At 51.2% G+C, this 57,671-nt stretch carries 53 protein-coding genes and 1 pseudogene (2 of these 54 running past the window's edge); 41 read left to right on the top strand and 13 right to left on the bottom strand.

Translation table 11 applies throughout. The annotated features are described in order from the left end of the window. From PQG83_RS17620 to PQG83_RS17705, 18 genes are all read left to right on the top strand, one after another. On the top strand, positions 1-662 hold the end of the coding sequence (locus PQG83_RS17620) for a UDP-N-acetylmuramoyl-L-alanyl-D-glutamate--2,6-diaminopimelate ligase (RefSeq protein WP_312743906.1). 853 nt of this gene lie to the left of the window's left edge; only the last 662 of its 1,515 coding nucleotides appear in the window; the start codon falls outside the window, past its left edge; its stop codon occupies positions 660-662. A gap of 15 nt (positions 663-677) precedes the next feature. Then, the gene (locus PQG83_RS17625) at positions 678-2,093 is read left to right on the top strand and encodes a UDP-N-acetylmuramoyl-tripeptide--D-alanyl-D-alanine ligase (protein WP_312743909.1); all 1,416 of its coding nucleotides are present in this window, start codon (positions 678-680) and stop codon (positions 2,091-2,093) included. A gap of 130 nt (positions 2,094-2,223) precedes the next feature. Further along, on the top strand, positions 2,224-3,300 hold the full coding sequence (gene mraY, locus PQG83_RS17630) for a phospho-N-acetylmuramoyl-pentapeptide-transferase (RefSeq protein ID WP_312646141.1): 1,077 nt from the start codon (positions 2,224-2,226) through the stop codon (positions 3,298-3,300). A gap of 13 nt (positions 3,301-3,313) precedes the next feature. After that, positions 3,314-4,735 (top strand): UDP-N-acetylmuramoyl-L-alanine--D-glutamate ligase, encoded by a 1,422-nt coding sequence (gene murD / locus PQG83_RS17635; RefSeq protein WP_312743910.1) that lies wholly within the window; start codon positions 3,314-3,316, stop codon positions 4,733-4,735. Next, positions 4,736-5,914, top strand: a complete 1,179-nt coding sequence (ftsW, locus tag PQG83_RS17640; RefSeq protein ID WP_312743911.1) for a putative lipid II flippase FtsW — start codon at positions 4,736-4,738, stop codon at positions 5,912-5,914. 17 nt (positions 5,915-5,931) lie between these two features. Further along, positions 5,932-7,020 (top strand): undecaprenyldiphospho-muramoylpentapeptide beta-N-acetylglucosaminyltransferase, encoded by a 1,089-nt coding sequence (murG, locus tag PQG83_RS17645; RefSeq protein ID WP_312743912.1) that lies wholly within the window; start codon positions 5,932-5,934, stop codon positions 7,018-7,020. Positions 7,021-7,332: 312 nt separating this feature from the next. Further along, on the top strand, positions 7,333-8,712 hold the full coding sequence (murC, locus tag PQG83_RS17650; RefSeq protein ID WP_312743913.1) for a UDP-N-acetylmuramate--L-alanine ligase: 1,380 nt from the start codon (positions 7,333-7,335) through the stop codon (positions 8,710-8,712). 38 nt (positions 8,713-8,750) lie between these two features. Further along, the gene (gene murB / locus PQG83_RS17655) at positions 8,751-9,674 is read left to right on the top strand and encodes a UDP-N-acetylmuramate dehydrogenase (protein ID WP_312743914.1); all 924 of its coding nucleotides are present in this window, start codon (positions 8,751-8,753) and stop codon (positions 9,672-9,674) included. A 73-nt stretch (positions 9,675-9,747) separates the two neighbouring features. After that, positions 9,748-10,716 carry a D-alanine--D-alanine ligase family protein gene (locus PQG83_RS17660; protein WP_312743917.1) on the top strand — a complete coding sequence of 323 codons (969 nt, stop codon included), beginning with the start codon at positions 9,748-9,750 and terminating at the stop codon, positions 10,714-10,716. Continuing rightward, positions 10,713-11,534 carry a cell division protein FtsQ/DivIB gene (locus tag PQG83_RS17665; RefSeq protein WP_312743919.1) on the top strand — a complete coding sequence of 274 codons (822 nt, stop codon included), beginning with the start codon at positions 10,713-10,715 and terminating at the stop codon, positions 11,532-11,534. The genes PQG83_RS17660 and PQG83_RS17665 overlap by 4 nt, the downstream gene beginning before the upstream one ends. Before the next feature lie 3 nt (positions 11,535-11,537). Further along, positions 11,538-12,791 carry a cell division protein FtsA gene (gene ftsA / locus PQG83_RS17670; RefSeq protein WP_312743922.1) on the top strand — a complete coding sequence of 418 codons (1,254 nt, stop codon included), beginning with the start codon at positions 11,538-11,540 and terminating at the stop codon, positions 12,789-12,791. A 112-nt stretch (positions 12,792-12,903) separates the two neighbouring features. Then, complete coding sequence (gene ftsZ / locus PQG83_RS17675; protein WP_312743925.1) at positions 12,904-14,100, top strand: cell division protein FtsZ; 1,197 nt, start codon at positions 12,904-12,906, stop codon at positions 14,098-14,100. Positions 14,101-14,143: 43 nt separating this feature from the next. Next, on the top strand, positions 14,144-14,860 hold the full coding sequence (pgeF, locus tag PQG83_RS17680) for a peptidoglycan editing factor PgeF (RefSeq protein WP_312743928.1): 717 nt from the start codon (positions 14,144-14,146) through the stop codon (positions 14,858-14,860). 742 nt (positions 14,861-15,602) lie between these two features. Then, positions 15,603-16,352, top strand: a complete 750-nt coding sequence (locus PQG83_RS17685) for a YggS family pyridoxal phosphate-dependent enzyme (protein WP_312743930.1) — start codon at positions 15,603-15,605, stop codon at positions 16,350-16,352. Between the two features lie 56 nt (positions 16,353-16,408). Then, a complete protein-coding gene (locus PQG83_RS17690; protein ID WP_312743932.1) occupies positions 16,409-16,624 on the top strand; it encodes a hypothetical protein in 216 nt (71 codons plus the stop codon). Between the two features lie 9 nt (positions 16,625-16,633). Further along, positions 16,634-16,933 (top strand): YggT family protein, encoded by a 300-nt coding sequence (locus PQG83_RS17695; RefSeq protein ID WP_312646157.1) that lies wholly within the window; start codon positions 16,634-16,636, stop codon positions 16,931-16,933. 23 nt (positions 16,934-16,956) lie between these two features. After that, entirely contained in the window at positions 16,957-17,475 is a 519-nt protein-coding gene (locus PQG83_RS17700; protein ID WP_312646158.1) for a DivIVA domain-containing protein, read from the top strand. A gap of 42 nt (positions 17,476-17,517) precedes the next feature. Beyond that, positions 17,518-18,603, top strand: coding sequence for a serine hydrolase domain-containing protein (locus tag PQG83_RS17705; RefSeq protein WP_312743936.1), 1,086 nt, complete (start codon positions 17,518-17,520; stop codon positions 18,601-18,603). A gap of 395 nt (positions 18,604-18,998) precedes the next feature. Here the strand turns inward: PQG83_RS17705 and PQG83_RS17710 are convergent, their stop codons facing one another. Further along, a complete protein-coding gene (locus PQG83_RS17710; RefSeq protein WP_312743939.1) occupies positions 18,999-19,586 on the bottom strand; it encodes a hypothetical protein in 588 nt (195 codons plus the stop codon). Between the two features lie 593 nt (positions 19,587-20,179). Then, entirely contained in the window at positions 20,180-21,103 is a 924-nt protein-coding gene (locus PQG83_RS17715; protein WP_312743942.1) for a hypothetical protein, read from the bottom strand. 1,088 nt (positions 21,104-22,191) lie between these two features. On the opposite strand from PQG83_RS17715, the pseudogene PQG83_RS21075 reads away from it, so the two are divergent. The 5 genes and pseudogenes from PQG83_RS21075 to PQG83_RS17735 all read left to right on the top strand — a co-directional run. Continuing rightward, positions 22,192-22,293 (top strand): annotated as a pseudogene (locus tag PQG83_RS21075) (steroid delta-isomerase); the annotation flags it as partial. An 83-nt stretch (positions 22,294-22,376) separates the two neighbouring features. Then, positions 22,377-23,183 (top strand): class I SAM-dependent methyltransferase, encoded by an 807-nt coding sequence (locus PQG83_RS17720; RefSeq protein WP_312743945.1) that lies wholly within the window; start codon positions 22,377-22,379, stop codon positions 23,181-23,183. A 57-nt stretch (positions 23,184-23,240) separates the two neighbouring features. Then, positions 23,241-23,927 carry a DNA-3-methyladenine glycosylase family protein gene (locus tag PQG83_RS17725; protein ID WP_312743948.1) on the top strand — a complete coding sequence of 229 codons (687 nt, stop codon included), beginning with the start codon at positions 23,241-23,243 and terminating at the stop codon, positions 23,925-23,927. A gap of 66 nt (positions 23,928-23,993) precedes the next feature. Further along, positions 23,994-24,356, top strand: coding sequence for a nuclear transport factor 2 family protein (locus PQG83_RS17730; RefSeq protein WP_312743951.1), 363 nt, complete (start codon positions 23,994-23,996; stop codon positions 24,354-24,356). 283 nt (positions 24,357-24,639) lie between these two features. Beyond that, a complete protein-coding gene (locus tag PQG83_RS17735; RefSeq protein ID WP_312743954.1) occupies positions 24,640-25,110 on the top strand; it encodes a hypothetical protein in 471 nt (156 codons plus the stop codon). Positions 25,111-25,174: 64 nt separating this feature from the next. Here PQG83_RS17735 and PQG83_RS17740 read toward each other — a convergent pair whose 3' ends face one another. Then, a complete protein-coding gene (locus PQG83_RS17740; protein ID WP_312743957.1) occupies positions 25,175-26,332 on the bottom strand; it encodes an LbtU family siderophore porin in 1,158 nt (385 codons plus the stop codon). A gap of 273 nt (positions 26,333-26,605) precedes the next feature. On the opposite strand from PQG83_RS17740, the gene PQG83_RS17745 reads away from it, so the two are divergent. From PQG83_RS17745 to PQG83_RS17755, 3 genes are all read left to right on the top strand, one after another. Then, positions 26,606-27,286, top strand: coding sequence for a response regulator (locus PQG83_RS17745; RefSeq protein WP_312743959.1), 681 nt, complete (start codon positions 26,606-26,608; stop codon positions 27,284-27,286). Further along, the gene (locus PQG83_RS17750; RefSeq protein ID WP_312743962.1) at positions 27,279-28,682 is read left to right on the top strand and encodes a HAMP domain-containing sensor histidine kinase; all 1,404 of its coding nucleotides are present in this window, start codon (positions 27,279-27,281) and stop codon (positions 28,680-28,682) included. The genes PQG83_RS17745 and PQG83_RS17750 overlap by 8 nt, the downstream gene beginning before the upstream one ends. A 1,635-nt stretch (positions 28,683-30,317) precedes the next feature. Beyond that, entirely contained in the window at positions 30,318-31,136 is an 819-nt protein-coding gene (locus tag PQG83_RS17755) for a hypothetical protein (RefSeq protein ID WP_312743964.1), read from the top strand. A gap of 356 nt (positions 31,137-31,492) precedes the next feature. Here PQG83_RS17755 and PQG83_RS17760 read toward each other — a convergent pair whose 3' ends face one another. The 10 genes from PQG83_RS17760 to PQG83_RS17805 all read right to left on the bottom strand — a co-directional run bounded on the left by PQG83_RS17760 (position 31,493) and on the right by PQG83_RS17805 (position 45,440). Then, positions 31,493-34,627 carry an efflux RND transporter permease subunit gene (locus tag PQG83_RS17760; RefSeq protein ID WP_312743965.1) on the bottom strand — a complete coding sequence of 1,045 codons (3,135 nt, stop codon included), beginning with the start codon at positions 34,625-34,627 and terminating at the stop codon, positions 31,493-31,495. Further along, the gene (locus PQG83_RS17765; protein ID WP_312743966.1) at positions 34,624-35,841 is read right to left on the bottom strand and encodes an efflux RND transporter periplasmic adaptor subunit; all 1,218 of its coding nucleotides are present in this window, start codon (positions 35,839-35,841) and stop codon (positions 34,624-34,626) included. Before PQG83_RS17765 ends, PQG83_RS17760 begins: the two co-directional genes overlap by 4 nt. Beyond that, positions 35,838-37,151, bottom strand: a complete 1,314-nt coding sequence (locus tag PQG83_RS17770; RefSeq protein WP_312743967.1) for a TolC family protein — start codon at positions 37,149-37,151, stop codon at positions 35,838-35,840. The genes PQG83_RS17765 and PQG83_RS17770 overlap by 4 nt, the downstream gene beginning before the upstream one ends. Before the next feature lie 665 nt (positions 37,152-37,816). Beyond that, complete coding sequence (locus tag PQG83_RS17775) at positions 37,817-38,956, bottom strand: hypothetical protein (RefSeq protein ID WP_312743968.1); 1,140 nt, start codon at positions 38,954-38,956, stop codon at positions 37,817-37,819. A 403-nt stretch (positions 38,957-39,359) separates the two neighbouring features. Continuing rightward, positions 39,360-40,664 carry a magnesium transporter gene (mgtE, locus tag PQG83_RS17780; RefSeq protein WP_312743970.1) on the bottom strand — a complete coding sequence of 435 codons (1,305 nt, stop codon included), beginning with the start codon at positions 40,662-40,664 and terminating at the stop codon, positions 39,360-39,362. Beyond that, positions 40,661-41,524 carry a magnesium transporter MgtE N-terminal domain-containing protein gene (locus PQG83_RS17785; protein ID WP_312743973.1) on the bottom strand — a complete coding sequence of 288 codons (864 nt, stop codon included), beginning with the start codon at positions 41,522-41,524 and terminating at the stop codon, positions 40,661-40,663. The genes mgtE and PQG83_RS17785 overlap by 4 nt, the downstream gene beginning before the upstream one ends. Positions 41,525-41,528: 4 nt before the next feature. Further along, positions 41,529-42,362 carry a mechanosensitive ion channel family protein gene (locus tag PQG83_RS17790; protein WP_312743976.1) on the bottom strand — a complete coding sequence of 278 codons (834 nt, stop codon included), beginning with the start codon at positions 42,360-42,362 and terminating at the stop codon, positions 41,529-41,531. A 220-nt stretch (positions 42,363-42,582) separates the two neighbouring features. Then, complete coding sequence (locus tag PQG83_RS17795) at positions 42,583-43,059, bottom strand: hypothetical protein (protein WP_312743979.1); 477 nt, start codon at positions 43,057-43,059, stop codon at positions 42,583-42,585. 446 nt (positions 43,060-43,505) lie between these two features. After that, the gene (locus tag PQG83_RS17800; protein WP_312743981.1) at positions 43,506-44,387 is read right to left on the bottom strand and encodes a mechanosensitive ion channel family protein; all 882 of its coding nucleotides are present in this window, start codon (positions 44,385-44,387) and stop codon (positions 43,506-43,508) included. Positions 44,388-45,104: 717 nt separating this feature from the next. After that, the gene (locus PQG83_RS17805; protein ID WP_312743983.1) at positions 45,105-45,440 is read right to left on the bottom strand and encodes a hypothetical protein; all 336 of its coding nucleotides are present in this window, start codon (positions 45,438-45,440) and stop codon (positions 45,105-45,107) included. A gap of 169 nt (positions 45,441-45,609) precedes the next feature. On the opposite strand from PQG83_RS17805, the gene PQG83_RS17810 reads away from it, so the two are divergent. The 15 genes from PQG83_RS17810 to PQG83_RS17875 all read left to right on the top strand — a co-directional run. Continuing rightward, a complete protein-coding gene (locus PQG83_RS17810; RefSeq protein WP_312743985.1) occupies positions 45,610-46,182 on the top strand; it encodes a CDP-alcohol phosphatidyltransferase family protein in 573 nt (190 codons plus the stop codon). A 14-nt stretch (positions 46,183-46,196) separates the two neighbouring features. Beyond that, positions 46,197-48,014, top strand: a complete 1,818-nt coding sequence (locus PQG83_RS17815; RefSeq protein WP_312743987.1) for a GspE/PulE family protein — start codon at positions 46,197-46,199, stop codon at positions 48,012-48,014. A 24-nt stretch (positions 48,015-48,038) separates the two neighbouring features. Then, positions 48,039-49,151, top strand: a complete 1,113-nt coding sequence (locus PQG83_RS17820; RefSeq protein ID WP_312743989.1) for a type IV pilus twitching motility protein PilT — start codon at positions 48,039-48,041, stop codon at positions 49,149-49,151. 54 nt (positions 49,152-49,205) lie between these two features. Beyond that, positions 49,206-50,438 carry a type II secretion system F family protein gene (locus PQG83_RS17825; protein WP_312743990.1) on the top strand — a complete coding sequence of 411 codons (1,233 nt, stop codon included), beginning with the start codon at positions 49,206-49,208 and terminating at the stop codon, positions 50,436-50,438. A gap of 18 nt (positions 50,439-50,456) precedes the next feature. After that, positions 50,457-51,404, top strand: coding sequence for a 4-(cytidine 5'-diphospho)-2-C-methyl-D-erythritol kinase (gene ispE / locus PQG83_RS17830; protein WP_312743991.1), 948 nt, complete (start codon positions 50,457-50,459; stop codon positions 51,402-51,404). A 112-nt stretch (positions 51,405-51,516) separates the two neighbouring features. Next, entirely contained in the window at positions 51,517-52,458 is a 942-nt protein-coding gene (locus PQG83_RS17835) for a ribose-phosphate diphosphokinase (protein ID WP_312743993.1), read from the top strand. Positions 52,459-52,503: 45 nt separating this feature from the next. Further along, positions 52,504-53,223, top strand: coding sequence for a 50S ribosomal protein L25 (locus tag PQG83_RS17840; protein ID WP_312743996.1), 720 nt, complete (start codon positions 52,504-52,506; stop codon positions 53,221-53,223). Positions 53,224-53,232: 9 nt separating this feature from the next. Beyond that, entirely contained in the window at positions 53,233-53,805 is a 573-nt protein-coding gene (gene pth, locus PQG83_RS17845; RefSeq protein WP_312749143.1) for an aminoacyl-tRNA hydrolase, read from the top strand. A 501-nt stretch (positions 53,806-54,306) separates the two neighbouring features. Then, on the top strand, positions 54,307-54,654 hold the full coding sequence (rpsF, locus tag PQG83_RS17850) for a 30S ribosomal protein S6 (protein WP_312743999.1): 348 nt from the start codon (positions 54,307-54,309) through the stop codon (positions 54,652-54,654). Beyond that, positions 54,638-55,048, top strand: coding sequence for a single-stranded DNA-binding protein (locus PQG83_RS17855; RefSeq protein ID WP_312744002.1), 411 nt, complete (start codon positions 54,638-54,640; stop codon positions 55,046-55,048). The genes rpsF and PQG83_RS17855 overlap by 17 nt, the downstream gene beginning before the upstream one ends. Then, entirely contained in the window at positions 55,048-55,299 is a 252-nt protein-coding gene (gene rpsR, locus PQG83_RS17860; protein WP_376753428.1) for a 30S ribosomal protein S18, read from the top strand. The genes PQG83_RS17855 and rpsR overlap by 1 nt, the downstream gene beginning before the upstream one ends. Positions 55,300-55,348: 49 nt before the next feature. Next, positions 55,349-55,966, top strand: coding sequence for a YceD family protein (locus PQG83_RS21080; RefSeq protein WP_376753538.1), 618 nt, complete (start codon positions 55,349-55,351; stop codon positions 55,964-55,966). Between the two features lie 38 nt (positions 55,967-56,004). After that, complete coding sequence (gene rpmF / locus PQG83_RS17865; protein WP_312744005.1) at positions 56,005-56,187, top strand: 50S ribosomal protein L32; 183 nt, start codon at positions 56,005-56,007, stop codon at positions 56,185-56,187. 45 nt (positions 56,188-56,232) lie between these two features. Continuing rightward, complete coding sequence (plsX, locus tag PQG83_RS17870; protein WP_312744007.1) at positions 56,233-57,228, top strand: phosphate acyltransferase PlsX; 996 nt, start codon at positions 56,233-56,235, stop codon at positions 57,226-57,228. Between the two features lie 21 nt (positions 57,229-57,249). Then, positions 57,250-57,671, top strand: partial view of a beta-ketoacyl-ACP synthase III gene (locus PQG83_RS17875; RefSeq protein ID WP_312744010.1) — the start only. Its footprint extends 553 nt past the window's final position; the window shows 422 of its 975 coding nt (coding positions 1-422); it begins with the start codon at positions 57,250-57,252; its stop codon lies off the right edge, out of view.

Consider the following 57,671-nt stretch of genomic DNA (forward strand, 5'->3'; position numbering starts at 1 on the left):
TGGGAACGGAATTTCTGGTGAACAGTCCCAAGGGCCCGTTGACAATCAACAGCCAGTTGGTGGGAGAACATAATGTGTCGAATATGCTGGCTGCAATCGGAATTGGCCTGGAAATGGGCATGACGGTTCCAATGATTGAACAAGCCGTGCAGTCAGTGGCCAATGTACCCGGACGGTTTGAACGCATCAATGAAGGCCAACCATTTACGGTCGTCGTGGATTATGCGCATACCGAAGATGCGCTGTATCGATTGCTTCGAGCAGCGCAGGCCATTACAAAAGGAAGAATCATTACCCTATTTGGCTGTGGGGGCGACCGGGATCCAGGAAAACGGCCCAAGATGGGGCAGGTTGCGGCACGACATAGCAATGTGGTGATAGTCACGTCCGATAATCCGCGAACAGAAAATCCCGAAACAATCCTGAATCAAATCGAACAGGGCATTCAATCCCTGCTTCCGGCCGAAAGGTGTCCCTATCGGATCATTACCGATCGCGCCGAAGCCATTCATGCCGCGGTTTCAGAAGCCAGGGACGGAGATTTATTGTTGATTGCGGGGAAGGGGCATGAAGACTACCAAATTCTCGGCACTCAAAAAATTCATTTTGATGATCGTGAAGAAGCCAGGAAGGCCATCCATCGACAGATGGGTTCCCGGTAGCGCTGACGATTCAAGATGGCAGCTTTTGAGATCAACGAAGTGCTCGATGCGACGGAGGGGAGGTTGCTCCTACAGGGACCACAGAAAGGAAGAAAGCTTCGAGTGCAAACGGATTCGCGGGAGCTTAAAGCCGGTGATTTGTTTCTGGCCTTGAAAGGGGAGAAATTCGATGGCCATGAATTTGTGAAAACGGCCTGCAAGCTGGGAGCCCGAGGTGTGGTGGTTGAGGAGGCGCAGGCCCGGGAGATGTTGACGCAAGTACGTCAGGCTGGCCAGGGTCCTGTCATGGTGGTGGCGGTAACCAATACCCTGCGAGCTTACCAGGACTTAGCCAGATTCCATCGATTACGCTTTTCAATTCCGGTGGTGGCCATTACCGGCAGCAATGGAAAAACGACGACAAAGGAAATGGTGTATCAGGTGCTGGCGACCCGCTGGCGCGTCCATAAAACGCAAGGGAATTTTAACAATGCCATAGGGGTACCCAGGACGCTCCTGGGTCTGCACTCCAAACACCAGGCTGCCGTCATTGAAATGGGGGTGGATCAAGTGGGGCAGACGACTCAATTGTGTGACATGACCAGGCCTACGGCAGGGGTGATCACCAATGTCGGTCCCGACCATTTGGAATTTTACGGCACAATGGCCAGGTCGGCCACATCGAAGGCTGAACTATTGGATTGGCTTCCTCGAACTGATGGTGCGGCAATCCTGAATGCAGACGACCGATATTTTGAAATGTTTTCCCGGAAAGCGAAATGCCCGGTGATCTCATTCGGGATGTCGGCTCAGGCGGATGTTCGGGCGGTTGACTTGGAGTGGAACGGACGGAGAACGGAATTTCGCCTGTTCTTACCTCATCGAAAATTGGCCAAACGAGCCAGTGTGCGAATCATGGGCCCGCACAATATTGCCAACGCCCTGGCTGGCGCGTCAGTGGGTTGTGCCATGGGATTGTCGGGCGATGACATCGTTTCAGGATTACAAAAGTTTCGCCCCGCTCCCATGCGGTCGGAGATTCGCAGATGGGGTGGAGTGCTGTATCTCTATGATTGTTATAACGCCAACCCTGCTTCAGTCAAAGCTGCGTTGGAATCGCTTGTTGGACTGAATATGGCCAAAAGGACGATCGCCGTATTGGGTGACATGCTTGAGTTGGGCCCTAAAGAGGCGCAGTTTCATCAGGAAATAGGACGCGATGCGGCCAAGCACCATGTTACGCATTTAATTGCCTGTGGTGCGTTTGGACACAACATGTCCGAAGGTGCTCAAAAAGTACACGGACCCACCCACGTGTCCGTAGTGAAAGATGCCACGGAAGCCGGTGCCTTACTGAAAACCATTGTGAAGCGTGGGGATGCTGTGCTCATTAAGGCTTCCCGTGGAGCAAAAATGGAACGAGTGCTCGACGCCGTTCGCCCCGGGTCCTAGGCGGCATGAATCGGGCTGGGTACCAGGGCCATAAGGAGTCCTCGAGAGTGAAACGTCTAACCGTGATGATGAATGAGCAACAAGATCTGGGCGAGGCTTCTTTCCCTCTACCCGAAGAAAGTACATCCTAATGCTGTATCTCTGGCTTTATCCCCTTCATACCGAATTTGCCATCTTCAATGTCTTTCGGTATCTCAGTTTTCGCATTATTTATGCGGCAGTGACCGCTTTTCTGATTGTGTTTTTCCTGGCCCCTCCCATGATCAAAAAATTGCAGACCTTGAAACTCGGGCAAAAAATACGAACTGATGGCCCGCAATCGCATTTGGGAAAATCCGGTACCCCTACGATGGGAGGATTGCTCATCATCTTTTCGGTCTTGCTCTCAACCGTGTTGTGGGCGGATATCTCCAATTTCTATGTCTGGTTGGTCCTCCTATCGCTTGTGGGTTTCGGGATGATCGGATTTGTGGATGATTACATTAAAATTTTACGTGGCCAATCCAAGGGATTGACGGCTACGCAAAAAATCGTTGGACAGTTAGGAGTGGCGTTGGGCATTGGGCTCTTTTTTTATCTTTCTCCCGGCTATTCCACGGAACTCAGTGTGCCGTTCTTTAAAAACTTTACTCCCGATTTAGGAGTCTTCTACATCCCATTTGCCGTTCTGGTCATTGTGGGGTGTTCCAATGCGGTGAATCTCACTGACGGGCTGGATGGGTTGGCCGTCGGACCGGTCATTATTTCAGCGATGGCCTATTCGGTGGTAGCCTGGGCCGTCGGAAATAAATTGGTCTCCGGGTACCTGCTCGTTCCTCATATTGAAGGAGCCGGGGAATTGGCCATCCTGACGGCCTCCATTGTTGGGGCGGGATTGGGTTTTCTCTGGTTTAACACATATCCCGCGTCGGTCTTCATGGGTGATGTAGGATCCTTACCCCTGGGTGCGGCCTTAGGGACGGTGGCAGTGGTGTGCAAACATGAATTGTTATTGATCCTGGTTGGTGGAGTTTTTGTAATGGAAGCGGTGTCCGTGATTTTTCAAGTGGCATCGTTTAAGTCCAGGGGAAAACGAATTTTCCTTATGGCGCCATTGCATCATCATTTCGAACTGAAGGGCTGGGAAGAGCCCAAAGTGGTAGTGCGGTTATGGATTATTGCGATCATTTTGGGCCTCTTAAGTATTAGCACATTGAAGTTACGCTAAGCAGAGGATCTTTGTGGAACCCTGTGGAGCCATGGAAGCCGTGAATGTCACTCCCGTGTTTCCCATGACGAGTTGGCCAAATAAGCGTGTCACGGTGTTTGGCCTTGGACGAAGCGGCAGGGCAGCTGTCGATCTCCTTCTGGATCTTGGCGCGGTGGTGACGATCGTCGAAGAACATACAAGTCAGGAGGTTGAGTCCACGTCCGCAGAATATCGTCTTCGAGGGGTACGAGTGTTCGGAGGGGATGACGTTGCCGACGGGTTGAGGGATCTCGACCTCCTGGTCGTCAGTCCAGGGGTCTCCAAGGACCATCGTCTTCTCCAGGAGATTGTCCAACGGGGCATTCCGGTTATTGGGGAAATTGAGTTAGCCGGATGGTTTCTTCGGGCTCCCATTATTGCGGTGACCGGAACCAACGGGAAAAGTACCACGGTACGCCTCATTGGATCGATCCTGCAACATTGTGGAAAGCGGGCATTTGTGGGCGGCAATCTGGGCATTCCATTATGTGAGGCGGTGCGTAAACAAACGGACCCGTCTCCTGGGCCTGACTATGAGTATATTGTCGCAGAAGTCTCGAGCTTCCAATTAGAAACGATCCACCTGTTTAAACCCTGGGTTGCCGCATTGTTAAATGTGACGCCGGATCATTTGGATCGACATCCCACTCCAGAAGATTATCGGGCTGCCAAGCAGCGTATCTTTGAAAATCAGACGATTCAGGATTGGGCGCTGATTAATGTGGACGATCCTGTGGTGAGAACCCTGGCAATGTCGGCACGGGCAGGCATCTGTGAATTCAGTCTTACCAAAAAAGTGAATCAGGGGGTGTATCTCGAAGCAGGCGAGATGAGAGCGCGGATGCACGGGAAGGATTTTTTCATCGCTTCACGTGATGCCCTCCCCATGCGCGGAGACCATAACGTGGCAAATGCGATGGCGGCGATGTGTGTCGGATTGCTCTGTGGATGTTCAGCAGAGGATATGGTTCGTGCTCTTCAGGCCACGCCGACCTTTGAACATGCCTTAGAGGTGGTTCGGGAGTGGAAGGGCATCACCTTTGTCAATGATTCGAAAGGCACAAATGTGGATGCCACCCTCAAAGCCCTACAAAGCTTTCATGAACCCGTGGTCTTGATTCTTGGTGGAAAAGACAAAGGCGGTGATTTTTCGCAGTTGGCGGACAGTATCAAACGACAGGTCAAGGGCGTCGTGGTGATCGGAGAAGCGACTCAGAAAATTCTCCAGGCCTTGGATCAGATCAAGCCGGTGACCCTCGCAACCAGCTTAACGGATGCGGTGTCCCAGGCCGTGACTTTCGCGTCCAGTGGGGATGTGGTGTTGTTTTCCCCTGCGTGCGCCAGTTTCGATATGTTTCGGAATTATCATCATCGCGGACTTGAATTTAAGCGGGTTGTCGGAGAACTTCAATAAATGGGTATTCCAGCTATCTTGCGTCGTAAAAACTCCCATGTGGAATCGCGGGCATGGACGGATCTGTTCCCTGGGAATCAGGGCATCGGTTCCAAGCGGATCGATCCTCTGATCGTGGGAATCACACTGGCACTGTCCCTGGGAGGATTGGTCATGGTGTTTAGTGCCAGTGGGGTTATGGCGGAAAATAAATTTACCAATGCCACCTATTACCTCCAACGACAGATCGTGTGGATGCTGCTGGGGTTTGGCGTCCTGGTGGTCGGGTCTCTCATCGACTATCGCCAATGGAAGCAATGGATTCCCGTGGTTGTCGGAGGCTGTATCGTTGGATTACTGCTGGTACTGGCTGTGGGCCCTCAAATCAATGGTGCTCGACGATGGCTCGCACTTGGATTTTTTTCCATTCAACCCACGGAAATGGCCAAGCTGGCTGTTGTGCTGTACCTCGCGGCATTTCTCTCCAATCCCCAACGGCGAGTCACTGATTGGCAACGAGGGTTTCTTCCCCCTGTGGCGATGGTGGGCATCATGTGTGGGCTCATTGTCGTGGAGCCGGATTTAGGAAGTACCGTCGTCATCAGCCTGGTGTTCGTCGGCATGATGTATCTTGCCGGAGCGAGAGTGCGGCACTTGACCTATTTAGGTGGGCCGCTGATTGTGGGTGTGGGTGCTCTCATCTGGATGAGTCCTGAACGATGGGAACGGATGACGACATTTATGAATCCGTTCGCGGACCGACAAGGCGCAGGCTATCAACTTGTCCAGTCCATCCTGGCCTTGGAAAATGGCGGATTATTTGGTGTCGGTCTTGGGCAGGGCAAGCAAAAGCTGATGTTTCTTCCGGAAGGCCATACCGATTTCGTGTTGGCCTTGGTGGGAGAAGAGCTGGGCCTCATTGGAACCTGCGGGTTGTTAGCTCTATTTGCCATTTTGGTGTGTAAAGGATTTCGAGTTGCGGCCCTGGCACCTGATTTATTTGGGCGATATCTCGCTTTGGGCATTACCATGCTCCTGGGTATTCAGGCCCTAATTAATGCAGGCGTCGTGAGTGGGCTGTTGCCGACAAAAGGGTTAACGCTTCCCTTGGTCAGTTACGGAGGGTCGTCGCTGCTGGTCACCATGTTAGCTCTTGGAATTTTGCTGAGTGTGGCTCGACAGGGACGAGCCGGCCCTTAAGTGAAGAGAATAGTCTGATGCGGGTCGTCATTGCTGCGGGTGGGACGGGAGGTCATATGTTTCCGGCTATCGCGTATGCCAAAGAATTTCAACAGCATGACCCTGGGGGGAGCATTGTGTTTGTCGGGACGGGGAAGTCGTTAGAGGGAGAAATTCTGGGGAAAGAAGGGTTTGGGTTTGAACCGATCACGGTTGAAGGTTTTGTGGGTCGAGGGCTGGTTGGCATGGTGCGTTCCCTCATGCTGCTCCCGAAGTCGTTATGGCGTGCGATTCAGATTCTCCGCGGTCATCGAGCCGATCTGGTTATTGGGACGGGCGGGTATTTTAGTCCTCCCGTAGTGGTGGCGGCCTGGTTGTTGAATATTCCTAGAGTCTTGTTGGAACCGAATGCCATGCCGGGATTGGCCAATCGGGTGTTGGGTCCATTTGCCGACAAAGTCTTTCTCGCCTTTGACAGTGCAAAACCTTTCTTTTCCTCATCGAAAGTCAAGGTGATTGGCACACCCATTCGAAAGGCTTTTGCCTTGGAATGTCCTCCGGTTCCTCCGCAGAAGATCTCACATCTGTTGATCTTTGGCGGGAGCCAAGGGGCTCGGGCGATTAATTCGGCCATGTTGAAGGCTGTGGAGATTTCATCGAGGCTGCGGGAGCAGGTGACCATCACCCATCAAACCGGAGCGGACGATTGCGAACGGGTCAAGGCCGGCTATGCCCAATTGGGCGTTCAAGTAGATGTCCGCCCCTTTCTCTTTGATATGCCTCATGAGCTTGCCAAGGCGGATCTCATCGTCTGTCGGGCAGGGGCCAGCACATTGGCTGAGTTATCAGCATATGGAAAAGTCGGAATCCTCATCCCGTTCCCTCAGGCGACACACAATCATCAGGAGATGAATGCCAGGTCCATGGAAGCGGCCGGAGCGGCTCGAGTGCTCTTGCAATCCGACCTCACCGGGCAGCGGCTGGCAGAAGAAATTGAACGATTGATGTTGGATATTCTCCACCTGCAGAAAATGGCAGGACAGAGCTGGATCCTCAGGAAAGTCAACGCCACGGAGCAGATGGTGAATGAATGCCTCTCGCTGGTGGGGCATCCGGTCGCGTCGTGAGACACAGAGAAATATGGCACGGATGAACAAACAATAGAGTCAAAGTGGAAACCATTGTCTGAAGCTATTCAATCTTTAATGAGGAGGGACTCTTACAGGGAATGAAGAGCAAGTCCTGTCAGGGCCACGTCTGGAAGATCCACAATAGTCGTCGTGTCATACGAGAGGCTTATGGTGAAGTCGCCAACCCGGTAGGCCGACTCGGTATTGAGACGATCCCTCCAGATCTACAGGCCATGCGTTCCCAGCAGTGGACGCATCAACTGACCGTCTTCGGTAATCCTCCCTTCAACCCTGGAAGTCTAAAACATTATGTTTCGAAAAATTCAGCACATTCATTTGGTCGGTATTGGAGGAAGCGGGATGAGTGGCATCGCAGAGGTGCTCCTCACGTTAGGGTATAAAGTGACCGGCTCCGATGTAGGGGTGTCTGACACGATCCGCCGGTTAGAGGAATTAGGGGGCACCGTGTTTATCGGGCATCAGGAATCGAATGTGGAAGGGGCGCAAGTGGTGGTGGTGTCCTCAGCCATTGCCGGGTCAAATCCGGAAATTCGTGCGGCCCGCGCCAAGGTGATCCCGGTCATTCCGCGCGCGGAAATGCTGGCAGAGCTGATGCGATTGAAGTACGGCATTGCCATTGCCGGCGCTCATGGAAAAACCACCACGACGTCGATGGTCGCATCGATTCTTGCGCAAGCCGGCCTCGATCCCACATTCGTGATTGGAGGCAAGGTGAATGCCATGGGGACCCATGCGCGTTTGGGCCGGAGTGATCTGCTGATTGCGGAAGCCGATGAGAGTGACGGGTCGTTTTTGCGGTTGTCACCCTCCATCGTGGTCGTGACGAATATCGACCGTGAGCACCTCGATCATTATGGAAGCATGGAAGGTCTTCAGGAGGCATTTTTAGAATTTATCAATAAGATTCCATTCTACGGCGTGGCGATTGTGTGTGCCGATGATCCCTGGATTCGCAAGCTCCTGCCTCGGGTGGTGAAGCGATATCATACGTACGGCATGAGTGATTTTTCGGGTGTGCTGACCTCTGATTTGTTTGCGACGGACATTGAAACCAAAGCGATGGGTGTGGAATTTCGGGCGCATTACCGGGATCAAAAGCTCGGGCCCTTCCGCATTCGTATCCCGGGTGTGCATAACGTGGCCAATGCGTTAGCGGCCATCGGGGTGGCATTGGAATTGGATGTGCCCGTGGATTTGATCAGAGCAGGGCTGGCGGCTTTTGCCGGAGTCGAGCGGCGGTTCCAGATTCGTGGAGAAAAAAACGGCATTGTGGTCGTGGACGACTATGGGCACCATCCGACCGAGATTCGTGCCACTTTGGCGGCTGCGCGAGCCGCGTGGCAGCGCCCGTTGATCGTGGTGTTTCAGCCGCATCGGTTTTCAAGAACCAGGGATCTTGCCGACGAGTTTGCCAAGGCGTTCGAACAGGCGGATCGCGTGTATGTCATGGATATCTATCCCGCCGGTGAGGCGCCGATCCCCGGGATCACCGGACAGATGATGGCCGACACCATTCGGGGGTCTGGTCATCCCTCTGTCCAATGGCTCACTCGTGACTCCGGTTTGATCGCCAAATTGCGTGAGGAGCTTCGTGAGGGCGATGTCCTATTGACCCTTGGGGCGGGGGATGTCTGGAAAGTCGGAACGGAATTGTTGGAATCGTTGTAACCGAATGTGGTGAGTCATGGAAGTCGAGGATTGTACAGGTGAAGACCGGCCGGCCGACACTGACAGCGAAACGGCTTCAACGAGCCGTGCAGCATGTGAAAGGAGAAGTCCACTGGAACGAATCCCTGGCGCCTCTTCTGTCGTTGCAGGTGGGAGGCCCTGCGGATGTCCTGATTTTTCCACTGGATGTGGAAGACGTCATTCGCGTGCTGGTAGGGGCCCGAACAGAAGGGATTCCCTTCGTGGTGTTAGGCGGGACCAATGTGGTCGTTCGCGATAAAGGAATTCGAGGCATTGTCATGCAATTGAAACACTTAACCGGGATACATGAGGAAACCGGTCACGTGGTATATGCCCAGGCGGGCGTGCGGTTGCCCAGATTGATGCAATTTGCGGTGGGGCATCATCTGTCCGGAATGGAGTGGGCGGCGGGAATTCCGGGAACCGTCGGTGGAGGGGTGGTGATGAATGCCGGTACGCGATTGGGAGAAATGCAGGAGGTCTTGCATGCCGTCGATTTGGTGAATCTTCGTGGACATCGCGTACGAGTGGAAGCTTCCAACATGTCATTTGCTTACCGGAAGGCGACGCTCCCCAAAGGCGTCGTCGTTGGCGCGTGGGTCCAGTTGGCTCTCTCGAATAAAGCGCAGGTGGAGGCGAAAACCAAAACCTATCTGCAGTACCGTCGGGAGACCCAACCGTTAACCCTTCCGAATGCCGGGTCCGTGTTTAAAAATCCGCCGGGAGATTCTGCCGGACGGTTAGTTGAAGCAGCAGGATTAAAGGGTGTGCGGATTGGTGATGCGGAAGTCTCGACCAAACATGCCAACTTTATTGTGAATAGAGGAGCGGCCACCGCCGACCAGGTCTTGGCTTTGATTCGAAAAGTCCGGCAAACCGTGGCGAAAAAGTTTGGGGTCCGTCTTCAGCTTGAATGGAAAATTATTGGAGAATCGGAGTGATACCGGGTTTGATGGTGGTGACGAAGAGATGCGGTCAGAGTGAAAGGCTTATCATAAGGTGATGACACAGAGAATGATGACACAAAAATCTTTGCGAATCGGTGTGCTAATGGGCGGATCCTCAGCTGAAAGAGAGATTTCGCTCAAGACGGGGCGTTCAATCTGTGATGCGTTGAAACGACGTGGATATACGGTCATTCCCATTGAAGTCGATGCCACATTGTCGCATCAGATCCGGGCAAAAAAAATTTCGGTGGCCTTTCTCGCCTTGCATGGGCCCGGAGGGGAAGACGGCACGGTTCAGGGGATGTTGGAAGTCATGAAGATGCCGTACACGGGATCGGGCGTGACGGCGAGTGCCGTCTGCATGAACAAGGGATTGACGCGCGTGGTCCTTCAGGCTGCCAAGGTACCCGTCCCGCCAGGTATGACCGTATCCGGCAAAATGATCCCGGTTCGTCCACCTCCCAGCTTAGGCTTGCCTGTGGTGGTGAAGCCTTGTGCGGAGGGGTCTACGTTTGGTGTCTCGATCGTGCGCAAGCCATCTCAATGGACGGAGGCCTTAAAAGAAGCTTATCGATATGGGGAGCAGGCAGTGGTGGAAAAATATATTCCCGGCCGGGAAATAGCGGTGGGGGTTTTTGGCAACAAGGTCTTACCAGGCGTAGAAATCATCGTTCCCGGGGGCTTCTACGATTTCACGGCCAAATATGGAAAGGCGGCAACTCGTTATGAGTGTCCGGCTTCACTTTCTTCAAAACTGGAAACCGCTCTCCGTGATTACAGCCTTCGTGCCTATCAGGCGTTAGGGTGTCGGGGTGCCGCGCGAGTCGATTTTCGCATTCATACCAACGGACGTCCGTATATTCTTGAATTGAACACCATTCCCGGCATGACTGAACGGAGTTTGCTTCCCATGGCAGCGGCACAGATCGGGTGGGACTATGATGATCTGGTTGAACGGATTTTGCGTGAGGCTCTACCGAAAAGGATGGTACCGTCCTTCGGGAAAATAAGGAGCACCAGGAGTTCTGCGTCATGATATCGGAAGAATCCCTTAACACGAAACGGCCTCGAAAAAACCGGCCCCTTAAAAAAACCGGAGGACCGGGGAAAGCGAAGTCGTCATCGACAGCCTTGCGGGTCCGGCGTGTCGTGATTGGAGGTGCCCTGGCCTGTCTTATTGTGGTGGTGGTAGTGGGAGGACGTCAGGTGATGCGGTGGGCGGATGAGTGGACGGAAATCCAACAGATCACGGTTGTGGGTTTGGATCGAGTCACACGCGATGAAATTCTGACGAAGCTGGACTTGGCGCCACAGACCAGTTTGTTCTCTGTGGATTCAGAGCTGCTTGCGACCCGCTTGGAATCGCATCCGTGGATTGGGTCGGTCGACTTTGAGCGCGTGTTGCCCCATTCACTGGTGATCCAGGTGACTGAGCGTCAGCCTGCAGCGGTGTTTGCATCACCAACAGAACCCTATTATCTGGATGCAGAAGGGTATCTGTTGCCGAAAGGGAAGGTTCAGACAGGGACGACATTGCCCATTGTTGATGGGGTGACCTCCACATTTATGACACAGCACCAAGCCGAAGGCCATCGACGCGCCAAGCAGGGTATTTACATTGCTGAGTTGCTGTCCCGGCAGTTTTCGGGCAGACCACGGATTGATGTGTCGCAACCTCATACAACGATCGTGGATCTTCCCAATGTCCGGTTTCAATTCGGGCGTGAGGTGGAAGATCAGTGGCAACGATTTTTGGTGTTGTATCCCACCGTGAAGGATAAAATTGAAGGTCGGTCGCAAGAAGTGGATTTGCGATTTGCTCAAAAAGTCATTTTTCGCAAGAGGACACTATAGGACATGACCAAAAAAGAACACATTGTCGTGGGACTGGACATCGGGACAACAAAAATTTGTGCGGTGGTGGGAGAAATCCAGGATGATCGCTCCATTCATGTGATCGGAGTGGGCTCACATCGTTCGAACGGATTGAGAAAAGGCATGGTCGTCAACATGGACAGTACCGTGGAGTCCATCAAGCGGGCCGTGGAGGAAGCAGAATTGATGTCGGCGGTCCAAATCAATTCGGTGTATACGGGGATTGCGGGAAGCCATATCGGAAGTGAAAGTGCCCAAGGCGTGGTGGCCTTAAAAAAACGGGAAGTGACCAAGGCGGATGTCCGTCGGGCTGTCGATACCGCGCGAGCCTGCGCCGTGCCGGCTCCAGACCGCCAAATTCTCCATGTGCTTCCCCGGGAATTTATTGTGGATGATCAGGAAGGGATTCGCGATCCATTAGGCATTGCGGGATCACGGTTGGAAGTCGACGTGCATATTGTGACCGGAGCGGTCACCTCGGCACAAAACCTGATCCGGTGTGTCAGCCGGGCGGGATTGGATGTCGTCGATATTGTTTTGCAACCGTTAGCCTCCAGCGCGGCCGTGCTGACCCATGAGGAAAAAGACCTGGGGGTCGTGATGGTGGATATCGGGGGAGGAACCACTGATATCGCGATTTTTGTCGAGGGATGTATCCGGCACTCGGCGGTTCTTCCTATCGGAGGGAGCCATCTCACCGGGGATCTGGCAATGGGATTGAAAACCGCGCCGGAGGAGGCGGAAAAAATTAAATTGAAATATGGGGTGGCCAGTAGTCTCTTTGTGAATGAGGACGAATGCATTGAAGTGCCGAGTGTGGGAGGGCGGCCGCCCCGGGTGATGCCTCGAGCCTTGGTCGCGCAAATTTTATCTCCACGGGTGGAAGAAATGTTCGAGCTCGTGCTTCGTGAAATCCGTCGAGCCGGGTATGACGGGATGCTGGTGGCTGGAGGCGTATTGACGGGCGGAACCTCCCTACTTCCGGGCATGGCCGAAGTGGCGGAACACGTGCTTAATCTGTCGGTGCGGTTAGGGAAGCCAATCGGAGTGGAAGGTTTACGGGAAATAGTCAGTAATCCAAGCTACTCGACGGCTGTCGGGCTTATCGTCCATTCGGTGAGTCACGAAAATGAGTTTGAACTGGTGGGCCCGGGAGCCGGCAAAGGCAAAAAATCCGGGCGTTGGGCCGGTGGTCTCGTCGGGAAAATGAAGGGATGGATCATGAACTTTTTTTAAATCATGACAAGAAAGGAGGATCATGGATCCGTGCCTGCTTCGCGAGCCAAGGTGAGTCATCAATCAAATGTCCCCACGGGTGACCAGGGGAGTGGTAGAAAGGAGGAGTCGTATGTTTTCACTGTCTGATGAGGAGCAATCGGTTATTAACATCAAAGTGGTCGGTGTCGGAGGTGCGGGGTGCAACGCGGTGAATACGATGATTGAAGCCGGCCTCAGCCGGGTAGAATTTGTCGTGGCCAATACCGATTTGCAGGCCCTGGGCCGCTCCCTTGCGTCGTACAAAATCCAATTGGGTCCGGAGCGGACGCGGGGCCTGGGGGCAGGAGCCAAGCCGGAGGTGGGGAAAGAATCGGCAATGGAAAGTGAACACCAAATCCGTGAGGCCCTGGAAGGGGCGGATATGGTCTTTGTCACGGCAGGTATGGGTGGAGGAACGGGCACGGGCGGTGCTCCCGTTGCCGCAAAGATTGCCAAAGAGTTGGGCATTCTCACGGTGGGGGTGGTGACCAAACCCTTCCAATATGAAGGAAACCGGCGGACCAGCTTTGCCGAAGAAGGAATCCGTGAATTAAAAAAATACGTGGATTCCCTCTTGATCATTCCCAACCAGAAACTCCTGGGAATGGTCGATAAAAGTACGCCGCTTGTGGAGGCATTTAAGATTGCGGATGATGTGCTGCGTCAGGCCATTCAAGGTATTTCTGATGTCATTACCACTCCGGGATTGGTCAATGTGGATTTTGCCGATGTGCGAACCGTCATGGGCTATTCCGGGCGTGCGGTGATGGGCATGGGTACGGGTCGAGGTCCGACGCGAGCCAGCGATGCCGCCAGACTAGCCATTGCCAGCCCCTTGCTGGAAGATGGAAGTGTGGAAGGGGCAAGAGGGTTGTTGTTGAATATTACGGGGGGGCCCAATCTCACGTTACATGAAGTCAACGAAGCGTCCAATATTGCGCGGGAAGCGGCAGATCCTCAAGCCAATATCATCGTGGGGCAGGTCATTAATCCCGAGCTAGGGGATGAATTGACCGTGACAGTCATTGCCACAGGATTCGAACAGACCGAGTCGGTCATGCGGTTTTCCAATGCGCATCAACCGACCCTTGTGGTGGAGCCTGTCAAAAAACCTGCCTTGGTGGCGGTGCCTGCGGAAAATGGGGCTAGCAACGGTTCTGAGGATCTCGACCGGCCCACCTATATGCGACGACAGGCGACTGCCAGGCCGGCTCCTGAAAAGACCAGCCTGTTGGTGGATGATGATTGGGATGTGCCGACTTTTTTACGGAGGAAAGCGGAGAATTAATCCCATGAATGTGGAGAAACCTTCCTTCCCAAAGGGGTCAGGAGTGTCTGATGACGGATTGACGAGTGATCTGATCCCCGTGCGGCATTTCTTCGGGACCCGGAGTACGCCGGTAGGGTTAGCCACCCATATACAACTTGGGCACATTGCGAGCGGGCCGCGGGATTTTCCTGCTGTCGTCGCGCTCAAGCAAATCCATAGTACCCGGGTGGTCGTCATCCACACCCATAGGGGGCTAGGGACATTAGAGCAGACCGAGGGGGACGCGTTGGTCACCAATCAACCTGAGACCCTGGTGGTCGTGCGTACGGCGGATTGTGTCCCGGTGCTGCTCATCGAGAAGGCCAGGGGAGTGATTGGTGCCATTCATGCCGGATGGCGCGGCGCCGTGGGCGGCATCGTGGCAGAAACCATCCGGTCGTGCGTGAATGAATTCGGGGCAAAGCCGGAGCACATGCATCTGGCAATCGGTCCCTCTATCGGACCGTGTTGTTACGAAGTCGATGAACAGGTCATCAACCCGTTGAGAAGCCGGTATCCAGTATGGCCCGGGGTGCTTCAAGAAACCAACGAAGGCAAAGGGGTGTTAGACCTCAAACAACTGATCTACCACCAGATCCGCGCCGGTGGCGTTCCTGACTCTCAGATTGGACGGGTGGACCATTGCACACATTGTCGGGACGATCTCTTTTATTCCTACAGGCGGGAGGGAAAGGTCAATGGGACCATGTATAGTGGAATTATCCTGCCTGCTGCCTAAGGATTGATCTCGCTTGCCGGGAGTGGCAAGGTTTTATGCGATGTAGGGACGCATCGCTGACCCATCTTAAGCGATTCGCCCCATCTTGCGGTTCCAAGAAAAGGTGCTGGTAGAAGAAGGTATGGCATTGGTGCCCCCAATTCTTGTGTCAACGTGATGTTCTTTGTTGCCGGGTTTCGCCCCGGCAGGCGAGAACTTGCATGGCCCGTCCCAAAGGAGACGCAACCTTTGTGTGGACGACAATCCCTAAAAGCCAGTGATGCCCCGTCTGGCCCCATGTGAGAAGAAAGATGCTCGCCTGCAAGATGGGCTAATTCACTCCGCTTAGACAAGGCCCGCCAGGAAATGAGAACGGCCATCCTTTGAGCCGGACGGCAGGCCTCGGACTATGGCGACGAACCTTCAAGGGAGTGTTGAATAATAAAGATTTTTCAAGGGAAAATTTGCCCAGGATTAGATTACTCATGAACGGCTCCGGGTCGGTTCAAAAAAGTCGGTCCAGTCCTGTCCTGAGCTCGAAGGAAAGGCCGCAGCCGTTTTTACGCGCGGAGCGTACGCTTAGTACGTGAGCACGGAAAAATGGCCAGAACGGCGCCGCTTGCGGCTTTTTTCAGCAGACCCATCTAGAGACTCACAGGAAAGTGCGAGGAGCCAGATATTCGGTTTGATGCGTGTACATACTCCCTGCCCGTGACTCAAGCGGCAATCCCGTTTACAATAGAATTCATATGAAAAGTCTTCGGTGTTCTTGTTGAAGGATGACCACGTTTCCAACTCCATTACCCATAGGATTCAAATCATCCAGGAGAACATCCGGGAGGCCGCCATTCGTGTCGGGCGGGATCCTTCCGGTATTCGGTTGCTGGCAGCGACCAAAACCGTCCCTGCCGTCGATTTAGAAGAAGCCTATAGGGCGGGCGTGCGAATATTTGGAGAAAACCGGCTTCAGGAGGCTCAGGAAAAGCGACAGGTTCTGGGGCCACGAGAAGCCTTAGTCTGGCATTTCATTGGTCGGATGCAACGTCGGAAACTCAAAGATCTTGTCGGGAATTTTTCGTTGCTGCATTCCGTGGAAAGTCTGGAGCAGGCCGAAAATATTAATGCCGTGGCCGGGAAAATTGGGATTCAACAAGCCGTGTTACTCGAAGTAAATGTCGGGGGGGAAGCCAGCAAGGGAGGATTTACCTCACAGGAGGTGGAAGCCAGGATAGAGGAGCTAGACCGGCTCCCTCACCTCGAGATCCAGGGGCTCATGACGCTTCCGCCGTGGAAGGAAAATCCTGAAGACGTTCGTCCCTATTTTACGCAAGTCAGTCGATTGCGAAATGGGCTGGCTCGACAGACATGGCGTCGTGTGCGGATGACCGACTTATCCATGGGCATGTCTCATGACTATGAGATCGCGATAGAAGAAGGGGCGACGATGGTTCGGATCGGCACAGCTATTTTTGGAAGTCGAGGAACAGCCGTCAGTCCTGGCACCGTGGGATAACCCGCCCGATATCGATCACGCTGTTGAATATGTGAAAAAAATTTCAGTTTGTCAGCATGAAGGTAATCGGGAGCATACGAAAAAAGAGTGTTCAAGAAGGCACGGCCAGCAAAGCCCGGACATTGGACGGGCACGGATCGTATGAGGGAGTACGTGAGTCCGGCCAAGTGACGACCTGCCTGCGCGAAGCCGATCCGGCGAAGGCAGGGAACGCCGCTGGCGATACCTTCGGCCAGATTCAGGCCATGATTTTTCATCACTCTTATCTGTAAAGGAGGATCATGTTTATTGCGGGTAACGTTCTACAGGCGATTGCGACCATCCTGGATACGATTTTATGGATCTATATGTGGGTTATCATTATTCGAGCCTTGATATCCTGGGTGAACCCTGATCCCTGGAATCCTATTGTTCAATTTTTAGAAAGAATGACGGAGCCGGTCCTTTCTCAAATCCGGCGTCGGGTTGGCATGCTTGGACTGGGAATTGATTTATCTCCGATCATTGCTATCCTTATTATTATGTTTTTCCAGATTGCCGTGGTAGCATCCTTGAAGGATCTCGCGCTCAGAATGCACTAGCCGGTGAGGGGAAAGGAGTCGTCATGAAAATTACACCGTTGGACATTCAGCATAAAGTCTTTGATACCCAATGGCGAGGGTATCACAAGACGCAGGTGGACCAATTTTTGGAAGAAATCGCCGAGTCGGTTGAGGAGCTTACCAAGGACAACCTGGTGCTCAAAGAGAAATTGTCCGGGAAAGATGATGAAGTGGGGCAACTCAAACGAGCGGAAACCACGTTGACCAGTACGCTCATTTCAACCCAATCTTTTGTCGACCAACTCAAGCATGGGGCCCAACGGGATGCGGATCTTTTAGTGAAAGAGGCAGAGTTGAAAGCCGAAGAAATTCTGGCGCAAAGTCGGGCCGAACTCGCCGAAATGCGCCGAATGATCTCGACACTCAAACAGCAACGGGCGCTGGTGTTGGATCGCTTACGGTTGACGTTGAGTTCCTTCCATCGGTTAGTAGAAATTGAAGAGCGACCGGACGATGCGTTTGAAGGGGAAGGCGAGCCGGAAATGAGTGCTGAGCGAGCCTCCCATCGGGAAGCCGGCTAGACGTTTCGACCTCCTCAGTACATTGTGGATCAGACCGATCCTATGGTGCGTCTCCTCCTTGAAGGAATTCATGCGCAGGTGTTTCCTGGTGCGGTCTTGTTCGTTCGGCACCAGGGCTATCTCCGGATGCATCATGCTGTGGGTCTTACCTCCGGACTTCCGGATGCCTATCCTGTCCAGCTTCAGACCATCTACGACCTCGCTTCCCTCACTAAGCCTCTGGCAACCGCATCGGCTATTCTGCTCCTGGTGCAGGATGGGCATCTGGATCTATCAACGCCTATCGGGACGTGGCTCCCTGAGACTAAAAATTTTCCATTAGGCCGGGCGCGTCTCAAGGACGTGCTCTCTCATCAAAGCGGCCTTCCAGCCTGGCGTCCGTTTTACCGGTCTTTCCCTCCTGCTCTCCTCTCAGATGTCCCATCCCGTCAGGAACGAGCCACGGCATTTCTGGAGTTAATCCTCAAGGAACCGATTGAAGCAGGGACACACCCTAAAAGCCTCTACAGTGATTTGGGCTATATGGTGCTTGGGTTTATCGTGGAGCGGATCACGAATCAATCATTGTCTGATTTTTGTCAGAGTCGGATCTTTGGTCCCTTACATGCGTGCCCTCTTGGCTATCGAAGGACGAACGTGGCGGCAATATTGGACTCATCGATTGGTGGATGCGCACCCACTGAACAGGATCCATGGCGTGGGCGACTTTTGCAGGGGGAGGTGCATGATGAAAACGCGTTCGCGCTGGGAGGCATTGCCGGGCACGCCGGACTGTTTGGAACTGCCGAAGCCGTAGGACAGATTACCCAAGCCTGGCTGAAAAGTTATAAAGGACACTCCGGTGTATTTGATTCTCACCTGGTGAAAGAGTTTGTGGCGGCACAGTCCGGAACCAGTTGGGCCTTAGGCTGGGATACGCCCTCCCAACCCTCCTCCTCGGGTCAGTGGTTTTCGCCTGAATCGTTCGGCCACTTGGGATTTACCGGCACGAGTATCTGGATCGACCCGACTCGTGACCTGGAAGTTATTTTTCTTTCCAACCGAGTCCATCCAACCCGGGATAATCAAGCCATCAAAACCTTTCGCCCCAAATTGCATGATGCGATTATTCAGGAATTGGGGGCATGATCTCGCCTGGTATTGATGCTCGATGTTGTTCAGGCTACAGCAATTCCAGTAAATAAATTTCGATGTATTCGGGCACAACATTCTACTATCTGGAATGATTGGCAGTTTTGAGCATTGCCGGGTTTCGTCCCGGCAGCCGAGCCACTTTTGTTTCGGCAAAAGTAGCCAAAACCAGTGACGCCCTGCCTGGTCAGATCGGATAGGGCGGACGCGGGTCTTCGGAGGGCGGGCTAACTCGCTCTGCTCAAACAAAGCCCGCCGGGGAATGAGAGCGTCCGCCCCAGGGCCAGTCAGCAGGCGTCAGGGAAAAGGAAGTGGAGAGTCCCAGGGAATGAAGAGTTCTCGCTGGTCTTTCAGAGAGATGGCTGCCGATGGCGATCCCATTGGTACCCCTTTTATTCGAACGTGATTGTCATGAGTAAATCGCCGGGTAGCTCCTCACCTCGAAAAGCCTTTTCATTGATTGCTTGAATTTCAAGTGGAGGTACCTTACACGAACCATCCTGCCACAAGCGCTTCGCAATGGGTGACCCAACCGCGGCGACCACACTGTCAAAAACAAAATAGTTACGAACTTCGATATTGGCTTCCATGACGGCCTTCAGGCCTTCGGCAATGACAGCCACGGAATCGCCGAAGGTGTGCCGGTTGTCAGGCTCATATCCGCAGTGGTGCGCCTCAAAGAGCCAGTCATGGACAATATATGCAGGTGCATAACCCCAAGGGGAATAGCCTTCAATGCCCCACAAGAATCTGGGGATCGAGCCGCCGTCTGTGTACATCGGGCCCGGTCGGATTGACTGACCGTTTGCCCGGATCAGCATAAAGGGATTGTCTTTGCTAGGGAGAAATAAAAAGTAGTCGTTCTTGACCCATCGGACATCGAGCGCACCAGCAAACTTACTCTCTTGAGTCTCGCGGTATGTTTGACTGGCACAGCCGGAGATCACGATGGTGATGAGAAAGAGGATTCCTAAACGCATGCGAATCTCCTTGGCAAACCGTTGTGCGGCCTACCTAATGAATAGGAGGATCAGAATAAGCTGAGGATCTTTGATTTTCTGTTCGTATGAAACTTTTTTTCGAGCGTTGCCGGGTTTCGGCCCGACAGCCGAGCCACTTTTGTTTCGGCAAAAGTAGCCAAAACCCATGACGCCCTGCCTGGCCGCATCGGATAGGGCGGACGCGAGCTTTTGGAGGGCGGGCTAACTCGCTCCGCTCAAACAAAGCCCGCCAGGGGATAAGAGCGTCCGTCCTTGGCCAGTCAGCACGCGTCAGTGAAAAGGAAGTGGATACTTTGGGCAAGGTGTCCTTAGTCCTTTTATTCTCCCGAGATAACCAAGCGATTGAAACCCACTGTCACAACTCCACAATGAGATCTTCCAGGAAATTCTTAAATACAGTTCGGTTGGCGTCTTTAGGTAATTTAAATTCCTCATCCAATTCTGAAGTTGCCTGAATTGTCACCTGCTTGGGTATGCGGTGAGCTTGGAGGGTCCTTGGTACTTGTAGGTCAAACTCCTAAGAAAAGAAAAATTTCACTATGCCTTTTGTCCTTCCATGGAGTAAACGCCTCCTAACCTCTGAGGCGGGTCAGTAGTTGTGCTTGTGAGGCAAGAACATCAGCCAAAGAGAGCCCGAGAATCTGCGCGACGATTATCGTCGTGACCCGCACAAAAAGTTCAGCATCATGAATTGAAGCTTCATCAACAATACGACCTGCATGGACCAAATCATTTCGTATTTTCACGAAATTTTTGATACCCTTTCTATCCTTCATGTTAACCCGATCCATTATTTGATATTGGGTGAGAATGAACGAGATCTTTTCAAATGCAGGCAGCTTGATTATTTGCCCATCCGACAACCAAGATTGATTATGAAGTGTGAAAAGGATTTCCCATATGGTCCAGCATGTAATGAACGAGGTTTCAATGATTTGCCTCTTGCAGGCAGAATTAAATAGAAGCAAGAAACGCCCCTGTCCATATTCCTTTTGCCATGACTCAGTAAGCATCTTGTTATATACGTGCTCGATATTTTTTTGGAATCCAACGTTGCATTGGTTGCCGTGTTCATCTTCACCCTTTTCATATCTAATAGCGCTTGCAAGCCCGAAGGGACGTTGACGAGAATCAGCTGTTATAACTCCCTTACCTTTTTCTATCGGCTGGGGCTCAGCAAAAACATCCCGGTGTGTGAAAATTGATAAAAGGAGCAATATGTCATTTAATGCCGTTGCCTTTTTGTTTCCCCACTCAATAACTGGCTTCATTTCTTTTGACGGCAAATCGAGGTGCGCTGTAATAGCATGTGTCCCTGTGTTTATGGGCTGGCTAAATTCCCTATTGAAGGTAAGGAGGTGTTGTAAGGCCTGAACTCTTTCCTTATATTCATCAACCCTACTGAAAACATATCCATAAATCGTTAGCTGCTGGCACCTTTGTGGAAAAACCAAATTATAGACCCATCTTGCACCTTTATTAGTTCCTTTTTTCATAATATAAATCGTCGTACCTCAAAAATTGCCAGATGTAAAAAGCAGAGCGAGGAACAGAAAGTCATTTTTGCTATCCGGTTGCATTTGCTTTGTTAGCTATTTGCAGACTTTGTATTGTAAATGATATTCTCATCGGTGATAGCATTCGAATTAATTTCATTAAGGGTAAGGTACCCATAAAAACCCCCATTTTCATCAACTATAACAGGAGGATTTGAACCAATAGCATTGCATGGACTGTCAGATGAGAAATCCGACCCATACTTTCCTATGTCATTAAAAATGCTAGTTGATGAAATATAAGAACCATATTTCCCGATGTCATTATGAACTGAATCAGATACTACATCAGAACAATTGAGACATCCCAATAAACATCATGATTGTTCCCGCCAAAAATCAACAGCTTCTTCTCAGCTAATGCCATAGTTGGCAATGCCAGTATTAACCAAACAAGAAATTTGATCGTTCCCATTATTCCCCCTCTTACTACCAAACAGGGAGTCATAAGCGGCTGCGACACGGGATTGGGGCCCACCAAACTATTCAAGATTATTCTCAAACGTATTTTCCATCCGCATCGTTGATTCTTAGTCAACTGCAGAAATATGTCAACTTACTGGATGTCTTTGGCTGGTCTTTTTGTCCAGACCTCTGGGTCATGAAGAATTGAGGTATCCGTGAAAGGGAGATCGGCGTCTCTTTTATTAGAGACCCTGAAAGGTTCGTCTTCCATCATGGTCGACGCCTGCCGGCTGGCTGGCCTTGTTTGAGCCTTGCGAGTCGTGCCACCCTCCGAAAGCTCGCGTCCGCCCTATTCAATTTGGCCAGACGGGGCGTCAATGGTTTTGGGGCCTTTTGCCGAAACAAAAGGCCCTCGTCTGCCGGGGCGAAACCCGGCACCACAGACAATCACGTTAATACGAAAGTTGGGAAAATTAGTGCAATGCGTTTCTCCCCTCAAGGTGTTTTTTACTGGAAACCCCCAAGGTAGATTGCCGAGACACATCGTAAAGCTATAGGGCCAGAACCATATACTCTGTATGATCCCCAAAGTAATTCGTCTCACGTTTTCCAGAGTGGTTTTGTTACGCGGGTGCGGATTTTTTCAGGTGGTAGATGATAAGATTGCCTTCCAACGCGGGTATTGGGACAAGCTGTCATTTCTGCGATTACATAGCTTGCCCATTCCTGACCAGCAATACATGGCAGATATATGTCAGGCTCACGGCGGGGCAAACGAGTCGCCAAACGACATGAACGGAGGTGCTGAATGCCAGACTTCAGTGAGCTAAAGAAGAAACATCGAGCCACCTGGGCAGCCGGTGACTACAATCAGATCGCCCAAGGGATCCAAGCAGTGGCTGACCATGTCGTGCGCAGCGGGCGCATCCGAGCCGGCGAACTCGTGCTCGACGTGGCCTGCGGAACCGGAAATACGGCACTCATGGCACGCGCGCGAAACGCGGCGGTCACGGGACTGGATCTTACTCCGGAACTCCTCGATTTTGCGAAGAAGCGTGCCGCGGAAGAGGGATACGTCGACATCACCTGGAAGGCAGGAGACGCGGAAGATCTGCCATTTCCTGACGGTATCTTTGATGTCGTCGTCTCGTCCTGCGGGCTGATGTTCGCGCCTGATCAACAGAAGGTGGCCAGCGAGGTCGCACGGGTGACAAAGCGTGGTGGACGTATCGCGATTCAGGCCTGGACGCGGGAGAGCGGAGTCGGGCGCATGTTCACCGTCACAGGGAAGTATGTCCCTCCACCGGCTGACGTTCCGAGTCCGTTCCTGTGGGGCGACGAAGAGCAGGTGAGGAAGTGGTTCGGTTCGTCGTTCCGGGACTACCGCTTCGAACGGTACGACTGCCCGGAATATGCGGACACTCCCGAACAAATCGCCGATCTGTTCATCGACCGGTACGGACCCACTCACCGGGCCTATCATGCACTGCCTGCCGAAAAAGCGGCTCTCTTCCGCAAAGAACTGATCGATCTTTACCGTGGTTACGTGACGCCTGCCGACGGCAAGGTGCGTTGGGGCCGTGAGTACCTCCTGACCCTTGGGACGCGTGCATGAGTGAAAAGAGATCATCCTCGGTGTCTTCTGCGACACGCACTGAAACAAGAGTCATAGATGCCAATGCCATTGCCTGCCAGGGCACGCCGAAGCCTGACCCCCGCCTCACTTCGCCAAGGGGCACGGGCACTGGCGGATGTGGATTCTGATCTGGGTGCTGTCCTGGATCGCTTGGGGGAGCCTCCGATGTGGGGGCGGGAACCAGGATTCCCTGCTCTCATTCAGATTATCCTCGAGCAGCAGGTGTCGCTGGCGGCCGCCCGCACGATGTACCGGCGGCTTTCCAGCCATCTGGGTGGGATGACTCCGGAAGCGGTCTATGCCATTGAATTGAACGGGTTGAGGGATGTCGGACTGACGAGGCAGAAGGCCGGCTATTGTTTTGGTCTGGCGGAGCGCATACTCGACGGTAGTCTTGATCTTAGTTCGGTGGCCAACGGTCCGGATGATCGGGGGCGTCAGATCTTATTGGCGGTTCCCGGGCTCGGGGCCTGGAGCGTGGACATCTATTACCTTATGGCACTTGGACGTCCCGATGTCTGGCCTCAAGGGGATTTGGCCCTGGCCGTCGCGCTCCGTGAAGTGAAACGCCTTACTGACCTCCCGACGAAAAATGAGCAGAAACTCTTGGCCAGACATTGGGTGCCGTGGCGATCGGTTGCAGCGCGAATCTTGTGGGCGCATTACCTTGCTGCGCGAGGTCAGTACCTGCCGGAAAACAATGGGATGCGTATGTTGGGCTAGTGCATAACCATTCCTTCACGCCGACGCCGTAGCACGGATCGGCTTTATCCAGGAGTGCGAGCGAAAATGAAACCAGGGGGATTAGTTCGATCATGGGTGGAGGCATTTAATCGTGCCGATGCGGAGGCGCTTGCCGGCTTGTACGCGGATGACGCGGTGAATCATCAGGTGGCGAATGAGCCCGTCGTGGGTCGAGCGGCCATTCACAGGATGTTCGAGGAGGAATTTGCCAAGGCAGAGATGTGCTGCATCGTTGAACGCATATTTGAAATCGACGACTGGGCCATTCTTGAGTGGCGGGACCCGCTTGGGTTGCGGGGGTGCGGATTTTTTCAGGTGCTGGATGATAAGATTGTCTTCCAACGAGGATATTGGGACAAGCTGTCATTTCTGCGACTACATGGTTTGCCCATTCCTGACAGGCTATGAACAGCAGAATCCTGCCCTTTCGCATATCGTTGTATGGAACGTCTTGCCGTGCACTATACCCGTGATACCGGTGTTATGCGTCCCGCTTTGCAGAAGCTATCCTCTCTCAATTATGCCAGAGCATGCGAAGGGAAATTGATGTTCGTAGGTCCTGAGGTGTGGATTCCGATGCCACAGAGACATTTGCTGCTGGTGGACCGGACAGATAGACTCATAAGGAACCCAATAATCAATAGGTAGGCAGCTGGATATTCCTTCAGCTTAAAATCAGGAGGCACACTGCATGCGCAAGAGAGTGATCGGCCAGGTTCAGGAGGGAAGCGAACCGCCAGGGGAGTGGCTGAATGTTGAGGAGCTTGCTGAGGTGGAAATAACTTCGGAGGACGCCGCTTTTCCAATTGAGGCAGCGTTGGTGCCCGGTGGGACTTCGGGGTGGCGTGCCGCAGGGCCGGGCAAGCAGACGATCCGGCTTCTCTTTGCCACTCCGCAACCGCTCCGGAGGATCTGGCTGAATTTTCTGGAAACCCGCACCGGGCGGACGCAAGAGTATGTGTTGCGGTGGTCGTCTGATGGCGGGCAGTCGTTCCGGGAAATCGTGCGCCAGCAGTGGAATTTCAGTCCCGACGGCGCAACAAGCCAGACGGAAGACCATCACGTCGACCTTTCTGCGGTCACTGTGCTCGAGTTGAGCATCATACCGGACATCAGTGGGGGAAATGCGCTCGCTTCCTTGGCGCAGTTGCGGTTGGCCTAACCCTTATACGTGCCATGACCTTCGTGAGTGTATGCGCGTATCCGAAGGACGGGATCCATAAATGTTAAAATAGAAAGGTGGCGGCAATGGCAATGAGATCGTAGCTGGTTTGTACATTGTCGTTGTCATCGAGGGAAAAATTATTTTTAAATGTCCCTCGTAAATATTCAAAAGATAGGCTCAGGTTATCAAGGGGCCGTAAGCTTGTCCCGATGCCATAGATCTCTTGAGGTTCGTCTTCCAATTCGGTGCTATGTTCGTACCGGAGTGCAAACTGTATCCATGGGAATTGTGAGGGATAGTACGCGAGTTCAAGGTTGTAGGTCAGGGGTTTGTCGGCATTCTGGTCAAATTCCTTAATCGCCTCCGTGGCATGCACGATCTCTCCCGTAAACTCAAAAGGAGGCAAGGCTATGAGGCCATGGGCCGTCCATCCCGGGACATGTTGTTGAAAGGTATTGTTGAAGTCAAGAAAGAAGTCTGCATCGCCTTCTCCAAGATCCGAAATATATCCGCCACCAATTCGAATCGATTCGTCTTCATTCACAAACTCGGCGGCCAGCCCCCAATCAAATTGGTGCCTGCCAGAGTGCCCCTTTTTATCCACCTTGCCATAAAAGGTATAGGCGGATAGTTCCAACGCGTCCCACAGGGTATAGTCCACGATCAGGCCGGGTCCTCGTGTTTGAGCGAATTCCACTAATGGTCCCGTGACAAAGTGAGAATAAAATTCTCCGAACGGCAAGTATAACAAGCCCACTTTTGCCCCAAAGTCATCAAGGTCCACTCCGATGAGTCCTTCATCAACTTCCTGATAGTGCTCGCTACCATTGTCCTCTATTGCGAACAGCAGTTCAGCTTCCAGCCACTCAATTGACGTGATTTCGAACCCGAGTTCGATGGCCAACTCGGTATCCGGATTGTCGACCGTCTTGATCCCATTTTTGAAATTATTGGTCTGCCATTCCTTTTCAATGTCCACCACCGCACCAAATTTAAGCCAGGGCGTGAGTTGTGTTCCAGCGGCCGCCTCTCTTCGCTCTTCCGGGCTTCGGTAAATTCTCACTGTGGATGGGGGTCTTTTTAATTTGTCCTTGGAAGAGTCTTCCCCGTTTGACGATTTTTCCGGGATTGAAGGTTCTTCCTGAGCAGTGGCAAGGTTGGGGAGCACAAGACACATGAGCAGGGCCCAGCCTAAGAAACCGACTCTCAGAATTGTCATGTGAGATGGTCCCATAAGCGGCGGTTGGCGGGAGTACATCAAATTTTTCAAATGGACTATGGCAAGACACCGGGAAACTATTCAACGGCCTGAGTGCGAATTCACCATATGGTAATGTGGCAACCTGGACCTTTTTGGATACAATGAGTTCTTCTGTAGGAGCGAATGAGGGTCGCTGCAGGTTTTGAGAGGTTGGATGAATCTTGACTTGTTCCAATCCGGTTCAGGCAAGATACATTCGAAAAGATTGTGTATTGTCCGGAGGTCTCCGGTATGAGAATTCTTCTCATTGAAGATGATCAGATTATTGCGGACTTTATTCAGAAGGGTCTGAGGGAGGCGGGCTTTGCCATTGACCATTTTGCTGATGGGTTGATTGGACTTCATGCCGCCCTGACGCAGGAATACGATGTGGGAATCCTTGATCTCATGTTACCCGGATTGGATGGCCTGTCCATTCTTGATCGCTTACGCCAGGAGCGGAAGAATCTCCCCATCATTATCTTGAGTGCTAAGCGAACGGTTGATGACCGTATTACTGGGCTGAGGCATGGGGGAGATGATTATCTCGTCAAACCCTTTTCATTTAGCGAATTGCAGGCACGAGTGGAGTCTTTGCTTCGAAGATCGCAGCATGTCATTGAACCCACAAGTCTTTCTTTTCATGATCTCACGTTGGACCTGTTAGCGCGAACCGTCGTTCGTTCGGGAAAGAAAATTGATCTCCAACCCAAGGAATTCGCCTTACTGGAATATATGATTCGTAACGCAGGCCATGTGGTGTCCAAAACCATGATTATGGAGCGTGTGTGGGATTACAACTTTGATCCCGGTACCAATGTTGTGGAAGCCCGTATCAGCAAGCTTCGTGAAAAAGTGGACAGGGATTTTGAGTTTCCCCTTATTCACACCGTTCGGGGTCTGGGATATGTCGTAAAGAAAAACAATGATTAAGCTTCCCAATACCCTGAGTTTTCGTCTGACCTTCTGGTACGCCTCGACCTTCCTGGTCTGTCTGGTGGGGGCTGTTTTGGCTTTATACGTCTACCTAGACACTATTTTTAATCATCGCATGGATGAAGACTTAAAGGAAGATATCGCGGAATTTGCGGAGTTTTTGGATGAAGGGGGATTGGAAAAAGTTATCGCGGAAATAATACGGGAAATCAATTCAAGTGATGAAACCGAGGTTTTTTTACGGGTATTGGACCAGAAGGGAAAGGTCGTGTTTAGTACCGATGTTTCGGAGTGGGAAGACCTCGACGCCAAAACGGCCTCAACTTTCCAAAACAATATGACCCCAACCACTCCGGTGTTGAAAACCGTAGAATTCCCTCACCATGATTATCCCGTCAGGATGGTGTTGAGCCAAATTGGTCAGGATATGGTGTTGCTGATCGGTGAAACGCTAGAGAAAAAAGAAGAAATTATGGAGCTGTTGTTTAAGGTCTTTGCCGGGATGGTTTTTCTGGGCATTCCCTTATCGTGCGGGGTGGGGTGGATGATTGCCAGGAAAGCGGTCAGTGGAATAGAGGAGGTGAGCCGCGCGGCCAAGGATATCGAGCGAGGCAATCTGGATCGCCAGGTGACCGTCAGGGCGGGGGAGGAGGAAATTCAAACGCTGATGGATACCTTTAACGCCATGGCGGCACGCATTCGAGGCCTCATCCGTGAAATGCGGGAAATGACAGACAATATTGCCCATGATTTGCGTAGTCCTCTGGCACGCATTCGAGCCATGTCCGAGGGGGCGCTCGCCGAAACCAATTCGGCTATGAACGATAGGGGGCTGGCCACCGAAACCATGAGAGAATGCGATCGTCTCATGCATCTCATTAACACCACTCTGGATATGGCTGAAGTCGACGCCGGAGTTATCAATGGGTCGAAAGAACCGGTTGACCTTTCGAAACTGTTGACCGATCTCTGTGAACTATTCGAGGCCGTGGCCGAAGAAAAACACATCACCTTTAAGGTATCTATCGATCCGAATTGCCGAATTTACGGGATCAAGCACCATCTTCAGCGGATGGTGGCCAATCTGTTGGATAATGCCATGAAATATACCCAATCCGGCGGGCAGGTCAGTATTGAGTTAAGCCGATCTCCACATAACTGTCGTCTCACGATTACGGATACGGGTGTTGGCATTCCGCTATCCGATCAACCCCGCGTATTTGACCGGTTCTTCCGATGTGAGCACAGCCGCTCGCAAGAGGGTTGTGGCTTGGGATTAAGTTTTGCCCGTTCCGTGGCACGAGCGCATGGTGGCGATATCACCGTCACAAGTGAATCCTCCCAAGGCAGTAGCTTTACCAGTATCTTCTCCATTGTCACTTCTGCATCCTGAGTTCTTGTCTTTCGCCTGTCTTACCAGTTGGTAATCCTGCGGCCAGGTTCTCGTGAACCTCTCCAAGTACGGTCCTGAGTATATCGGGACGTATGGCATACACAATCATGCGCAAGAAAGGAGCACTGCTGCCAAACGGTTCATCGAACACTTCGTCCGTCGTGGTCAATGCTATGTACGGAAAGGGTTGACGCGTGTAGAAACTGGTCGCCAAGACCCCATGATGCTGAACGTGTCAGAGCGTTACCACAGTTTTTTAGCAAGGAAGAATTTCCATGAAGACCGCACCCCTACTCTGGCTTACGGTATTTGTTGCGTTGTTCGGATCAGGGTCTTGCCAGAATTCAGAGGCTTTCCGTTGAGTATGAAAGGGAGATGGTGGATGTCACTACACGCGTGATTGAGGAATATTAAACCGCTGACGGAGAATGTAAAAAGCTATCCCGGAATTTGGGAATGTGAAGGGACACAAGATGTGTATTAATTTGGTGAAGATGTAACGATAGCCGATGGTACTCATCCCGGACAATGGCGTGTCGGGGAAGACGATGCCTTACCGGGAATTATTTTTCCCGGAGGTGCCTGCCTGCTAGGAGCCAAATACTATAAGGAGCTCGCTCCCAACGCCGAAGCTCTTGATCGGGCCGATCATGTGGAAATGGGGTCTGAAATTACTGTCCCCGCCGGGACGTTCGAGAACTGCGTGAAAATCGATGAAACCACACCTTTGGATAAAAATGAACTTTCGGAGAAATGGTATTGCCAGGGTGTGGGACTCGTGTTGGACGGCGACCTGGCCCTCCGAAGAATTGATGGACCCTAATTTTAACTCAGGCCAAAGAGTTCCAATGTGAAGTGCTTTAAAACAGACGAGTGGGAATTAAACGGCCATTGAGAATTGCTGTGTGTGGAAAACCGTGCCTTCTGAGTCGGTGGCCATGTGGTTCTGGGGCTCCATTGTCAAAGCAACGGGAGCCTCATCTAGCGGGGGACTCAAGGGGGGAACGAGGGTCGATTGAAAAAATTGACCTTTAGCGGGGATCCTCTACTCCTGGGGGATCCCTGCTTCCCGCTGGCTGGTTGTGTACCTCATGATTCGCAATCAGTTGAATTTCACACCTAATCATTCGGCCGGATCCATTTAAGGAAAATGATTCCTTTAAAACTAAAATGAACCATTGTGACAACTGCCCCTCACGAGAGGGGTCGTGCTTGCGATGCAGTTTTGCCCGATCAGTGGCATGGACGCATAGCTGGTATGTTAACAGGATGAGTAAATCTTCCAAGACACAACATCTTCACTCGTGTCTTTCCCGTCGGATCTCCGCACCCTAACTCCTTTTTCTCTTCCCCTTCCTTACCAGTTGGTAATTCTGCGGCCATGTTCTTGCGAGCTTATCGTTGTAACTTCCTGAGGAGAACGGGACACATGGTGCATGGGCTTTTCACCGGATGAGCACAATTAAGTATGACCAAGAAAGGAGGCATGTTGTGAAACAGGTCACCTGCTCAGCACGGTTCAGCGAACAATGCCATGAATGGCATGGCATAGGTAAGACATGCACTATGGGAAGTTCTGTTAAGCAGTTGGGTAAAGAATTTTTATCACCACATATTTCAAAAGGAGAAATTTCAATGAAAAGTGTATTCCAAAAAATTACTGTTATGTCGTTGGCGGCCTTTGGCCTCACATTGCTGAGTTCTGTCCCTGATGTGTGGGCGGATGATGATGAGATTCCTTTTTCGGAAGCGCACATCTTCTTCGAACTTAATAACACCGACGGAGATTTGGGTATTCATGCGCTTATCGACGGCGACGCCTGGAAAAAGCTCGAAATCGAAGATCCGAATGAACGAAAAATGCTAAACGTCAGAGTCAGCGGGCGCCTGGGTCGCCAGGGATTGACAGAGTTTTTCTTTGAAAGTGCCGAACCAACGTTTGATGAGCTTTCGCCTCAACGGTTTTTTCGCCGGTTTCCTGCGGGAACGTATGAGATAGAGGGGGAAGCGCTTGACGGAAATGAGTTGGAGAGTGAAGTTCAGCTCTCCCATGTCATGCCGGCTCCACCTCAACCGTATGTGAATGGGCTGCCGATGGCCCAGCAATGTGACGAGGAGGATCCGGGGTACGACGTGACGGTAACCAGCGTCCCGGTCACCATCTCCTGGGATCCCGTCATGACATCACACCCAGACGCCAATGGGGGCGGAGCCGGCGTCCAGCCTCCCGTGGCTGTCGCCATTCACAATTATGAGGTCGTCCTAGAGATAGATGTGGACGTGATGGGAGAGGAATTCACCTCTAAGACGAGCATTATCCTCCCCCCTGGGATAACAGAAGTGACGGTTCCCGCGGAGTTTCTGGCGCAGGGCGAAGAGTTCAAGTATGAAGTGCTCGCCAGAGAGGCCAATTATAATCAGACGGCCGTAGAGAGCTGCTTTGTTCTGGAATAGCAGTCATTGCTGAACTGACGCAAGCGGGATTTCTGGACTCCACGCCCGAGTGGCGTGGAGTCCAATTCCGCCGGCCTCAGCATGCTACCGGATGATTGTTCGGGGTTCCCCATTCTTTTTATGCTCTTCAATTCTATCCGCTTTCCTAAGGTGATCTCACAACTTCCCCTCATGGCCAATGAGTTAGCTGGCGTCATTAGCCATACCGGTAAGGGAAGAAATTTTTCGATACGTAAAAATTTACCGGCAGTTCCTGGAAGTTTTTTCATAGAGTCCCCTTTAGAAAAGGGGAGTCCCAAATTTTTCGGAAAGTTTGTCAAATCGAGTAGGGGTTGGAAAACAGGCTGTGCGAAGTGTTACGGATGCTCACGGCTAGGTGTAGTGATCTGGTTGATAAGTTCCTGTTCTTCGGAATCGGGTTGAGGTCGGGATCGCTTCGTTGAGTACTGACTGCTCATTTGGTACAGGATGGGAACAACGAATAAAATGAGGAAGGTGGCGGTTAACATGCCCCCCACAACCACGCGGGCCAAGGGTTTTTGAGCCTCGGAACCGATACCACTTGCGAGCGCGGCGGGAACTAGTCCCAGCGCGGCACCCAGAGTGGCCATTAACACCGGTCGCATCTGCAACTCCGCTCCTGAAAGGATGGCCTCCTTGAGAGGGATGCCGTTTTGTTCCAACTCCCGGATACTGGAGACGATTAGGACGCCTCCAAGAATGGCGATCCCCAATGTGGAAATGAATCCTACGGCCGCGGAAATGCTAAAGGGGGTATGGGTCAGGACCAGAGAGAGTACCCCTCCGATCATGGCAAAGGGAACCGTGGCGAGCACGATAAAGGCGTACCGGAAGGAACCAAACGTGAGGTACAGCAAAAAGAGAATCAGGATCATGGTAAGGGGTACGACAATCATCAGGCGTTGTTGTTCTTTGACCAATTGGTCATATTGCCCCGCCCATTCGAGATGATACCCTTCTGGGAGTGTGATCCGGTCTTCGAGGTGTCCTTGGGCTTCTTGAATCGTACTCACCAGATCCCGGTCACGGATGCTGAACATAATAGGGATATATCGCTCGTGATTTTCTCGATAAATCATAAAGGCACCGGTTTGCCGAACAATCGTGGCTAATTGTTTAAGGGGAATGCCGACTCCTTCGGGAGAACTGACCTGGATCTGCCCAATCGTGGTTTCGTCTTGTCGATATTGGGGAAGGAACCGAACTACTAATTCAAATCGCCGGTCCCCTTCGATCACTTCCGTGACGGCTTCCCCCCCGATGGCGGCCTGAACCATCGCATTCACATCGCCGACTTGTATGCCGTAACGGGCGCAGGCTTGCCGGTCAACTTGAATCAGGAGGTTGGGTTGTCCCATGGTCCGGTTGATGCTGAGTTCCTTCACTCCGCGGATGTTTTTGAGTTCACCCTCTACTTTTTCCGCAAGGGATTGAAGTTCTGTGAGGTTGTGCCCGTAGAGTTTAATGGAATTTTCGCTCTTCACGCCCGACATGGCTTCTTCCACACTGTCTTGGATGAGTTGTGAGAAGTTGACCTTGAGGCCGGGGATCGTTTCAAGGCGTCCCTCAATTTCTTCGATCAGACCTTCTTTAGTCAGCTCTGGGCGCCATTCAGCCCGGGGTTTGAGATTGACGTAATATTCCACATTAAAAAAACTTTCGGGGTCTGTTCCATCATCCGGGCGTCCGAGCTGTGAGACTGCAGTGGCTACTTCGGGGGATTCCATAAACATTTTCCGCATGCGGCTGGCCAAGGCTGCGGCATCGTCAAACCGGATATCGATCGGCATGCGAATCCGCACCCAGAGATTCCCTTCCTCTAACGCCGGCATGAATTCTCCACCCATGAAGTTGAGTGCTAATACGGTCACGGCCAATAGCATTCCCACCGCGCTTAGCACCTGTTTCTGATGATAAAGTCCCCAGCGAAGAGCCCCCATATAGGTTTGCCTGAGCATGGAAACCAGTTGGGGTTCCTGTTCCCGCATGGGTCCATTGAGCAGGAAGGAACACATGGCCGGGGCAAGGGTGCAGGCCAGCAGCAGGGAGCCGGCCAGGGCCAGGCCATAGGTAATGGACATGGGCGCAAAAATTTTCCCCGGGACCCCTGTCATGGTGAAAAGGGGAATGAACGCCACCACGATAATCACCGTCGAAAATAAGATCGGTCGTCCTACATGTCGGGCGGCCCTCGCAATGAGCTGAGGAGGGGTGACCCCGGGTTTGGCATGGTGGCATAGATAAAAGAAAATGCTTTCGACCATGACCAGGGGGGCATCGACGATAATCCCGAAATCAATCGCACCCAGAGAAATGAGATTAGCGGATTGTCCCATGATGACCATGGCGGAAAAGGTGAACAGCAGAGCAAGTGGAATGGTACAGGCGACGATCAGGGCGGTCCGGAAATGTCCCAGGAAAAACAGGAGAACGATGAGCACCAGTACCATGCCGTTGATTAATATGTGCACGACCGTCTCAATGACGGTGTTGATCATGGTGGTCCGGTCATAAATGGTTTTAATTTGGACCCCTGCGGGGAGTTTTTTTTGGTTTAAGTCCTGTACCTTTTGATTGACGCGTGCCAGGGTGGGCAGAGCCTGTGTGTCCCGTTGCAGAAGAATCACCCCTTCCAGAGTGTCCTCCACCTCGTTAATGCCGACTTGTCCCAAACGGATCGCAGTACCAATGGATACTTTCCCGAGATTTTCAATAAAGATGGGAGTGCCATCTTTGACCGCCACGACGACCTTGGCTATGTCGTCCAAGCTGTCGATAAATCCCACTCCCCTGACATTGTAACTTTGGGGTCCTAAGGCCAAATAACTGCCGCCGACATTGGCATTGCTATTGGCGAGGGCGGCTTTGATCTGAGCAAGAGTGACTCCATAGGTGAGCAGGGCGCCGGGATCCAGGTCCACGTGATATTCTTTTGTGGTCCCTCCAAACGCTGTCACATCAATGATGCCCGGTACTTGTTTAAATTCACGCCGGACCTGCCAGTCCTGGATGGTTTTGAGGTCGGTGAGAGAATAGCCGTCTCCCACTAATTCGTATCGATAAATTTCTGCGATGGCCCACCAGGGAGAGAGTTCCGGTTTGACGCCATCGGGCAAATCAACGGTGTGGAGCCGATTCAGCACTTCCTGGCGGACGGCATACCAATTGGTGCCAAATTCAAAATAGACCTTGAGTTCACTTAATCCAAAAAGAGACAAGGAACGTACATTGGTAAGGCCGGGAATGCCCTGGAGAGCGGTTTCAATGGGAATGGTGATGATTCGCTCCATTTCTTCGGCGGACCATCCCGATTTCTGAGAAATGACTTCGACAAAGGGCGGCGAGGGATCCGGGTAGGCGACCACGTCAAGAATATGAAAGGCATAGAGGCCTCCAAAAAGCAGGAAGACCCCGAATGTGCAGACCAGAGCACGTTGGACGAGTGACAGCTCGACAAGTCTGCCGATCATGATTTCGGGGGAGAAGTGGGGGCAAGATGTTCCGAGGACAATCCCTCGTCCTCGACATTCATGTCCTGGCCTTTGAGGAGCACGACCCCTTTTACGACGATTGTTTCGCCTGCCTCGAGACCGTGGAGGACGGGCATGTGGCCGGAGGAGGGGAGTCCGGTTTTGACCGGACGTTTCATATAATGATTTTCGCCATCCGCGACATAGACATACATCTTGCCGTCAATTTCCACTACGGCTTCTTGAGGAATAAGAGGGTAGGGGAGGCTCTCGCTCAGTTTGACATTCAAACGGGAAAACATCCCCGGCTTGAGTTTGCGACCGCTATTGTCCACGACCGCGCGGAGTTTAATGGTCCGGGTTGTTTGATCCACGACATCCCCGATGGCTGAGATGGTGGCTGGAAATGCTGTTTCGGGATAGGCTTCGACGGTTACCGTCGCTCGTTGTTTGATTTGCACAAGTCCCAGATCTCGTTCGTAGACGTCTGCAATGACTTGCACGGTGCTTAAGTCCGCTACCGTAAAGAGTACTTGATTGGGATCCCCGCTGACCGATTGGCCCGGCGTCACGGCCCGATCCACAATGGTGCCGGAAAGGGGACTTCGTATTTGATAGGTTGACGTAATCGTTTGGTCGGCTATGGGTTTATCGAGTTCCTCCTTGGAAACTTGAAAGGCCAGGAGCTTTTCCCGGGCTCTCCGGAATTCCGCTTTGGCTTTCACGAAATCGTTTTCGGCCTGCTTTAAATCTTTTTGAGGGAGCGCTTTGATCTCATACAGGTCTTTGGCCAGACTGTAAGACCGTTGGGCGTAAGATAGGTCAGAATGTTCTTTGATGAATTCCGAATACGCCGAAGCAATCTCTGGACTTTCAATGGTGACCAGGAGATCTCCCGCTTTCACGAAATCTCCCAATTGTCCATGTATTTTTTGTACCCGACCGACCAGGGCTGAAGAGACTTTTGAATATCGATCCTCCCCATAGGACACTTTTCCTGCTAAGGATAAGACGGGGTGGGAGGGCCCAACGGTCACTTTGGCTGTGACAATTTGTGTCCCCGCTGATGTAAGGGAGCGGTGTGCCTTGTCGCTTCTCGCAGGGGCCAGGTCCGTCGTCGCTGAGGTTTCTGATGGGCTTTCCTGGGTGCAGGCGAACCCGCTGAGAATCATCATAAAAAGAACGCACGGGTATAAACGAGGTCCGGGTGTCATAAAATATCCTGGCCGGCCGCTCGTTCTAAGAGGAATAGGTTGCGTTGGTAATCAAAGAGGGCTTCCAAATAGTTTTGAAGAATGGTCTGTGAGGTGCGGGCGGCATCGAGCAAATCTATGAGCGTGACCCCACCCTTTTGATAGGCTTTCTCAAGAATGGAGAATGTGGTTTGGGCATCGTCCAGCACTCCTGCTTGATAGGCCTCCACCAAACGTTGAGATTGGATTAAATTCCGGTAATTCACTTCAATCTCATTTTGTACTTCCAAGGTTGTCTTGTGAAGATCGACTTGCGCGACTTGAATGGCGATTTCGGCCTGAGCAATGCCTCCCTGATTGCGGTCAAAGACCGGGAGCGGCACTTCCAGGTTGAGGCTATACAATTGTTGGTTGCTCCCGCCTTGCGGCCCCTGCATGGTGAATGCGCCTCCGACAATGGGATCGGGAATCCTGAGTGATTTGGCTAATTTTAAATTGGTTTGTTGCTGGGAGAGGACGAACCGTCTGGCTTGAAGGTCCGGACGTTTGTTCAACGCTTCCGTCCGAAGTCTTTCCATGTCAGGTGCGACCCGTTTATAAATGAGGTCGGAGGTTAACACCAGATCCATTGTGGGCGGGAAGGCCAGGAGTAGTCGGAGGTCGGCGAGTGCGGTTTGGACTTCCTGCGTAAATTTGATGACCTGTGCTCCGAAATCTACTGCCTGGAGGCGCAGACGAATGAGATCTACTTCGGCAATGAAGCCTTTTTTAAAGCGTAATTCCCCTATGGCTAGGATCCGCTGAAACCGCTCCTGATTATCTTTCGCAAGATCAAGACGCCGGGAGGCCAATTGGACCTGGTAATAGGTGTCTTTCAGGGTGAGCGTCAGTTGACGAATGGCATCCGTGAATGTCGCCTCAGAAGCCTGAATGCCATAGCCCGCGCTTTCCATCCGATAGCCCCGTTTCCCGGCAAGTAAAAACATCTGTTCGAGCTGTGGAGTGATATAGCGAGTGCCTGCAAAGGTTTGCTTACTGGTAAATGCGGCTCCTCCATAAAGTAAAAAAGTCGGGTTGGGAAAAAGTTTCGCCGTGATGGCGATTCCCTTGGCATTATCGATCCCATATTTCGTCATTAATAGATCAAGATTTTTTTCCAAGAACAAGGATAAAGAATCGTTCAAGCTCAAGGTCACCGTGGTGGATGCTGTGCCTGGTGGCTGCTTTAAAGCTTTGGTTGAATCCGGTTGCGCCCATGCGGTTTCGAGTAGACCCCCCCCCATGACCACCGTAAGAAACAGGCAGTGGATGAAACGTATGAGGAATGTCATGTTGGTGGCTAGAAATGATAATCCGTTGACGCGTGGATCACCATGAAGGGGAGGAGAGTGGAGAACAAAAGCTAACCAATGGCAACCTTCCTTTTCCGTATATCGAGACCTGGGAATCGGAGGTAAAAGAAAAAATCCCTGGTTAAAAGGGAGTGTACCATATCGCCCTAGAAACCCTGAGAGCAAGTTGATAATTTTACCACCCTCGGGAAATCTGGGGAAGATAAGTCGCACACGTTCCCTCTCCTATTTTTGGAAATAGCTTCGGTGAAGAAGATCCTCACATGGACTTCGTGAATTCCACTCTGCAAGAGGCATTCCATGGGTTAGTAACATTTGCAAAGATGAGGGCAAAAGAAAACCTCTATAATATACAACCAGTTTTTACAGTCTAACTTTGAAAGTAAGGGTTTCAGGAAGGAGTGGGAGGGAACTCCAGGGAAAGTTTGTTCCGGGAAAGGACAGCCTGTCGTCACCTTGTTAGGGTCGATGATTGGTAGGGTGGCTATGGGTGGGTAATCCGCCTTCATACTCTTTGGGATGGGCGACCCTGAAGGCGGAGATGATGAAGTTAAACCTCAAGTGTCTCACCCCAATGTTCTTGGAGGGAGAGGTAACGACATTTTACTCCCGTAAGCGGATTGGATCGTTTATGCGCATAATTTTCATTTCGCAATGGTGATACTGGGGACATTCCCTCGTGGGGCATCGGTGACCGTCATTTGAAATAGTTGATATAGCAGGCGAAATGCTTCCTGATTCCATGATCGCTTCTCCTCATCGGCAATGGAATAATAATGTCCCTCATGGGTGACGGAAAGTTTGGTATTAGGGCGTTCAATAGTGGATTCGATAATGTCCAAGACCCGGACCGGATTTTCGGAGACGATTCCCGTTCCTGGATCCGGATCCACATGATACTCCGGCTCACTCGCGATGGATCGACCCAGAAAATTGAGAATGCCGTGAAAACTCCGGAGCCGAAATGCCCCTTGTATCGGATATTCGCCTCCCGGGTTGTCGGGCCGGATATCGACCAGGATATCGTTCGGCGGCCAACGATCCGCCTTGGCCTGCAGAGCCAACCGCTCTCTATTGGAGATGGTGGTGGGGTCGTAGTTCGTAATCACGGTATGTCCGATCGACCGTTTTTGAATGGTAAAGATCTGCTTCTCCGCATCCACAATGACGCGATAGTTATTTTCCAGAGTTTGAAAGTCTCCGGCAGAAAAGGAGGATAATGGCAGGATCCATTCCCGGTCGTATACCAAGGGTTCTATATAGAGCTGATTGTTGTCCTGTAAACGGGAAAGATGAAGAACAATTTGTCGAAATTTGGGATATCCGATCTGATCCGCAGGTCGATTATAGTAGGCGGTTTCTTGATTATTCGTGGTCGTACGGATTTCCCCTGCCATGAGCCGGAGAAGTAAATCAATGTCGACCCCTTGTCTCAGCAGGAGGGTCAATTTTCCTTCCCGGAGAGGGGTTAGGAGACGTTGGGTAAAATCTTCTCCTTCAATGGGACTAATTGTAAACGTGGGGTTTTCAGCAATGCTGCCCCCAAAGACGGGCGCCAATGCAAATCCGCCATCTAACCCACCGAGCGGCGGAGTTGCCCCGGCCGAAAATTGATAATTAAAGGTGGCGGCAATGCTGGAAATGGCTGTGAAATGCACGGGTTGATGATGATGGGATCTGGCAATATTGAGGAGCAATTGTTCGACCAGGGATCTGGTGACCGAATGGTCATACGCAATGACCACATGTTCCAGTGCTTTCGGGGAAAAGCAGCCGGAGAGCATTAAAGGTAGGCTCCAGAGCATGATGCAGGCCAAAAAAGAGCTTCGGGTTTGTTCTTTTTGCACGGTGTCCTTTTTCCTATGAAGTGGGGGTTTTTCTCCCTATGTTGATCCATACAACACACAAAGTATTATTCTGTCGATGGTGTGCTTGGAAAACGGAATCTCGTGGAGCGATTTCTTTGTCCGTTCACGAGCGGTGAGACATTTTGACGTAACCAGAATTCCTGTAATGCGAGAGTATCAAAGCCGCGGTTTCTGTCAAGGGAAGAGGGCGTGCCGATCCTGAATTCACGTGACCTAGACGGCCTTTCCTTTAAGGGTGGTGTCTTCATCCCGGATAGTTTTTGCCGGAGATCCTGCTGTCAGACCGTGACCGTATTTCTCATAATTCCCTGAGCATCAATTAACCCAAAAAGCTGGAAAAAAGCGTGGCAAGTCCTAAAAAACTAAAAAATCCTGCCACATCGGTTACGGTGGTTAAGATGATTGATGATGATTGAGCCGGATCTTGTTTCAGGGATCGAAGGATGATGGGAATGATTGCCCCGGAAAATCCGGCCATGACCATGGAGATAATCATGGAGACGCCGATGACCATGGTTAATCCCCAGGATTGGCTCCAGACAAATACGGCGGTACAGGTCGTCGCGGCCACTGCCACGCCATTGGCCAAGGCGACATAGGATTCTTTCAAGGTCACGCGGAGCCATTGGGAAGGACGGATATCCCGCAACGCTAATCCACGCATGACTACCGCAAGCGCTTGAGCGCCTGTGTTCCCCGATTGCCCGGCCACGACAGGGAGCAAAACGGCCAAAGCCGTAAATCTGGCAATGGTGTCCTCAAATAACCCCACCACAAATGCTGCCAAAAAGGCTGTGAGGAGATTGATTTGCAGCCAGGGGAGACGTTTTCGAATGGCGAATCCGGGCGGCGACAGGGCTCGTTCGTCCTTACTGGCACCCACCATGGTTTGCATGCTAATGGTGGCCTCTTCTTTTTCGACCTGAATGATGTCTTGACTGCTAATGACCCCGAGGAGGCGGCCGTCCAAATCGGTGACCGGAATAGTCAGGACCTTCCATTCGTTGCAAATTTCTACGACTTGTTCCTGATTTTCCAAGGGATGAATGGTCGGTAATTCTCGTTTCATCAAGACCGCAAGACTCTTTTTTGGAGGGGCTAAAAACAAATTCCTGAGGGATAGGACGCCCACAAGGATCTGGCGCCGATCAATAATGTAGATTTCATTGAGATGCTGGGTGTCATGGGTGCGAACCTGTCGGATGGCTTCCTCGACGGTGAGGTCTTCCGGGAGCGCAAAGAATTTGACGTCCATGAGCATGCCGACCGAATCCTCCGAATACTCCATGAATGGTCCAATGTCGGCTGAGACGTGCAGGGGTAGGGCAGCCAAAATGGCTACACGAGTCTCATCGGGCATTCGTTGGAGGAGAGAGGCGGCCACTGCGGGTTGGAGGTGAGGAAGCGCACTCAGGAGTAACGGTTGCGGAATGATTCCGAGCAGGTCGGCGGCCAATGAGGGTGACATGACCGAGAGGACCTTTGCGATCATGGTGGGCGGGAGCTCGGCAAGTATGGGGATCACCTCCTGAGGATCGTAGGATTCAAACACATGGGCGGCTTCATCCGGAAATTTGGCAATAAAAGCCTGATGCATCTGTTCAGTCGTTGCAGGTGGCGTCATGGTGTTTCCTGTTCTTTCCGGGGAGAGGTGGGCGGTGTTGAGGTGCTCAGGGATTCTCCCAGTGCGGTCATCAGGCCAATTCCTGAGAGGGAATACGCTTCCCACAGTTGTAAGAGGGCATCGGAGAGAAATGCCGGTTGATACTCGCCGGTACGTGACTGGAGAAATTGCCTCAGTGTTCGATGTCGAAGCGCGCCAATAAACGTACGGTCTTGATCAATGACCGGAAGGCTGTCGTATTGAGCCCATGCGGGGTGGGCGACAATGTCGAGGGCATTGGCCGAAGCCGGGATCGCTTTAACGTCCTGCTGCATGATGGAGGACACGGTGATCGTCGATTCGGCTCCAAACAGCTCTTTCATGAGGATGACTCCGCGCAGGATGGTCTGATGATCAATGATGTATAAATAATAGATGGCTTGCCCGACGGTTTGGGTCACCCGCTGTAAGGCCTTGGCGACGGTGATGTCCGGGGGAAGTGTCAGGACATGCGGATCGGCGAGGCTGCCGGCGGTATGATCCGGCAAATTGATTGATCGCCGAAGATGTGCCCCGATGGCCGGGTCAACCTGATCCAGGAGAGAAGTTTGTGTGGAGGAATCATACTGACGGAGGATAGCCCGTGCCGAACGGGAGGATAACCGGCTGAGGATGACCGCGCTGGTTGCTGGTGGATACTGTTTAAGAATTTCGGCCGCTGGGCCGGGAAGACAATACTCCAGAAAGGCGGCGATATCTTGAGGGTCCAGGGTCTGCAACATTTCTCCCGCCGACTGGGCCGGAAGTTCCTCCACGTAGCGTGCGGCCTCTAATGGATGTTCCTGGATAAAGGTTTGCCGGAGCTGTTGGGTCAAATTCATTGGCCTATCCTTCCGTTGGAGAAAGAATGCTGGTGACTTCAGTAAATTGCGCGGCAGGAATCACGACCCTTCCTTTTGCCGTATCCAGGACGACGACCATGGGAGTGATGGCTGTGACGGTGCCATTGTAGGCGCCAACCTGAATTTTTTCCCCGATTCGGACAATGGGCTGAATGTAGTGGGCAGCAATCAGGTTCCTCACGGCTGAACGAGAACCGATTCCGAATGATAAGGCGGCTCCGGCAATGAGTCCGGCAATGAGAATGACAATGATTTGATTCAGCAGCGACGTGTCAATTCCCAACTCATTGATGGCCGTCACCAGAACAAGCAGAGTAGCGGCTATATAAACCGTTTGCGCAATGATGGTGCCTTGCCGGATTCCGGAAGAATCACACGCAACAGAGATCAGGTCGCGTACAAAGTTCGTGGCTAGGAGGCCCAGAACGAGAATAAGGATAGCCATGCCGATTTTGGGCAGATAGTGGACCAGTCCGGTTAACGTTTCGGACAACAGGGCGAGACTTAAGGCTTCGGTGGCGGATATCAGAAAGAGGAGAAAGACCAGCCAAAATCCTAGAAGGCCGACAATTTGTGAAATTGTTTTATGGCTACCGATTTTTTTGAGCAGCGTGAGAACACCGGTGCCGCCCAGCAAACGATCGACCCCAATCATATGCAACACACGGCTCGTTCCCGCTTCAACGATTTTTCCCAAGAGGATTCCCATGCCTAACAACATCAAGGCCCCGAGGCCTTTGGGAAGATAGGCCATAAACAGTTTGAAACTGTACTCAACCGATTCCTCAAGAGTTGCGGTCCAAAGGGTGATATCCATGGAATGACCTCCTTAGAAATTAAAAAGCAGAAATACGATAAACACTCCGACAACGAGCTGGTCGATCAGAGAGACCAATTTGCTCCTGCGTCGGCTGGACCGATAAGTTTCACGTGGCGTTCGATCATCCTGAGAGAGAATGTCCTTACCGGACTGGTACGTGACGTTGCTGAGCCCACATCTTCCCGTGGGGTTTTCTCTTCCCCTGGGCCCTCAGCCATTAATTGAGAGGGAGATGCGAAGGTTCTGTGTCCTCAGATGGCTCTCCCGATGCGGGGACCTGATTCAACGGAGAGTCCGGCAGAGGTTCGGATTCGATCGAAGATGGTGAGGGTTGAGCCGGTTCAGGGACCTGCCGTGTGAGTTTGTTGACTTTAATGACCGGTGGGTCAGTCACAAAGGGTTCATATTGCTTGACGTCCAACGTGACAGAGTCCTGTTCTTCCACAAGCAGGTCAATCTCCGGAACCTGTTTCCGAAAGGTCGCCAGGATGGTGCCATTCGGCGTGGTGACGGTCATTAACAACCGGTCCTGCTGGCGTTCCTTATGTGTGACGGTCCCCGTCAGGGGATGAACGGTTTCCTGAAGGAATTGGGGCAAATAGGGTTGGGCATATCGGGCGGCGAGATATGGTGCCCCTAAACCCAATCCTACTCCTAAAACAAACACCACAATGTAGACCATCAAGGATTTCATTCACGTTTTCTCCGCGGTTACAGTAGGACGTTTGGGCACTTTCCTTTTTTATACAAAGACTCTGACGAAGATGAATTTTCCTGCGTGACAATGAACGACCTCAGTCACACTGGGTGTTTCCGGGCATGCAGTACTTTCGTTCACTTGAAAGTGAAGTGGTTCAATTGTTGGGGATCTCGTGGATGGCGTTTAGATCGTGATCATTTATTTAAATGTTAGGCAACATTTAGAAAAAATGGCTGCAACATGTCGAACCGGGCAAGTAGATCTCAAGTGATGTCTACAGCTTTTGGAGACATCTCACCTGGCTATTATTCTAGCAATGCTGTGAGAGCTTCTCAAATACCATGGGGATAATGTGGAAGCGGCATGCAAAAGGAGTAACGGCCAGTATTTCTTAAAGCCATCGGAACCTTCCTGCTCCGATTGAGGTTTGGGCCCAATGTTCAGGTCGAGGAGGATGAGAGGGACAAAGGTACGGAGGTTCGGACATGAAGATCTCTTTGAGGGAAGGGAATTTCCACACCATTTCTCCGAAATTTCTTGACGATGGCGCAATTAATATCGGATTGAATCTGCCTTCTGCCTTGTGGATCTTCCACCCAGGCTAATAAACGCATATTCCAGGCAGAATCTCCGAAACTCATCAGCCAGGCTTTCGGTTCCGGGTGGGGTAACACCATAGGGTTTTCTTTTGCCGCTTCCAAAAGTGACTGTATCACCTTGTCTAAATCTGAATTGTAAGAGACTCCAACTTCAATCTCCAATCGGGTTTTGGGGTCACCGTGAGACCAGTTGACCACCGTGGAAGAGATAAATTCGGAATTGGGAACGACGATAGCCACGTTGTTCAGAGAACGAATGGTGGTGGATCGAATGTTGATTTCTGCCACATCTCCCTCGGTGTCTCCCACGGTGATGCGGTCCCCAATCTGGATGTGTTGTTCGAACAGCAACATGAGTCCCGCGATGAAATTGGACGTCAGATTTTGCAGGCCGAATCCGATTCCGACGGAGAGAAATCCAAAAATGACCACGAGGCCGCTCAGGTCGACGCCGATGACTTGAAAGGCAATCACGGTCCCGATAAGAATCAGGAAGTATTGAATGAGGCGGGTTAAGGTGTATTGTGTCGCCTTGGGCATCCTGGAGCGTTTGAGTAATTGGTTGATCAGAAAACGTCGTATCAGGGTGTTGATGATCATAAAGCCACCCAGAATGAAGACAAAAAATGCCAGAGACGAGAGGGTAATCGGGGTCTGGTTGATGGTAAATAAGGGGTAGGTAAAAAAGTGATCCAAGGCGTTCAGGACCGTTGAAAGATCCATGGTGATGCTCCTTTGAGGTGGTGTTAATTTATTGCCTCGTCGTAATTGAAGAAAAGACTTTTTTGGAGGGTTGCCATCTTTTTCCGTGGCGGATGAGATGAATTAACCAGAAAAATGTCAGAAAAGATAGAGGAGAACCAAGCTGAGGGAAGAACATATGAGAGATGAATCTTGCCACTTGAGATTAAAAGGTAACGTTTTTCCCCCAACTTTAGGTGAGAAGCTGTGCAACTCGTAAAAAAGAAGACCGATTTCGTACGTACGCCTATCGGGGGCTCGATATCGTGAATACCGCCATCCCGGAATAGTAGGAGAACCGACTCAAGGGGGTACAAGAGCGGAGCCGCCCTTTGTAGTGATTAAGCGGTTGAACGATCAGGGAGCGAGGGGGCAACGTCATCTGAGCGGGATCATGGGGCAACCCGTGTGCGGAGACGCATGATTCGTCGAAAGTCTTTGACCTAGCGAAGGCGCTGGTAGGGGAGGCTTCAGGCAGCCCGGTATTCCGACTTATTTGCAGATTGGATGGCTAGGGGGTGGAGGAGCGGTATCTGGAGCGCTTGGGGGAGCCAGCGTTCCATGAAGATTCCTATGGGATTCGTCAGGACGTGTGGTTCTGGTTGCGGTGGCGGCAACTCCTCAAAGAATGAGGAAACAGGTAGCTATTGTCGGTGATAGAGAAGAGGTTCTGAAATAGAAAGGTCCTCATAATGTGGTTTAGTTTGAGCCCAAAACTTTGGCTTCCGGATAATCAACCCAGGTTTCTTTTTCCGCCAGGTATTGTTGGCCTTTAAAATTGAGGCGGGTGCGCATGGTGGTAAAACCTAATTCCCGAAGTTGATCGATGAGGTCCTTCAGGCTTTCCTGCACGGTTCGGTAGACCTGGGACTGGAGATTTAGTGCTTCGTACATGACCGTTCCCGAGTATCCGCGTTCCACCCGTTTAATAGGGATCATTCGATTGAAATATCGGTCACTAGGGTCCATGCCCTCTAATTGATGCTTTTCCACGACGGCATTTCTGACTCGAAAGGATAAGGGAAGCGATGTCATGTGCTCTGGCTCCGGCTTAACGATGGGTAGCGGTTTTTTTCTTATTGTCAAAATCGATTATAGGCCGCCTCGATGGGGGTCGCAAGCGTGGTTGACTTCCCTCAGAATCCCAACGTAACCTTCCCTACGCTTAGGAAAAATACGTTTGTGGGAAAGGGGTTGTGGCGAAATGGTCCGCAAGTTATCGGGTGCCGACATTCCAATCAACCTTCCCAACAGCCTCACAGTCCTCCGAATTCTCCTTGTTCCGGTCTTCGTTGGGTTTTTGCTCTACGAATACTATGATTATGCCCTCGTGACATTATTAGTCGCGGCGGTGACCGATGGCCTGGATGGGGCCATTGCCCGTATCACCGATCAGCGCACTCGCCTTGGCGAGTATCTCGATCCTCTGGCTGACAAATTACTCCTCATGTCGGCCATCGTGACCTTATCGGTTCTCCATTTTATTCCGATCTGGGCAGTGATTCTTGTGGTGAGTCGTGACGCCATTCTCCTCACAGGGACCATTTTGGCTAATTTGACGGAAATCGATATTGATATTACTCCCACCTGGTTGGGAAAGGGTACCACTTTTGCCCAAATTTGCTATGTCATCATAGTGATACTCTTTGCAACCGGGCGTGTTCCTTCCGAAAGCATCATTCCCTTTCTCTCGGTAATGGTTATTCTGACAACCGGTTCTGGAGTGCATTATCTATTCCGGGGAATTCAACGGCTCAATTCGTCAGGCAAGAAATAAGGGTAAACAGGAGGATGCAGTTGAATCGAGAGCGGGTGGGCCTACAATTAGTGGATGCGAAAGTGATCTCTTCAGATGATTTGTCTCAAGCGCTTGATATTCAACAGGGAGAAGGAGGGCGCCTCGGGAGCATTCTGGTTCGGATGGGGGTTCTTTCTGAATCCACCTTATTGGAGTTTCTCAGCCAGCACTATGGAGTTGCCACCGTAGAATTGTCTACGTGCTCAATTGACGGAAGTCTTCGGGGGTTAGTTCCTTATGACGTTGTTAGTCGGCACCTCGTTTTGCCGGTGCGGAAAACCACTTCACGACTGAGTCTGGCTATGGCCGACCCCACGAATCTGTCATTGTTAGATGATTTGCGATTCCGGACAGGGTTGCACATCATCCCCATGGTAGCTACCGAATCGGATTTACGGACGGCGATCTCCCACCTGTATGGCCAGGGCCCAGATGGATCTTCTTCAACTACAGAATCTATGAAAAACGATGAGGAGGGTACTTTCAAAAACTGGGGAAATGGCGACCGGATTTTACCCGATTCGGTGGGTAAGCCTGTTGGCTGTTCTTCTGCTAACGGTTTGCATAATCAAGAAAGATCTATAATGCTTCATGACAAAGCAGAAATGTCTCGACTGAAACATCATGTGAAAATTGATAAAGATTCTTCAGCTGTGGAGGTTGTGAATGGGCTCGTGCAGCAGGCCATTGAAATGGAGGCGAGTGATATTCATATTGAGCCGATGGAGACCATGATCCGGGTTCGCTTTCGGTTGGATGGCGTCTTGTGCCCGATTCAAAATCTACCTAAAGACCTTCATCAGGCATTACTCGCCAGGGTGAAAATTCTTTCCGATCTAGATATTGCGGAGCGTCGGTTACCTCAAGATGGACGGATGAAGATAGAGGGCTTTCCCCACGTCGATATTCGAGTGGCCATCCTGCCCTGCTTGTTTGGCGAAAAAGCGGTTCTGCGTCTCTTGAATCAGTCAGGGCTTGCGTTACATTTAACCAATATCGGGCTTAACCAGCCTGATTTGGACCGGTTGACGACGGCTCTGGAAAATCCCTATGGGATGATCCTTGTGACGGGGCCTACGGGGAGTGGAAAGACGACAACCCTCTATAGCGCGTTACAATTTCTGAATACTCCTCAGATGAATATTGTCACTGTCGAAGATCCCGTGGAATACCAAATCCAGGGCATCAATCAGATGCAAATTCATGAAGAGATTGGATTGAATTTTGCCGCCGGGTTGCGTGCTTTTTTGCGGCAGGATCCTGACGTCATGATGGTGGGGGAAATTCGTGATCGGGATACCGCGCAAATCGCGATTCAGGCTTCCCTGACTGGCCATCGAGTTCTTTCGACCCTGCATACCATGAATGCCCCAGGGGCGATTACCCGGCTTATCGATATGAGCATTGAGCCATTTTTGGTGTCTTCCGCCGTCTCGCTCATTGTGGGCCAACGCTTGGTACGGAAAATTTGTGATCATTGTCGGGAACTGGAGCCGGTATCTCAATGTCAGCTGCGGGAGCTGGGTTTTGATGATGATGCGCTCGGGGCGGTTCATGCGATGAAAGGGCGTGGGTGTGGGTCCTGCCATCAGACCGGATTTAAAGGACGCATGGCCTTATTTGAGATCCTGCCTATTTTTGAAGGACTACATGAAAAAATTTTGGCACGGGCATCGACGAATGATTTGATAACCTGTGCGATAGGCGAAGGATTTCGCACGCTTAGACAAGCGGGGATGGCGGCGGTTCAAGGTGGATTGACGACTGTTGGTGAGGTGTTTGCCGAAACGAGATCTGATGCTTTTGTGTAGGGACGTCAGAAGACCGGATACCCAATGGAATTGACTGCACTCCTAGGTGAATTGTGCCGGCAGGGCGGATCGGATTTGCACCTGGTTTCCGGCAGTGTGCCTCGCCTCCGTGTGGACGGGCATTTACGCCCGATGGAGTCTCCGATATTGACCAACCAGGACATGTCTCAGTTAACCGCGAGTCTATTGACGGAAGCACAGCATCATCAGGTTCTGCAGACCGGAGCCTGGGATGGAGCCTACAGCGTGCCTGCTATCGGGCGGTTTCGGGTCCATATCTATACCCAACAGGGATCCTTGGCCATGGCCATTCGAACAGTGTCCGGGAAGATCCCGACGTTTGAAGAATTAGGGCTACCGCCCATTATTGCGGAATTGATGAGGAAGCCCCAAGGGCTGATTTTGGTAACCGGGCCGACCGGTAGCGGGAAAAGTACGACATTGGCCTCGATGTTGGATCATATAAATGAAGCGCGGTCTGCCCATATTATTTCATTAGAAGACCCCATTGAGATTCTGCACTCGCACAAAAAAAGTTTGGTATCTCAAATGGAAGTGGGATCCGATGTCCGCGAATTCCAGTCCGCCCTGAAAGGTATTTTACGGCAGGATCCCGATGTGGTGTTTTTGGGCGAATTGCGAGATCTCGAGACCATTCAGGCGGCTCTCACCATGGCTGAAACCGGACATCTTACGGTGGCTACTCTGCACACGAATTCTGCGATTCACACGCTGACACGATTGGTCTCGGTGTTTCCTTCCCACCAGCAACAAGAAATTCGTATCCAGTTGTCGATGGTGCTGGAAGGCATTCTGGCACAGAGACTTTTGCCACGTTCAGAGGGAAGGGGCCGGGTTCTGGCTTTGGAAATTCTGATTACCTCTCCGGCAATTCGAAATCTGATTCGCGAAGACAAGATCCATCAAATGTATTCCATGATGCAAACGGGACAAGCTCAATATGGCATGCAGACCATGAATCAAGCGTTGGCCGACTTGGCTGGACAAGGAGTGATATCCTCTGAACTCGCTATGGGACTCACAACTCTTCCTGATGAGTTATCCAAGCTATTGGAGCGCACGGGTCGGGAGCGATCCGGAGCAATGTCCCTGGCCAGGTTGCGGCCTCGGATGTAAATGTCATTAAGAGCCTTCTTGATATCCCACAGAGAAAGCGGGCAATAATTCGAAATGCCCAGATTTGAATATCGTGCGAAAAATTTGGATGGACAGACGGTTCACGGGGAAGTCTTGGCTGCTACGTCCAGTGAGGCCTTGCAACTTCTTCGTAGGCAGGATGTCTTGGTAACCGGTCTGCAAGAAAAAGTTGAAAGGGTATTCAATTTCAGTGGCCAGCTGACCGGCTGGAGCCGCGGGTGGAGCTGGAGAGGCGTGAGCAGTAAAGAATTGGTGGTCTTTACCCATCAGCTGGCAACGTTGATTCGTGCGGGTGTGCCTCTTTTGGAATGCCTGGACATTCTCTCCAGCGAAGCTGAAAACCCCACCTTGCAACAAGTGGTTAAGCATATTCAAGAGGATGTAGAGGGCGGAACCTTGCTCGCTCATGCTTTAAAACGCAACCCGACTGTCTTTAGTGAATTTTACCGGAGTATGGTGGAAGTAGGAGAGACGACAGGTCGCTTGGATGAAAGTTTGACCCAACTGGCCGTGTACCTTGATAAACAGGCTCAGTTGCGGGCGAAAATTTTCTCTGGATTAGCATATCCGGCTCTGCTCGTGGCCGTGGCGATGATTGTCCTGGTCTTTTTATTGATTTGGGTGGTCCCTCTTTTTTCTGGCTTATTCCAAGATATGGGCGAATCGCTTCCCTGGTTGACGCAAGTGGTGATTGACGTGGCTGAGGGGGTTGGGGATCACTTTTTTCTGTTGGCGGGATTTTGTGGAAGTTTGGGTATGGGTATCCGTTGGTTTCTCAAAAATCCGAAAAGTCGACAGGCCATTGATGGGTGGGTTTTAGGGGTTCCCCTTTTGGGGTCCGTGATCCAAAAAGCCGCAACGGTGCGTTTTTCCAGAACATTAGGGTTTTTAGTTCGTCGTGGGGTTCCGTTGCTGTCGGCCTTGGGTGTGGCGGGAACGGTGACTGGTAATAAAATATTCGAGCAAAGCATTAAACTGGCGGCCATAGCGATTCAAAATGGACAATCTCTCTCTGAGACTTTGAGAGCGGGCCAGGTTTTTCCGCCGATGGTTCCCCAAATGATTAAGGTGGGAGAATCAACCGGTTCCATAGATGTTATGCTGGAAAAAATTGCGGATCTTTTTGAGCAAGAGGTCGATCGGACGGTAGCCACGTTAACGTCGGTGTTAGAGCCCTTTATTATCTTGGTCGTGGGGTGTGGGATTGCCCTTGTCGTTGTGGCGATGTATCTTCCCATTTTTTCTATCGGTTCAGTTATTGGGTGAGTCTGGAGGTTTTTTGTCATGAGTGGGAGTGATATGTCTGTGACCGAAATCGTCGTGCGGGCACCGGCCAAAGTGAATCTGTTGATTCGGGTATTGGATCGATTGCCCAATGGGTATCATAATGTGTGGTCTCTCATGCATACGGTCGATGTCTTTGATCTTCTCCGAATTAGGCTTAACCCTGATCGGGATGGTCTTGTCTTAACGTGTGGAGATGCTCCGTTGCCCTTGGATAAGGGAAATTTGGTGTATCGGGCGGCTGAATTGGTGCTTCAGCGTTCTGAAAAGAATGTAGGCGTTGATATTGAGCTAACCAAAGTTATTCCCTTGTCGGCTGGTCTGGGAGGTGGAAGTAGTGATGCCGCTGCCACTCTGTATGGCCTTACTCACTTGCTAGGGTTAGATTGGACTTTATCTGACTTGTGTGAGGCGGGTGCAACTCTTGGAAGTGATATTCCATTTTTTTTTAAAGCCCCTTGTGCAGTGGTCCGGGGGTGGGGCCATGAGGTGGAGGCCTGTTCTCTCAAAGGCGAACGGTGGGTCGTTCTCGTGAATCCCGGCTTTCCGATACAGACAAAATGGGCATATAAACAGCTGTCCTCCCAACGGGAGGCCGTCAGACCTTTAGGTGAATTTACGAAGAGAATAGATCGTGAAATGAGCCTTTCCTGGGAGGAAGTGATCGGGATAATGGAAAATGATTTTGAACCGCCGTTGTTTCCGTTTTATCCGATTTTGGGATTCATTAAAGACACGTTGCTTTCCTTTGGGGCTCAAGCCGCACTATTATCAGGTAGTGGAGCCACCGTATTTGGGATTTTCCGCACTCAGGAAGAAGCTCGGAAGGCTTCCACCCGGTTGCGTCGTGATACGAGCTGGAGAATCTTTGATATCCCGATGGGTTCGACTGATTTACCTCATGACCCGTTCCACGTTGGCTCCTCCTCTCAGGTTTCCAACGTGTAAATTCAGTGACTTGAGTTGACAAGTCACCAATCGTAGAATTACCTTTGCTCTGCTTTTTTTCCTGAAAATCTGCTACGGTTTAGGTTCACCTAGGCAAGTTGAGACTACCACCATGCTCAGAGATTTAAAATTGATCACGGGTAACTCCAACCTTGCGTTGGCCAGAGAAATTGCTCAGTATATTGGGCAGGATTTGAGTCAGGCAACGGTTACAACCTTTAGTGATGGGGAGATCAGGGTTAGAATTGATGAGAATGTGCGGGGAGGCGATGTTTTTCTGATTCAATCCTGCTGCCACCCGGTGAATACTTCAATTATGGAGTTGTTGCTCCTAATCGATGCGGTCAAACGATCATCAGCTTCCAGGATCACGGCGGTCATTCCTTATTACGGATATGGGAGACAGGATCGAAAAGATCAGCCCCGAGTGCCCATTAGTGCCAAACTGATTGCGGATTTGATCACCGCGGCCGGCGCGAATCGTATTCTGACCATGGATCTTCATGCCGGACCGATTCAAGGATTCTTCAATATTCCTGTTGATCACCTTTATGCCATGCCTGTGATGTTGGACTATATTAAAAAGCAAAATGTCTCTGATTTGGTCATTGTTTCCCCTGATGCAGGAGGGGTCGAGCGAGCGAGAGCATTTGCCAAACGACTGAATTCCTCTCTCGCGATTATCGATAAGCGGCGGGAATCGCCGAATCAGGCTGAAGTGATGAATATTATTGGTGATGTTCAGGATAAGCATGCGTTATTGTTTGATGACATGATTGATACGGCGGGAACAATTGTCCAGACAGCTCAAACCTGTATGGATAACGGAGCCTTGTCGGCCTGGGCTGGGAGTACCCATGCAGTCCTGTCTGGTCCAGCACTGGAGAGGTTGCAATCGTCTTGTCTCCGTGAGGTAATGGTAACAAACACCATTCCCTTAAATGGGAAGGATCAGCAATGTCCAAAATTGAAGACTCTCACCGTTGCTCCTTTGTTGGGTGAGGCGATTTTGAGGATTCATCGTGAAGAGTCAGTGACATCCTTGTTTGTATAAATTAGCTAACTGTTCATTCACTCTCATTTAGAAAAGGTCAAGACGATGAAATATGAACTCGAAGTTGAAAAACGGGATCAGGCTGGAAAAGGCGTGGCGCGGCAACTACGGCGTCAAGGAAAAATTCCTGGAGTTCTCTACGGTGGAGGGAAGTCTGAATTTGTGGCCATGGACCACAAGACGGCCCGTAATCTGGTGATTTCTCAGGTTGGTCATACTGGTTTGCTGACTGTCCGGATTTCCGGGGGGCAAGAACGGATTGCAGTCCTTCAAGACCACCAAATTGATCCCATTACCGGGGCGATTCTTCATGTGGACCTCTTTGAAGTCTCGATGAAAAAAGCCATTCGCGTTAAAGTTCCCCTGACGATTATCGGAGAAGTCCCTGTTGGCGTGAAAGAGGGGGGAATTTTGCATCAGGTGATGCGCGAACTTCATATTGAGTGTTTGCCGGCTCAAATTCCGGATCATATTGAAATCGATGCGTCAGGATTTGGGATTGGTGATGGTATGCATGTAAAGGAAGTTACAGTCCCGACAGGTCTCAAAATTTTGGATGACGAGGATCTCATGGTTGCCCATGTTGCCACGAAGATGTCCGAAGCGAAGCTAGAGTCCCTCTTGTCTCGCGAGGTGGCTGAAGGGGTAGCTCCAGTTGCCACAGCAGAAAAAGCTGCAGAGGGGGCTGCCACTGCAGGGGCTGTGGCGGCGGCAGATAAAACGAAGGCCGCATCAGACAGTAAAGCGAAGGAAGGCAAGAAGTAGCCCTTGCATGTGGTGGTGGGACTTGGAAATCCAGGAGAGTCCTACAAATACACGCGACACAACCTTGGCTGGATGGTTCTTGAGCAGGCGGCTGATCGTTGGAGTGTGACATGGTCCAAGCAGAAAAATGGGTTTCTCGGTCAAGGTGAAGTTAAGGGCCATCCGGTTTTGCTTCTTCTTCCCCTTGCGTGGATGAACCAAGCTGGGGTTGCGGTTCGGTCTGTTCTTCAGAAGTTGTCTCCCAACTCGTTTGGTCTTATTGTGGTCCACGATGATTTGGACCTGTCTCTGGGAATGATCAAGATCAAAACCAGAGGTGGCGCTGGTGGCCATAATGGTCTGCGTTCTGTTTTGTCCTGCCTGGAAACGGAAGAATTCTCCAGGGTTAAGGTTGGCATAGGGCGCCCACAGAACAACGAAAGCCTGGCAAATTTTGTGCTTTCACCATTTCTATCAGAAGAGTGGGAGCAGGTTGTCTCAATTCTTCCGAAAGCCGTTGATGTATTGGAATGTCTTATTTGTGAAGGTCCGGATATTGCGATGAATCGATTTCATGTGCGGTCCTCTGAGACAGGTTTGTAAATATTCGTGTATTGACCATTCTGCTGGCAAAAGTGGATCAACCATCCGGTTAGAATCCCTTGGGTCGAGCTGAGGCAGCCTCTTTCATTTCCAGTTCCTTTGCATTAGGAAAATGAACTTGGTATTTCAAAAGGTCTTGAATGGCGGCGGATGTAATATCGCCGACATGAAATTAGCATTCAGTAGGACATGAAGATTAGATGAAGGGGTGAGTGGATTTTGGACTGTTTATTATAAAGTGCTTTTCTTTTGGAGAGTGACCTGTGTACCGTTTTGGGTCTGATCGATCAAAACTTGACAGTCTACCGATTGTTTTTAGAAAAACAGCCCAATTTCACTGAAAACAATGGCAGGTTTTTAGGTTCTGAAATAGCAGGTTCGATTCCTGAGAGAGGTTTGACACTCCAATTTACCCTATGGTAGCTTGTGTCCCCTTTTGTGATACAACACGATTGCTCTGCCTGAAAACTAGAAAAATACTGTCAGAGGGAAAGGTTACGTATGAAACTGTATGAATCACTGTGTATTCTTCGTCCCGTTCAAGCAGAAACAGAAAACGAGCGAGTGATTGAAAAAATGAAGGAAGTCCTGAGTCAGGCTGGAGCGAATATTTTAAAGTTGGATAATAGCGGGAAAAAGAAACTGGCCTACGATATTCAACATGAGCGAAAGGGGACCTATATTACGGTTCAATTTGAAGGGCCCCCTACGGTCGTCTTTGAGTTGGAGCGCTTTCAGCGTATGGAAGACCAGGTGATGAAATTCATGACGGTGCGGCTGAACCCAAGTGATTTGGTAGCGGTAGGTGAAGCAAGTGTGGAGGAAGCAGAAGATGGTGGGATTCAATAAAGTCATATTGATTGGAAATCTGACTAGAGATCCCGAGCTTCGGTATACACCCAGCGGCACCCCTGTGGTTAATTTCCCATTAGCGGTCAATCGTCGGTATCGTCAGGCCGATGATCAAAAAGAAGAGGTGTGCTATGTTGATATTGTCGTGTTTGGACGACAGGCTGAACATTGTGGTCAGTACCTCAATAAAGGTGACGGGGCCATCGTTGATGGTCGCCTACAACAACGGCGGTGGGAAACGGACGACGGGCAGAAGAGAAGCAAACATGAAGTCGTTGCTCAAACAGTAACGTTCTTGCCGAAAAAGTCCTCCTCGGGTACCTCTGGGGCAGGAGTGAGTGAGGAGTCTAGCTATGATCCGGAAGAGTATTATCCAGACCCCATGCCCTAATTTTTAGCCTAGGAGAGGTTTCTGTGGAAAAAGGACGATTGTTTCAGCGGAAAAGAGTGTGCCGCTTTTGCTTCGATAAGACGCCATTGGATTACAAGGATGCAAATTTATTGAGGAATTTTCTCACGGAACGTGGACGGATTATTCCTCGTCGAACCTCGGGAAATTGCCTGCGGCATCAAAGAAAATTAACCCAAGCGATTAAGCGTGCCAGGCATGTGGCTATCCTTTCATTTGCAGAAGAACACTGAGTCACCAGTATTCTTCGGGACGGGGCAGGTGGAAAGGTGTGGTTGTTAAATGTCTATAACCATCAATCTACTTGATGTTCCCCCCACAGGGCTTCAAATTCATCATGAGGTGAGGCCCTCGGATTTATTGTTCTCCCATGATGAGGGAAACCCTATTGGGAACTTAATTTGTCATGGAGATCTATTTCTGACCGGGGAGCGGTCAGCGCATTTTCAAGGGAAAATATCCGGAAGAATGGCCAGGGAATGTGTACGTTGCCTGGATCAATTTGAGGAAGATTTATCCCTATCGTGTGAGGTGGAATTTAAAAAGGCCGTGAAAGCAGTCAATGTGGTTGTGCCCCACAGGGATAAAGGAAAAGGGACAAAGGGGCGTGACAAATCCGTCGATGAGAGTGCGACAGAGGAAGATGTATACCCTATTACAGGAAATGAAATCGACCTTCTTCCGGCTATTCGAGAGCAGGTCATTCTTGCTACTCCCCTACAAGCTTTATGCAATGAAAACTGCCTCGGGTTGTGCCAAGTATGTGGGAGCAATTTAAATGATGGCATATGTGGGTGTTGTACTCCAGTGACAAGCTCAGCACCACTGCCAATTCAGCAAACAATATCAAAAACAAATCCATCAAAGCGCTCCTCTATTTCTGGTCGAAGAGGATCGTGAAGGCATCAGTCACCTCTTAACTGAAAAGTTGGACTATTATGGCAAATCCTAAACACAAAATTTCTAAAGCCCGAAGAGATAAGCGGCGATCTCATCTCAAGCTCACCCCGCCAAATTTGTCTACGTGTCCTCAATGTCATGAGCTCAAGCCATCTCATACCACATGTTTAAATTGTGGAACCTATAAGGGCATCGCCATTATTTCGGTTGAAGAGGGATAAACGGTATTTTCCTTCTCGAGTCCGTCATCTTTTAACACCAAACCCATGAAAATAGCCGTGGACGCGATGGGGGGGGATCATGGATTATCTCCCAATGTCGAAGGAGCCATACAGGCTACAAGGGAATCCTCTCTCTCCATTATCCTGGTCGGGGACGAACCGTCTCTCCAATCTCATCTGGACAAACTCGGCGGCACCAAAGCCGGCATTGAGATTTTTCATGCCCCACAGGTTGTGGATATGCATGAATCTCCTGCGCTAATCGCCAGAAAAAAGCGAGATTCTTCTATATGGAAAGCCACAGAATTAGTTAAAAATAAGCAAGCTGACGCATTGGTGAGTGCCGGAAATACTGGTGCGACGATGGTGTCAGCATTTTTTCTTCTGGGATTGATTCAAGGGGTAGAACGACCGGCAATCGCCGCGACATTGCCGACTCGCCAGGGAAAGGCAATCATGCTGGATGTCGGCGCCACTGTTGATTGTACGGCTCGCCAACTTTTCCAGTTTGGGATAATGGGGCATGAATATGGTAGGCATCTCCTGGGAACTGATCGTCCAAGGGTAGGTCTATTGAGTATTGGGGAAGAAGATACCAAGGGGAATGAGGTCACGAAAGAAACCTTTAAATTATTGAAGGATAGCCCTATTAATTTCATTGGTAATGTTGAAGGGCGAGATGTGTATAGTGGGAATGCCGATGTCATTGTGACCGATGGATTTATTGGAAATGTGGCCTTGAAAATTTCTGAAGGGTTGGCGGATGCGATTAAAAAAATGCTGATGAAGGAAATTGCCCAGTCAGCTCTGGGTCGGCTTTCCTATCTATTTGTGGCCGGACCCCTTCTGCGGTTACGGCGAAAAACCGATTATGCCGAATTCGGCGGAGCTCCACTGTTAGGGGTTGAAGGCATCAGTATGATTTGTCATGGTCGTTCCTCCTCGAAGGCGATCAAGAATGCGATTCTTCGAGCCCAGGCTTTGGCGGAAGGTGGCTTGATTGGGGAAATTCGAGGTGACATTGCCCAAGGGTGCATGTGAATTCAACGCGGTGTTTCATGTATGAATAGTCTGATTTTAGGGACAGGGGCTTATGTTCCCAAGCGAGTCTTGACCAATGCAGATTTAGAGCGCATGGTTGAGACCTCGGATACCTGGATAATTGAACGGACAGGTATCAGAGAGCGTCGAGTGGTTGACCCAGGGCAGGCCTGTTCAGACTTAGCTGTTGAGGCGGCTCAGCGCGCATTAATCGCTGCTGATGTGGCCCCATCGGAGATCGACCTGATCCTTTTAGCCACCTGTACAGGTGATTCTCCTCTTCCTTCCACTGCCTGTCTTATCCAACATCGGTTAGGAGCAAATCGGGCCGCGGCGTGTGATATTGCCGCCGCCTGTTGTGGGTTTATTTATGCGTTGGCTATTGCAGATGCCTATGTGAAAACTGGTATGCGGCACGTATTGGTCATTGGCTCCGAAGTCAT

Source organism: Candidatus Nitrospira neomarina (assembly GCF_032051675.1).
Lineage (GTDB): Bacteria > Nitrospirota > Nitrospiria > Nitrospirales > UBA8639 > Nitrospira_E > Nitrospira_E neomarina.

Excerpts from the sequence above, each read along its gene's own strand:
- PQG83_RS17825 (WP_312743990.1), top strand. The coding sequence starts at position 49,206 with ATGCCCAGATTTGAATATCGTGCGAAAAATTTGGATGGACAGACGGTT.
- PQG83_RS17750 (WP_312743962.1), top strand. The coding sequence starts at position 27,279 with ATGATTAAGCTTCCCAATACCCTGAGTTTTCGTCTGACCTTCTGGTAC.
- PQG83_RS17775 (WP_312743968.1), bottom strand. The coding sequence starts at position 38,956 with ATGCTCTCCGGCTGCTTTTCCCCGAAAGCACTGGAACATGTGGTCATT.
- PQG83_RS17735 (WP_312743954.1), top strand. The coding sequence starts at position 24,640 with ATGCGCAAGAGAGTGATCGGCCAGGTTCAGGAGGGAAGCGAACCGCCA.
- ftsW (WP_312743911.1), top strand. The coding sequence starts at position 4,736 with ATGGGTATTCCAGCTATCTTGCGTCGTAAAAACTCCCATGTGGAATCG.
- PQG83_RS17810 (WP_312743985.1), top strand. The coding sequence starts at position 45,610 with ATGGTCCGCAAGTTATCGGGTGCCGACATTCCAATCAACCTTCCCAAC.
- PQG83_RS17790 (WP_312743976.1), bottom strand. The coding sequence starts at position 42,362 with ATGGATATCACCCTTTGGACCGCAACTCTTGAGGAATCGGTTGAGTAC.
- PQG83_RS17690 (WP_312743932.1), top strand. The coding sequence starts at position 16,409 with ATGAAGGTAATCGGGAGCATACGAAAAAAGAGTGTTCAAGAAGGCACG.
- PQG83_RS17705 (WP_312743936.1), top strand. The coding sequence starts at position 17,518 with ATGGTGCGTCTCCTCCTTGAAGGAATTCATGCGCAGGTGTTTCCTGGT.
- rpmF (WP_312744005.1), top strand. The coding sequence starts at position 56,005 with ATGGCAAATCCTAAACACAAAATTTCTAAAGCCCGAAGAGATAAGCGG.
- PQG83_RS17785 (WP_312743973.1), bottom strand. The coding sequence starts at position 41,524 with ATGAATTTGACCCAACAGCTCCGGCAAACCTTTATCCAGGAACATCCA.
- PQG83_RS17625 (WP_312743909.1), top strand. The coding sequence starts at position 678 with ATGGCAGCTTTTGAGATCAACGAAGTGCTCGATGCGACGGAGGGGAGG.
- rpsF (WP_312743999.1), top strand. The coding sequence starts at position 54,307 with ATGAAACTGTATGAATCACTGTGTATTCTTCGTCCCGTTCAAGCAGAA.
- PQG83_RS17725 (WP_312743948.1), top strand. The coding sequence starts at position 23,241 with ATGCCAATGCCATTGCCTGCCAGGGCACGCCGAAGCCTGACCCCCGCC.
- plsX (WP_312744007.1), top strand. The coding sequence starts at position 56,233 with ATGAAAATAGCCGTGGACGCGATGGGGGGGGATCATGGATTATCTCCC.
- PQG83_RS17815 (WP_312743987.1), top strand. The coding sequence starts at position 46,197 with ATGCAGTTGAATCGAGAGCGGGTGGGCCTACAATTAGTGGATGCGAAA.
- PQG83_RS17665 (WP_312743919.1), top strand. The coding sequence starts at position 10,713 with ATGATATCGGAAGAATCCCTTAACACGAAACGGCCTCGAAAAAACCGG.
- PQG83_RS17700 (WP_312646158.1), top strand. The coding sequence starts at position 16,957 with ATGAAAATTACACCGTTGGACATTCAGCATAAAGTCTTTGATACCCAA.
- PQG83_RS17820 (WP_312743989.1), top strand. The coding sequence starts at position 48,039 with ATGGAATTGACTGCACTCCTAGGTGAATTGTGCCGGCAGGGCGGATCG.
- PQG83_RS17710 (WP_312743939.1), bottom strand. The coding sequence starts at position 19,586 with ATGCGTTTAGGAATCCTCTTTCTCATCACCATCGTGATCTCCGGCTGT.
- PQG83_RS17765 (WP_312743966.1), bottom strand. The coding sequence starts at position 35,841 with ATGACACCCGGACCTCGTTTATACCCGTGCGTTCTTTTTATGATGATT.
- mraY (WP_312646141.1), top strand. The coding sequence starts at position 2,224 with ATGCTGTATCTCTGGCTTTATCCCCTTCATACCGAATTTGCCATCTTC.
- PQG83_RS21080 (WP_376753538.1), top strand. The coding sequence starts at position 55,349 with ATGTCTATAACCATCAATCTACTTGATGTTCCCCCCACAGGGCTTCAA.
- PQG83_RS17695 (WP_312646157.1), top strand. The coding sequence starts at position 16,634 with ATGTTTATTGCGGGTAACGTTCTACAGGCGATTGCGACCATCCTGGAT.
- PQG83_RS17855 (WP_312744002.1), top strand. The coding sequence starts at position 54,638 with ATGGTGGGATTCAATAAAGTCATATTGATTGGAAATCTGACTAGAGAT.
- PQG83_RS17745 (WP_312743959.1), top strand. The coding sequence starts at position 26,606 with ATGAGAATTCTTCTCATTGAAGATGATCAGATTATTGCGGACTTTATT.
- ftsA (WP_312743922.1), top strand. The coding sequence starts at position 11,538 with ATGACCAAAAAAGAACACATTGTCGTGGGACTGGACATCGGGACAACA.
- mgtE (WP_312743970.1), bottom strand. The coding sequence starts at position 40,664 with ATGACGCCACCTGCAACGACTGAACAGATGCATCAGGCTTTTATTGCC.
- murG (WP_312743912.1), top strand. The coding sequence starts at position 5,932 with ATGCGGGTCGTCATTGCTGCGGGTGGGACGGGAGGTCATATGTTTCCG.
- PQG83_RS17720 (WP_312743945.1), top strand. The coding sequence starts at position 22,377 with ATGCCAGACTTCAGTGAGCTAAAGAAGAAACATCGAGCCACCTGGGCA.
- PQG83_RS17835 (WP_312743993.1), top strand. The coding sequence starts at position 51,517 with ATGCTCAGAGATTTAAAATTGATCACGGGTAACTCCAACCTTGCGTTG.
- murC (WP_312743913.1), top strand. The coding sequence starts at position 7,333 with ATGTTTCGAAAAATTCAGCACATTCATTTGGTCGGTATTGGAGGAAGC.
- PQG83_RS17795 (WP_312743979.1), bottom strand. The coding sequence starts at position 43,059 with ATGAAATCCTTGATGGTCTACATTGTGGTGTTTGTTTTAGGAGTAGGA.
- PQG83_RS17840 (WP_312743996.1), top strand. The coding sequence starts at position 52,504 with ATGAAATATGAACTCGAAGTTGAAAAACGGGATCAGGCTGGAAAAGGC.
- PQG83_RS17715 (WP_312743942.1), bottom strand. The coding sequence starts at position 21,103 with ATGAAAAAAGGAACTAATAAAGGTGCAAGATGGGTCTATAATTTGGTT.
- PQG83_RS17660 (WP_312743917.1), top strand. The coding sequence starts at position 9,748 with ATGATGACACAAAAATCTTTGCGAATCGGTGTGCTAATGGGCGGATCC.
- PQG83_RS17805 (WP_312743983.1), bottom strand. The coding sequence starts at position 45,440 with ATGACATCGCTTCCCTTATCCTTTCGAGTCAGAAATGCCGTCGTGGAA.
- PQG83_RS17800 (WP_312743981.1), bottom strand. The coding sequence starts at position 44,387 with ATGGATCTTTCAACGGTCCTGAACGCCTTGGATCACTTTTTTACCTAC.
- ftsZ (WP_312743925.1), top strand. The coding sequence starts at position 12,904 with ATGTTTTCACTGTCTGATGAGGAGCAATCGGTTATTAACATCAAAGTG.
- PQG83_RS17755 (WP_312743964.1), top strand. The coding sequence starts at position 30,318 with ATGAAAAGTGTATTCCAAAAAATTACTGTTATGTCGTTGGCGGCCTTT.
- PQG83_RS17740 (WP_312743957.1), bottom strand. The coding sequence starts at position 26,332 with ATGACAATTCTGAGAGTCGGTTTCTTAGGCTGGGCCCTGCTCATGTGT.
- PQG83_RS17770 (WP_312743967.1), bottom strand. The coding sequence starts at position 37,151 with ATGACATTCCTCATACGTTTCATCCACTGCCTGTTTCTTACGGTGGTC.
- ispE (WP_312743991.1), top strand. The coding sequence starts at position 50,457 with ATGAGTGGGAGTGATATGTCTGTGACCGAAATCGTCGTGCGGGCACCG.
- PQG83_RS17730 (WP_312743951.1), top strand. The coding sequence starts at position 23,994 with ATGAAACCAGGGGGATTAGTTCGATCATGGGTGGAGGCATTTAATCGT.
- PQG83_RS17760 (WP_312743965.1), bottom strand. The coding sequence starts at position 34,627 with ATGATCGGCAGACTTGTCGAGCTGTCACTCGTCCAACGTGCTCTGGTC.